Here is a 57,671-nt window from a genome sequence, read left to right on the forward strand (position 1 = left end):
GGTTATCGCGCTTCCATGTACAACGCCTTACCACTGGCCAGCGTGCAGGTTTTGGTGGATGTTATGCAAGAATTTCAAAGAACAGCTTAATACAAATCAGCAGGAAAAATGAAGAAGATTTTAGCCAATGACGGTATTTCACAAAGTGGAGTTAACGCTCTAGAAGCGGCAGGTTACCAAGTGATCACCACTAAAGTGGCTCAAGAGCAATTAGAGAATTACATCAATGAGAACGAGATAACAGGTCTGCTTGTCAGATCTGCAACTACAGTGAGAAAGGATCTTATAGATGCCTGCCCTAGCCTTAAGCTTATTGGTCGCGGTGGAGTTGGTATGGATAATATTGATGTGGAATACGCCCGCGAGAAGGGATTGCACGTGATCAATACACCAGCTGCGTCTTCTGCCTCTGTGGCAGAATTGGTTTTTGCTCACCTTTTCACAGGGGTGCGATACCTTTACGACTCCAACAGAAATATGCCTTTGGACGGAGATACTAAGTTCAAAGACCTTAAAAAGAACTATGCCAAAGGTGCTGAGTTGCGCGGAAAGACCTTAGGAATAATTGGTTTTGGACGTATTGGTCAAGCCGTAGCAAAAATCGCTATTGGCTGCGGAATGAATGTCCTGGCTCATGATAAGTATACAGAAGCCGCAAGGCTTCAATTGGACTTCTTTGACGGCCGCTCCATGGATTTTGAGATCAAGACCATAGCAATGGATGAAGTACTTCAAAAATCAGACTTCATCACACTACATGTGCCGGCTCAAAAAGATTATGTGATCGGTAAAGCAGAAATGGCGCAAATGAAAGAGGGCGCTGCTCTTATCAATGCTGCCCGTGGCGGGGTGATAGACGAAGTGGCTCTTATAGAGGCTTTGGACAGCGGAAAACTGGCTTTTGCTGGCTTAGATACCTTTGAAGAAGAACCTAAACCTGCTGTTAAGGTCTTGATGAACCCAAAGGTTTCATTGACACCGCACATAGGTGCTGCAACTCAAGAGGCGCAAGATAGAATAGGAACAGAACTTGCTGATCAAATTGTAAGCTTGTTAGGTTAATGTAGTTTATCGGTTATTGTCTGCGCTTTAACCGACTCGTTTAGAAATTTTTAAGGTGAGGTACTAGTTTTTGTTCTTCACCTTTTTTAATTAGTAATCAGAAATAATTCACTAAACAATAAGTATGGAAGGATTAATGGATTTGCTCCAAAGCGACATGGGCAAACAAATCATAAACGGAGTTAGCTCTCAAACAAATGCTTCTCAGTCACAAACACAGTCAGTATTGTCCATGGCTTTGCCTGTTTTAATGGGTGCTATGAAACGCAATGCTGCTTCTCCAGAAGGCGCAGAAGGCCTTATGGGAGCTTTATCCAATAAACACGACGGTAGTATCTTAGATAACCTAGGTGGCCTTTTTGGCGGACGCTAGATAAAACTCCAAATAACAACAGAATTAGAGGCTTATCGCCTCTTTTTTTGTTAAAGGAAGTTAAAGAAATTTAGGGGTTGCCGGCAGATTTAGTAAATTTACAGCTGCAATACAAATGCAGATGAAGTACCTTCTAGGATTCCTATTTACCGGATTAATTCTATTTAGCTGTGACGGTTACAAAGCGCCGTCTCAAACGGCCAGAGGTACTGCTGCTGTAAATGATACTGTTCGTATTGCCAATGACAGCCTAGATTACGAGATCATAATCATAGAACCAGGATTCTACAATTGGCTGGTGACCCAGTTTCCAGAAGACTATTACACTTTGAGCTTCCTAGAGAATAGGAATTTGTTCTATGTGCAAGAATACAACCGCAGGGTGATCAACCCGAATCAATACGATTCTCAGTTGTATCTATGGCAGATAGACTATGAGCCTAATGTAAAATACGGTAAGGAAGTTAATTATCTGCTATACAACTGGTTCATTTATTTTCAACAGACCTATAAACAAAAGCTCTGATGGAAAAACTAAAAGCGCGTTGGAACATTCAGAACAATTGGCAACTCACTGTAATTTTCCTAGTTTTTGCCATTACAGGGAGCACAGCTGCTAAATTTGCTGGGCCTTTGGTAGAATACTTGGGTATTTCAAGATCTGGAAGCGCTTGGATCTATTGGCCGGCGAGAATACTACTGATCTTCCCTATTTATCAGGTGTTGTTGGTATTTTTTGGCTGGTTGTTTGGAGAATTTAAATTTTTCTGGAACTTTGAAAAAAAGATGTTACGCGCCCTAGGCTTGTCATTTTTATTAAAAGATTGAAAAACTATACGTACATATCGCAATTGGGTGCCCTTTTCTTTTTAGGGCTGTTGCTGTTTCCTACAGCTTCGCAATATGTACACGTATTAGATCTACATAAGCACGAGGTCTGTATTGAGACCGATGTGCACATGCACGAGGACGCACCGGTTTGTGAATTGGATGATTTGCGCTTACCGCTTTTTGACGAGCTCTTTTTTAGTGAATTGGAAGAGCCCCTTACTCAAAAGGTCTTGGTAAGCTACCCAAACTGGTTAGATTCCACGCTTAAGGCGCAGGCAATTAGCGCCACTGGTCGTGCACCCCCACTTGCTTAAATACTCCGTCAAAAGGATTGTTTAATCAAGGAATCCCCTAATGAATAAATTGATATTAACCGCAGGTTTATGCCTGTGTACCCTCTGTGTTATAGCACAAGATTGCCAACTCAAGTTTAGCGGCAGTGTTATAGACAGTCATGAGAATACAGCTTTAAATGGCGCTACGCTGAGTATTGTAGGCGGTACTGCTATTGCTTATACTGACTTGGATGGACGTTTTTCTTTCTCCGGATTGTGTCCGGCCATCTATGTGGTAGAAGTTCAGCATCCGCAGTGCAAAACACAACGCTTCGAGATCAATCTTCGCAAGGATACCGAGCGTACGCTATTTTTAGAACATCATTTAGAGGCCTTGAATGAAGTTCTGATAACTGGCAGATCATTCAGAACGCAATCAGAAACACAACTCAACAACACCTTAGACCTTGCTACTATTGAACAATACAGCAGCGGCAGTCTTGGTGATGTGCTTAATACCCTTAGTGGAGTCTCTTCGCTAAACACTGGGAATACAGTGGTTAAGCCTGTTATCAACGGACTGCATAGCAGCAGGGTGAATATTATCAATAACGGAGTGCGCTTACAGGACCAGGAATGGGGTGCAGAACACGCCCCGAATATCGATATCAATAGCGCCGGACAGATCACTGTCTTAAAAGGAGCCTCTACCCTACAGTATTCTGGGAATGCAGTAGGTGGAGTGATAATTGCAGAACCGAGACGCGTCTTGCTTACAGATACCTTGTACGGTAAAACGATCTTAAGTGGTGCAACCAATGGTCGTGGAGGCAGTATAACCTCAGAACTCTTTAAAGGTTATGAGAATGGTTGGTATGCAACCATACAGGGTACAGCCAAGCGCTTTGGTGATTTTGAAGCTCCAGACTATGTCTTAAGCAATACCGGCGTAGAAGAAGGCGATTTCTCCCTGCGTTTAGGAAAAAATAATATTTCCTCTGGTTTTGAGGCTTATATGAGTTACTTCCAAACTACCATTGGTATTCTTAGAGCGAGTCATTTAGGCGGTGCAAGCGATCAAGTTGCTGCCATAAACAGCGAGCGTCCCTTAATTGTTGAGGATTTCACATATGACATCTTGGTCCCAAGACAGGAAGTAAAACACCTGACTGGGCGACTTTCCTATTTCAAGCAATTCGAGAACTTGGGCAAACTCAGTTTGCAGTACGATCTGCAGTGGAACCAGCGCTTTGAGTTCGATGTGCGTCGTGGTGATAATAGAGATCGGGCAGCTGTTGACTTAGAGCTCACCACCCACAATTTTGTGGCAAGCCTAGAAAGTAAATTAACTGATGATTTTGGCATCAACACAGGACTCAATTGGGTTTATCAAGAAAATGTAGCAGATCCTTCCACAGGTGTGCGTAGACTAATTCCTGATTATGAACAATATACCTTGGGTGCTTTCGCTATTGGCGATTGGAAGGTCAGTGACAGATTGCTAATAGAGGCTGGAATTCGATTTGACTACACCATAATGGATGTGTTTAAATTCTATCGCAACAGTTTTTGGGAATCCCGAGGCTATGATGAGGAGTTTGCAGATATTGTCATTGAAGAGACCGGGACTCAAGTTTTAGTGAATCCAGAATTGGAATTCAATAATTGGGCTGCTACGGCAGGTCTAAACTATAAGATCGATGATTCGTATCGCTTGTTCTTTAATTATGCTTTGGCAACACGTGCACCTAACGCTTCGGAGCTATTCAGTGAAGGATTACATCACAGTGCGTCACGTATTGAATTAGGAGACCTGAGATTCAATAGTGAGGTAGCCAACCGTATTTCTGTGAGCCTAGAAAAACAAGGAAAACGTTTTAGTTTTACAGCAGCTCCATTTGTGAATTGGATAGATGATTTTATCCTGATAGAACCTACTGGGGTTCAGCAAACTATCCGTGGTAATTTCCAAGTTTGGGAATACCGACAAACCGCTGCATTTCTGACTGGTATTGATCTTGACGCAAATTATCAATTTAACCAAAACTGGAGTACTACAGCGCAATTCAGCCTTGTAAAAGGTTATGATCAAACAAGAGATCTGCCGCTAATCAATATGCCTCCGGCTAGTTTGAACAACGCCATTCGTTTTAGCAAACCTGATTGGTTCAAATTCCAAACCGGAATTGAAAGTCAATACGTGTTCAGACAAAATGAGTTTCCAGACAACAACTTTACGGTTTTTGTCCCTGAAACCGAGCAAAATGAACTTGTGGATGTGAGTACTCCTCCTGATGCCTATCAGCTCTGGAATTGGGATGCTTCTGCCACTTTTAAAATTAATGAAAAATCTGATCTGCAGCTCGGGCTACAGATCACTAATTTGTTTAATACATCGTATAGAAACTATTTGAATCGTTTGCGTTACTACGCCGATGATTTGGGTAGGAATGTACGACTCAATCTTAAAATCAATTATTAATAATGTTTAACCAGAGAATTATGAAAAAGAACGTTTTATTTATTGCTTCCATTGTTGCAACACTGGTACTTAGTGCTTGTTCCAATGATGACGACAACACTCCAGATGAAGTGAATGAGGAAGAAGTGATCACTACCTTGATACTTACTTTGACTCCAGAAGGTGGAGGCCCAACAGTAACTTTCCAATCGGAGGATCTTGACGGCGACGGCCCCGGAGAGCCTGAATTGACAATTAGCGGTCAATTGGCTCCTAACACAACTTACACAAGTACTATCGTGTTTTTAAATGCTACGGAAGATCCGGCTGAGAACATTACTCTAGAAGTTATTCAAGAAGCCGACGAGCACCAAGTATTTTATTTGCCAAGTAGTGCCCTTAACCTTACTCCTACTTATTTAGACGGAGACGGGAACGGAAATCCTTTAGGAGTGCTTATGGGCTTTACGACTGGAGAGAACAGCTTTGGAAGCTTAACAATTGTTTTGCGTCACGAGCCGAACAAGCCAAATGATGGAACCCTCGCAGATGCCGGAGGAGAAACTGACATCAGCGTAACTTTCGATAACGTCACCATACAGTAAATTGGACGTTTGAATTAGCAAAAAGCCCCTTCAATTTGAAGGGGCTTTTTATTATTGGTCTACTCGTACTTTTATGGGAGTCAGTTCTCCCGGATCCTCTCCATTGAAAACAAAGGTATACAACCACATCAAGGTAAAGGTGGGTATAAAGTCCAAGCCCGGGATCAGCTCTTCTAAGAAAACAATAGCAGAGGCGATCTTTCCTTGCTTTCCGGGATACATCTTATTCATCTGCCATGCAGCCACAGGTGCCCAAACCAAGTCGATAAGAGTTCCCAATCCGGGTAATACCATAGTCACCATTCCAACAGCATCCAGCACCAAGCCTTTGGCCAACATTTTATATTTTAATTTACGCATACGTGTTTATTAGTTCATTAATTATCAAGCAAGAAGCGTACCAAATTTTAGGGCTACGAAAGCTCATTACTGATCAGACGCAAAAACTCGCTTCTTGTTTCATTTTTTTCGAATTGCCCTCTAAATCCAGAAGTGGTTGTTACACTGTTCTGTTTCTGTACGCCGCGCATCATCATGCACATATGACTGGCTTCAATTACAACGGCAACGCCTCTAGGTTTTAAGGTTTTGTTGATACATTCCAGTATATCGTGAGTCAAGCGTTCCTGCACTTGTAGGCGCCTAGCAAAGACATCCACTACTCTAGGCAATTTGCTCAAACCTACAATATAACCGTTGGGGATGTAGGCAATATGGGCCTTCCCAAAGAAAGGCAGAATATGATGCTCGCAGAGCGAATAGACCTCTATGTCCTTAACAATGACCATTTCGTCATAATCTTCCTTGAACATGGCAGATCGCAGGATCTGCTCCGCGTTTTGATCGTAGCCTTGAGTTAGGAATTGCATGGCTTTAGCCGCGCGTTCAGGAGTCTTAACAATTCCTTCTCTAGAGACATCTTCTCCTAATTTGGTGATGATGTCTCTGTATTTTTCCTTCATGTCCTCGGTAGTAGTCTGAGAATATTCTTCAAAGTGTCGGTAAGCCATGTGTGGGTTATTATTTTCTCTAAGCTACGCATTCCTGAGTAAATTATAATTCTTTTGACATTTTCCCTGATTTATTTAACGTTTCCTTAGTAGCCCTGCTGATTTGAGCAAAGTAGTTTTGACTCAACTAACGCCCCCGCGCCTTGGCGCAGAAAAATTAACTGTATGATCTTGCGTCTTTTAACGCTATTATTGCTTTTATTGCCTACTTCGATCCTCGCCCAAGAGCGAAAAAACCTCGAGGCCACCCGGATTGAAAACCCACCGAAAATAGACGGGATCTTAGATGACGAAGTTTGGAGCTCGCTGCCTGCTTTCAATGATTTTAACATGTACGAGCCAGGAAACGAAGGGGTCATTCCTCCGGAGTATCAAACAGAAGTAAAATTCGCCTATGACGACAATTTTGTTTACGTAGCGGCTTATTTATACGATCCGAATCCGCAGGACATACTCACGCAATTCTCGCAACGCGATGAGGTATTTGTGCAAGCCGACGTTTTTACCATTGCCTTGAACACTTACAATGACGGCATCAACGAGACTCGTTTTTACATCAACAGTGCTGGAACCATTGGCGATGCCTTTGTGTCTAACGGCCGAACAGATTTTAGTTACAATGTGGTCTTTAGTGCGCGCACCAGTATGGATGACAAAGGTTGGTATGCAGAATTTCGCATTCCTTATAACGCTTTGCGTTTTCCTGAGGTGGATGTCCAAGACTGGAGCGTGAATTTTTATCGTCGTTTGCAAACACAGAATCAGACCCATACCTGGAATTTCATTGAGAACAGTGTTGGGAACGAAACACAGTACAACGGAACGGTAAGCGGGGTTCGCGGAATAAACCCACCGCTGCGATTGACCCTATTCCCTTTTGTGCAAGGTGTAGGCACTTCCTTTGACGGAGAATCTGACACCAATTTCTCTGCCGGAATGGATATAAAATACGGTTTGAGTGACAGTTTTACTTTGGATGCAACCTTGATCCCTGACTTTGGGCAAGCCGCTTTTGACGAGGTCCGACTCAATTTAGGGCCTTTTGAACAAACCTTCAGAGAGAACCGACAGTTCTTTGTAGAAGGGATAGAGCTGTTCAATAAAGGGGATATTTTCTTTTCCAGACGAGTTGGTAACGCCCCTACGGGTAGTGTTGGCCCTTTAGAGGAAAACGAAAGAATAGTAGAACAGCCCTCCAAAGTAAATCTGCTCAACGCACTAAAGATCTCGGGTAGAACCAAAGAGAAGTTGGGTGTTGGTTTTTTCAATGCAATTACCGAGCGTACCTTTGCCAGTATAGAAGATACCCTTACGGGAGAGCGTCGAGAGGTACTTATAGAGCCACTTGCCAATTACAACATATTTGTGTTGGATCAACAATGGAATGACAATTCTTCTATTTCCCTGATCAATACCAATGTACTTAGAAACGGTAATTTTAGAGATGCTAACGTTACTGCTTTGGCTTTTGATGTAGCCGACAAAGCCAATACCTTTAGAACCTCTGGCCGTGTGGTAGTAAGTAATGTGAATGAGGGCAACGGCTTTAAAACGGGTTTGCGAACAGAGTTCGACATTTTTAAGACCAAAGGAAACTTCCGGTATCGCTTTGGACACGATTTAGCAAATACAACCTTAGATATCAACGACTTAGGACTTAACTTTCGCAACAACTTCAACAACTTTGTTGTGGGCGGAAGCTATCAGATCTTTGAACCTACAGAGACTTTTAATTTTTACCGTATTAATCTAACAGTTAGACACAGACGCCTTTATGAGCCGGATGTGCAAACAGGAAACAGCATCTTTACCAACGCCTTCTTTGTAACCCCTGAACGTTTTGCCTTTGGAGTTGACGCCAGTTACAATACCGAAAGTGACGATTACTTTGAACCGCGAGTAGCAGGGCGTTTTCTGACTTATCCGTCCAATTATGGTTTCGGCGGATTTGTCTCTTCGGATTTTAGAAAGAAATTTGCTTACGATCTAAACCTCGGCTATCAGAATTGGGATGCAGAGCAGCAATATCGCTATAACATCAACTTATCTCCGCGTTACCGCTTTACAGATAATTTCTTGGTTGTATGGTCTACCAACTATTCCAAGAACGAGAATAATTTCGGTTGGATCTTCAACGACGACAACGGGATCATTATTGGGCAACGCGATCTGACCAATATAGAGAACAGCTTAACTGCGAGCTATAATTTTGACCCCTATAAGGCCATAGACCTGCGGTTTCGTAATTTTTGGAGTACCGCCAATCACAGCGACAATGTGTATTGGATGCTCAATGATGACGGCAGCAGAACCCGCACAGACTACGATCTGGAGAACAGAGATCCAGACACTAACTTCAACATTTGGAACTTGGATTTGAGCTTCCGTTGGCGATTCGCCCCGGGGAGCGAAGCAACACTCCTCTATAGAAACCAGATGTTTAACCAAACCGATTTGGCCAACCTAAATTATTCCGAGAGTTTGGAAGCCTTGTTTGATCAGCCTGCGCAGCATACACTTTCGCTGCGTATCACCTATTTTGTGGATGTGAGCAACTTTGGGAACTGGTTCTAATTGGCCCGTTGCACCGCACAATTTATTGTGCTAATTTTACGGTCAAGAATCTGCGGATGATACAAGCAATCAATCTACATAAATCATACGGTGACCTCCACGTGCTTAAGGGCGTGGACCTAAAAGTAGAAAAAGGAGAGATTGTTTCTGTAGTTGGCGCCTCCGGGGCAGGTAAGACCACCCTACTCCAACTTTTAGGAACCTTAGACCGTCCAGATAAGGATACCACCTCACTTCAGTTTCAAGGTAAAGAGCTTAAAGGCCTGAGTAAAAAAGAACTCGCAGAGTTCAGAAACAAACATTTGGGCTTTATTTTTCAGTTTCATCAACTCTTACCAGAGTTCTCGGCCTTAGAGAATGTTTGTATTCCCGGCTATATAGCTGGCACTCCAAAATCCGAAGTACAAAAAAGAGCGCAAGAACTACTCGATCTGTTAGGCCTAAAAGAGCGCTACCACCACAAACCCAGTGAACTCTCTGGCGGGGAACAACAGCGCGCAGCAGTTGCAAGGGCGCTGATTAACAATCCCGATCTTATCTTGGCCGACGAGCCCTCTGGTAACTTGGATTCAGAAGCGGCAGACAAACTACATCAGTTGTTCTTTGATCTTCGCGACCAAATGGGGCAAACGTTCATTATTGTTACCCATAACAATGTTTTGGCCGATATGGCAGACCGAAGACTCACTATGGTAGACGGGAAGATCGTGTCATGAACAAGACAGAACTAAAGGAGTTTCTAGACGAAAAAGCGGCCCACTACGAACAGCCTGTCTTTTTAGAACAGGATCCGATTCAAATTCCGCATCGATACAATTTAAAAGAAGATATAGAGATCAGTGGCTTTCTTACGGCTATTATCGCATGGGGAAACCGACGCAGCATTCTTAACAGTGCTGGTCGCATGATGGAACTAATGGGCAACGCTCCCCATGACTTCGTAGTAAATCACGAATCAAAGGATCTGGAGGTTTTTAACAGCTTTGTGCACCGAACATTTCAGGCAGAAGATCTCAAGTATTTTTTAAAGGCATTACAGCAAATTTACAGGCAAAATCAAGGTTTGGAGTACAGTCTTGGCAGACTTTACAAGCAGCATGGAGAACTGCAATTGGGCTTGCACCATTTTAAAAAAGAGTTCTTTGCCTATGACCCGCCAGATAGGACTTTAAAACACTTGCCCGATCCTTTACGTGGTTCTGCAGCTAAGCGGATCAATATGTATTTGCGGTGGATGGTCCGCAGTGATGCAAGAGCGGTAGACTTTGGACTTTGGACCCAAATTCCGGCCTCTGCCCTCTCCTGCCCTTTAGATGTGCATAGCGGTCGTGTAGCTCGAAAACTCAAACTGCTCAAACGCAAACAAAACGACGCCAAAGCCTTACAGGAATTAGACAAAGCCTTACGGAAGTTAGATCCTACAGACCCGGTGAAGTACGACTTTGCCTTGTTCGGTTTGGGTGTGGATGAAAAATTCTAGTTTTTGTATTCTTTTTGCATTGAATTCGGGCTGATTTATCACAGCTTTACATAAAAATGTTGCAAGGACGTTAAAAGCCCTTAGGAAGCTGAGCAAAAGTGTATCTTTGAGTGTTGTACGCTTTGGACGAATATGCAATTTAAGAACCCCGAGATCTTTTACGCCCTTTTACTGCTGTTGATACCAATATTGGTACATCTGTTTCAGTTGCGGCGCTTTGTGAAGGTTCCTTTTACCAATGTCGCTTTTTTAAAAGAGATCCAGCTAAAGACCCGAAAGAGCTCGACTTTAAAGAAATGGTTGGTATTAACGCTGCGATGTTTGGCCCTAGCCGCTTTGGTCACAGCTTTTGCACAACCCTTCTTAGCAGAAAAACAAGAAGACGATAAAGAATACGAGTACCTTTTTTACCTGGACAACAGTTACAGTATGACAGCGCGTAGCGACAATACAAACTTATTGTCGGATGCCGTGCAGCGTCTGTATGACAACCCACCTTTAGGAGGTAATATCAGATGGTTTACCAATACCGAAGATTACTTCAGTGAATCCGAAGCAGATTTTAGGAACAGTCTTTTAGAGGTAAGCCCAACCTACAAGCAATACACCTATAAAGAACTATTGCTAAAGGCCGCCGGAAGCTTCTCTAGTCAAGACACGAATAAGCAGTTGGTACTGCTATCGGATTTTCAGTCTCGAGCCTTTGCAAATGCAGACACTACGGCCAACATAGACGTTCTAGCAGTTCAACTACGGCCTAGATCCGCAGCAAATGTGAGCATAGATTCTGCCTATATACAGACAACATCTGCCGGAAACGCTGTTTTAAAAGTACAACTCAGCGCAGCTGGTCGCAGTAACGCTAATTACCCGGTCTCACTTTTTAAGGCAGACGCCTTAAGCGCAAAGTCGGCTGTTAGTTTTAGCGAGTCTTTAAAGGCCGAAGTTGAATTTCCTATAACTCTGGAGGAATCTTACCTAGGTAGACTCAGCATAAATGACCAAGAGCTGGAATTTGACAATGAGCTTTATTTTAGTCTTGGTGAGCAAACGGCCATAAAGGTGATGAGTATCAACCAAGCAGAGCGCAATTATCTAGATAAACTTTTTGCTGCTCCGGAGTTTGAATTGGTGCACAACCCGCATACCGCGGCAGATTACAATGCAATTCTGCAGCAAAATGTAGTTGTATTAAACGAATTGGAACGCATTCCAACAGGATTGTCCACCGCACTTTTGCGCTTTAAAGAAAATGGAGGTGTTATCATAGTGGTCCCTGCCGCTAATGCCGATACCGCCGAATACCAACGCCTTTTATCGCAATTAGATGCCGGTAGCTTTTCAGAGGCAGTTTCTCAGGAGCGCAAGCTAAATACCATCAACTTTGATCATCCTTTATTTAATGGGGTCTTTAACCAGCAGGTCACAAATTTTCAATATCCTACAGTAAATACCTTTTTCGATCTGAGCAGTAGCGGAAATGATCCTTTAACCTTAGAAGGTCAGAATCCGTTCTTGATACAATATGAAAGTGTGTATGTCTTTGCTTCGCCGCTGAGTAATCCGCATTCTAATTTTAAAGAATCGCCGCTTATTGTACCAACCTTTTACAATATGGCCAAAAAAGCGCTGCCAATCCCGGTGCTGTATTACGAGCTTGGCAAACCACAAGAGATCGCGTTAGCGGTGAGTTTGTCTGAAGATCAGATTGTTCAGTTAAACGGGAACCAAGAGCAGTTCATTCCTTTACAGCAGCGTTTTGCCAGCAAGCTCGTTTTACAATCCGAAGAGAATCCAACCGAACCTGGGCATTATTTTGCACTCAACCAAACCGATACCCTCGCAGTTCTTAGCTACAACAATCCTAGAGCAGAAGCCGATCTACGCCTGTTCGAAGCAGCCGATCTAAAAGGCATAAATTTCTATGATGACCTGAGCGAATTGCTCAACGAATTGCAGCAGGCCGGTGAACAACGACCACTTTGGCAGTGGTTCGTGCTCTTGTGTTCGATCTTTTTACTGCTAGAAATGGCGATTTTGAGATTCTTTAAGTAGGATAATTTTTAAAGATAGTATTATCTTTGCACCAATGCAGGTGCTAATAAAATCCGCAACCGTCATCGATCGTGCTAGTGATCACCACAAAAAGAAGCGCGACATCCTTATTTTTAACGGAACTATTCAAAAGATCGCAGCCTCCATAGAGGCGGCAGATGCTGATCTAGTTATAGACAAACCGAATTTACACCTCTCTCCTGGTTGGTTTGACTCCAGTGTGTGTTTTGGAGAACCGGGTTACGAACAGCGAGAAACCCTTGCCAATGGAATGGCTGTAAGTGCCGCTTCTGGCCTTTGCCATGTTGCCATAAACGCTAATACCGACCCCATTACCGATAATAAATCCGCAGTTAGCTTTATAGCGCAACGCACAGAAGCAGCTGCTGTAAATGCTTTGATTATCGGAGCACTTACACAAAAGAGCCAGGGTGTGGATCAGGCAGAGATGTTCGATATGTTCCAATCGGGCTGCAAGAGTTTTTACGACTACAAACGTCCGATAGATGATGTAAACCTGCTAAAACTTTCACTGCAATACACCCAGCCCTTTAGTGGCCTGGTGCAGTCGTTTCCCTATGAGCACGGTTTATCGCCAAAAGGAGTTGTACACGAAGGTGTTCAAAGCACTATGTTAGGACTTAAAGGGATCCCTACCACCTCTGAAACGCTAAGAATTCAGCGAGATCTTGGCATTTTGAGCTATAGCGGTGGGCAGCTGCATATTCCGACCATCTCTTCTGCTGCCAGCGTGGCCTTGATAAGAGCCGCCAAAAATGAAGGTCTTAAGGTTAGTTGTAGTGTTGCTGCGCATCATTTACTGTTTACAGACCAAGTGCTCGACAGTTTTGACACCCAATACAAGGTAATGCCTCCTTTGCGTACAAAAGAGGATCAAGAAGCACTTATAACTGGTCTTAAAGATGGCACTATTGATGGGATCACCTCAGATCATAATCCTTTGGATATAGAGGCCAAGAAAAAAGAATTTGATCATGCTGATTTTGGAACCATTGGCTTGGAATGCCTATTTGGTGTGGCTAATATGACCTTAGGACTAGAAGAGGCAGTTGATGCCTTAACTGGATTAAAATCCAACTTTGGGATAGCACAAACAAAAATCGCAGCAGGTGAGAAGGCCGATTTGAGCTTGTTTGATCCGGATTTGCAATGGACTGTAAATGCGAAGCAGCTCCCCTCCTTTTCTAAGAATTGTATATTCAACGGACATCAGCTTAAAGGAAAAGCCTACGGCATGATATTAGGAGAAAAATACCATTTGAACTCATGAGCGAATCTCCTTCGGCTAAATCTATAGCGATTATCGCTTATATTACCTTTATTGGGACCTTGATCGCTTATTTTATGAATCGAGAGCCCAAACATTCCTTTGCAACCAAGCACATTCAGAATATGTTTGGTTTACTGCTGATCTTATTTTGCGCACAAGTTGCCTATCGTTACATGAACCCTATAATTGGTGACACTTTATGGATAGCTGCCTTTGTAGCTTGGGCGTACAGTTTGGTTACTGCCATAATTGGCAAGAGCCCTTCTATTCCATTTCTTAGCAATAAATTCGAAGAGTGGTTTCAGTTTTTAAAGTAATTAGCTATATTTAAAAAGCTAAATCACTAACTAAAAACAACTTACCATGTCAGAGACCGCAGAAGACGGCAAAACCATTGCCATTATTAGTTACATTACCTTGATCGGATGGATCATTGCCTTAGTAATGCATCAAAGCAATAAAACTAGTTTAGGCGCCTTTCACATTAGACAAATGTTAGGGCTTATGCTTTTTTCTTTAGCCATTAGCATTGTTGGCCAAGTAACAGGCCTAGCGCTTGTACTTTGGGTACTTAACTTAGTACTACTAGTGCTTTGGGTGCTCGGCCTAGTTGGAGCTATCCAAGGAGAGGAAAAAGAAGTTCCCCTTGTTGGTTCACTATTTCAAGATTGGTTTAAAGGCGTTGCCTAGATCTTAAGAATAAGATATCTAAGCCATCGTTTTACGGTGGCTTTTTTTATGCCTAGTTTTGCCAGATAAATTAGAATTATGGCCAACTTCGCTTTAGAACACTTGTACCGACCTGCCGCCAATGGTGCCGTAAAAGCGCCACTTTTAGTATTGCTACACGGCTATGGCAGCGATATGAACGATCTGTTTTCCTTTGCTTCTGAACTGCCAGAGGATTACGCGATAATTTCTGCCCAAGCCCCGCATAAGATGCAGCCATACGGCAATGCCTGGTATGCTATTCATTGGGACCAAGTTGGAGGTGGCAAATTCAATGATATTGAGCAAGCTGTTGCCTCGAGAGAACTTTTAGGGGATTTCTTAGAACAAGTTTTGGAGGCCTATCCCGTGGACCAAGAGCGAGTGGCTTTGGTAGGATTCAGCCAAGGGACCATACTGAGTTTTGCCTATGCCCTCTCCTATCCGCAGCAAATAAAATGCGTGGTTGGATTAAGCGGGTATATCGTAGAAGAAATGTACATGAAGGATTATCGAGAAAATGATTTCAGTGGACTTCAGGTTTACAGTTCCCACGGAAGCGTTGACGGCGTTATTCCTGTAGAATGGGCCCGTAAAACCCCAGGCTTTCTAGACGAGCTGGGAATTCCAAATGTGTTTAGCGAGTTTCCGGTAGGTCACGGGGTGGCTCCGCAGAATTTCTACGAGTTCAAAGCTTGGTTAGAAAAACACCTCTAATTTGGATACATCAAGGAACCAAGGGTGTTGAAGGTGATCTGTTTATCGTCTTCAATAAAATATTCCAAGACCATTTCTCCCCAGTAGCGACCATCGGTAAAGTCTGCCACCAGCCAGCGGTGATTCAAGAATTTAAGTTTATTGATACGCATGGTTCCGTCCATTCCTTCATACGGAATTAAAGGGTTTCCCTCTGTTTGTCCGTTGTAGACATAGATAGATTCACGCACGTAATTTTCTATATCAGCAGCTTCAAAACCCAGAGACTCAAAATAGGTCATGGCGTTATCATTGCCTTGAAGGGTAAAGTAATTCAGGCTAGTGTTCTGCGCCTGAAGGGTGTCGATATCGGCTGTTAGTTGATCAATTTGAGCTTCCAATTTATCGATTTTTCCTTGCTGGTCTTCGTAGATGCGCTTTTGGTTCACATACATGAACAAGACCAAAAGGATAGAAAAAAAGAACAGGTACATAAAAATTGACTTCTTCATAAAGGCTAGACGCTATTTATTCGAGGTTAAGTTGCAAATTGTCGTAAGCAAGGTAAATATTTTCTGGCAGGTATTTAGAGACGTCTTCATGGAAACCTAGCAAATGACTTATGTGCGTAAAATAGGTTTTCTTGGCACCTATCTGCTGCGCGAGCTCAATTGCTTCCTCTAAATTGAGATGAGTGCGGTGCGGCTCCACACGAAGTGCGCTGATAACAACAGCATCAAGGCCTTTCAGCTTTTCCAGCTCCTTTTGATGGATGGATTTCACATCGGTCATATAAGCAAAATCATCGATTCGAAAACCAAGGATGGATAGATCCCCATGCATCACCCGTATAGGAACGATCTGTTTGCCACCCAACTTAAAAGCTTTGTTTGGAGAAATTCTGTTTTCGGCTATGGTCGGTGCACCAGGATATTTGTTCTCTGTCTCAAAGATGTAAGCAAAACGTTCGTGCAAGGCATCAAAAACTCTTTGCTCAGCATAGAAAGGCACATCGCCCTGTCTAAAGAAAAAGGGGCGAATATCGTCTAATCCAGCTGTGTGGTCGCTGTGTTCATGAGTGAGTAAAATTCCGTCCAAACGCTGCTGTCCAACGCGAAGCATTTGTTGCCTAAAGTCCGGACCGCAATCGATCACGTAGTACTTATCATCCCAGTGCAGCTGTATAGAAACTCGTAGTCGTTTGTCTTTGGGATCATCGCTCATACAAACCGGATGTGTGCTACCGATTATGGGAATTCCCTGCGAGGTTCCCGTACCTAAAAAAGTAATTTTGAGTGGTGATCTCATGCTTGTAAAAATAATTCTAAATTTTTTGAAACCCTATTGGAATTAGTACCTTTGTATTACATCCAAATTGCAATGAATTATGCCGGAAACGATTAAAGGCGACAAGGAGTTTGAAAATATTCCCTCCATACACGCCAAATGCCTGAGGATAAATCTTAACGAGAACATTTACGGTACATTTGCCGAGATCGGAGCTGGTCAGGAAACAGTTCGTAATTTCTTTAGAGCGGGAGGTGCTTCCGGAACCATTGCAAAAACAATGTCGGCATACGACAAAGACTTTAGTGATGCTATTTACGGCGTTGAGCCAGACGGACGTTATGTGACTGAGCCACGCCTAAAACGCATGCTAGAGCACGAAACCCAGCTTATCGAAGAGCGTATCCTGCGCGATAAGCATCCGGATAAGATCTTCTTTACTTACGCCAATACAGTTACGACAATTGACTTTGCTAAGAAGTACAAAGGCCATGGTTGGGTTGGAATTCGTTTTCAAACTACTCCAGAAGAGGATTACAGCGAAATCATACTGCACGTACGCTTTAAAGAGAACGATGCTCGCCTGCAACAAATAACCTTAGGAACCTTAGGAGTTAATCTTATCTACGGGGCCTTTTATAAGCACGATCAGCCGAGAAAACTCTTGCGTTACCTCTACGATCACCTACACAAAGATCAGATAGAGATCGATACGATCAATTTCTCCGGACCGCGATTCGCCACTGTAGACAACCGTTTGATGAGTTTACAACTTATTAAGAACGGGATGACAGAGGCCATCATCTTTGGTCCTGACGGAAACAACATACTTCCAGCTAGAATCTTGTACAAAAAGAACATCTTGGCTCTTCGCGGTAGCTTTAGACCGGTAACCAAGGTGAATATCGATATGTATGAGACGGCCCACCGATTGTTTATGGAAGAAAACAAGGTGGATCCTAACAGATCCATCACCATATTTGAGATCACGCTGTCGAATTTACGCGCAGAGGGCGAAATAGACGAACGCGACTTTATGGACAGAGCAGAATTACTCTGTTCTTTGGGTCACACGGTGCTCATATCGAACTTCCAGGAATACTATAAATTGGTGGAATATTTTAGCAACTACACCAAGAATCGCATTGGATTGGCCATGGGTGTCAATAACTTGGTCGATGTATTTGATGAAAAATACTACCGCCATCTTTCTGGCGGGATTTTGGAGGCCTTTGGTAAGCTCTTCTTTAAGGACCTTAAAGTATACCTCTACCCGATGCGAACCAGCGAAGGGGAGTATATTACCAGCGAGAATCTAAAGGTACACCCACGCATGAAGGAACTTTACAAGTTCTTTAAGTATAATGGAAAACTCGTTGATATTGAAGACTTTAACTCTGATATTTTAGACATTTTCTCTCGCGAAGTACTTCGTATGATAGAAGCCGGAGAACCGGGTTGGGAAGAAATGCTACCAGAAGGAATTGCCGAAATGATCAAAAAAGAAGGCCTCTTCAATTGTAATGAAAAGGCCCTGCAGTCTTAAAAGGAATATTCTTTTTATAATTCTAGAATTTGAGCAGCGTGGACTTTGGTCTTCACCTTTTCGATCACATGCTCCACAACCCCTTCTTCATTGATCAAGAAGGTCATTCGGTGAATTCCGTCATATTCGCGGCCCATGAACTTTTTAGGTCCCCAAACACCAAAGGCGTTGATAACCTCTTTTTCGGTATCCGCCAATAGCGGAAACGGAAAGTCATACTTATCGCTAAAATTCTTTTGTTTACGCTCTGTATCGGCACTTACGCCTACCAAATGATAGCCTTTGGCTTGTAATTCGCTGTAGTGATCGCGCAGATCACAGGCTTCTGCGGTACAGCCCGGAGTACTTGCAGCCGGATAAAAGAAAACCACCCATTTCTTTCCTTTAAAATCGTTAGAATCTACTAGGTTTCCGTTCTGGTCATTGACTTTGAAATGCGGAACCGCATCTCCTGCTTTTAGTGTATTCATTTTGCTATTTTTGTTCAAATTTACGCAATAATGACCAAGCAAGAAAAGGTAAAATTCGTCATAGACACTTTGCAGGAACTCTATCCGGAAATTCCTATACCCTTAGATCACAAAGATCCTTATACCCTACTCATCGCAGTATTATTGTCTGCCCAAAGTACTGATATTCGCGTAAATCAGATCACTCCGAAGTTATTTGCCATAGCGGATAATCCCTATGATATGATCAAGCTCAGTCAAGAAGAGATCCGAGAGATCATTAAGCCAGTTGGGCTCTCACCCATGAAGTCCAAAGGCATCTATGAGCTATCACATATTCTGATCAACGAGCACAACGGACAAGTACCTGCAAGCTTTGAAGCTCTTGAAGCACTGCCGGCAGTAGGTCATAAAACGGCAAGTGTAGTTATGGCACAAGCCTTTAATGTGCCTGCATTTCCGGTAGATACGCATATTCATAGGCTTATGTATCGCTGGGGATTGACCAACGGCAAGAATGTAGTACAGACCGAAAAAGATGCTAAACGCCTGTTCCCTAAAGACCTGTGGAACAAATTGCACTTGCAGATCATTTGGTACGGAAGGCAATACTCCCCAGCTAGAGGTTGGGATCTTGCAAAGGACATCATAACCAAAACGGTAGGAAGAAAATCCGTTTTGAACGATTATTACAAGACTAAAGCTAAAAAGAAGGCATAAAAAAACCCGCCGTTAAGCGGGTTTTTCCAAAGTTTAGTTTAGAAGTGCTTCAAACTTCAATTTATTATAATCTATAACACTTAAAGCCTTAGAATAATCTAGAAGGAACTTAATCGTCTCTTCTTTTGGAACCATTTTATTCACGGGGTCCCTGCGTGAGGTCTTAGAGTACATTTCTTGCATAGAACGTTGTTTAAGAGTTAATGTTCCTAAAGAACGTTGCTGCTGTACTGTTTATTGTATCAATTAGTTAAAATAATATTATGCTTATCAATTACCTTTCTCAGGTTTATAAGCGCATAACGCATTCTTCCCAATGCCGTATTGATGGAAACGCCCGTCTGCTCTGAGATCTCTTTGAAACTCATGTCTTTGTACATACGCATGATCAAGACGTTTTTTTGATCTTCAGGCAGTTCTTCTATCAACCTTTTTACATCGTCTGCAACTTGATCTTTTATCAATCGCTTCTCTGCATTAAGAGAATCATCACTTAATACAGAAAAAATATTAAAGTCGCCATTGTTCTCGAACTTCGGCATACGATTGTTCTTTCTAAAGTAATCGATAACCAGATTATGCGAAATACGCATCACCCAGGGTAAAAACTTCCCTTCTTCATTATAAGCACCTCGCTTTAAAGTGCGAATTACTTTAATGAAAGTATCTTGGAAAATGTCTTCGGCGACATCCCGGTCGTAAACTTTTGAATAAATAAAACTGAAGACTTTCTCTTTATGGCGAGTTATAAGCTGGCATAAAGCTGCTTCGTTGCCGTCGATGTATGCTCTTACGAGCTGTGCGTCACTGGTTAAGTTGCGTTCCATATTAATACTTTATTAGGCTCAAAAACCGCTAGGGCTCTGGTTTCTATCTAATTATAAAGTAAAAATATGCTATAGGCGTGCGCTTTAAAAAAGTCGTTAGTGTTCGTAAATATAACAACAAAGTTTTTACATACGCAAAAAAAATATTGCTTTTTGTTTAAAACTTGTGTGGCTGCACCCCTATTAAAACCGCCATTTAAGTGGTATCTTTGCAGGGTTTTTTAAAGCCAAAACTGTGTCAGAATCAACCTCCGATTTTAAAAATAATATCCTAATTCAAGGGGCAAAACTGCACAACCTTAAAAATATTGATGTAGCTATCCCAAGAAACAAGCTGGTAGTTGTAACCGGACTATCGGGGAGTGGTAAATCGAGTTTGGCTTTTGACACCCTTTACGCAGAGGGTCAGCGACGCTATGTGGAGAGTCTTTCCTCCTACGCCAGACAATTCTTAGGCAGATTGAGCAAACCCAAGGTGGATGCTATAAAAGGTATTGCCCCTGCTATAGCCATAGAACAAAAGGTCAATGCGACCAACCCTAGATCTACAGTGGGTACTTCGACAGAGATCTACGATTATCTCAAACTCCTATTCACTCGAATTGGTAAGACCTACTCGCCTATCTCTGGGGAATTGGTCAAAAAAGATACGGTCACTGATGTCTTAAATTACATCAAAACTTTAGAGGATGGCAAGCGATTGCTACTACTGGCGCCTATCATTTTAGAAGAAGGTCGCAGTTTGGAGAATAAACTCAAAGCCCTTTTGCAACAAGGTTTTGCCAGAATAAAAGCAGCAGACCAAGTGCTGCGGATAGAAGACAGCCTCGACAAATCACTTCCAAAAGATATCTACTTAGTAGTAGATCGTATTGTAAAAAAGGAGGATGAAGATTTTTATCACCGACTGGGTGATGCTATAGAAATGGCTTTCTACGAAGGCAAAGGAGATGTCATCATAGAAGCGGTCGATACTGGAGATAAAAAACAGTTCAACAACCGTTTTGAAATGGACGGGCAAACCTTTTTGGAGCCCAATGTTCATCTTTTTAGCTTTAACAATCCTTATGGAGCCTGCCCTAGCTGCGAAGGCTATGGCGATGTAATTGGAATTGATCCTGATCTGGTGGTGCCTAATACGGCGCTTTCTGTTTACGAAAATGCGATCTTCCCGTGGCGCGGTGAATCTATGAGCTGGTATAGAGACCAATTGGTAAACAACGCTTATAAATTCGACTTCCCGATACACAAGCCCTGGTATGAGCTATCTGAGGCGGACAAGCGTTTGGTTTGGCAAGGCAACAACTACTTTGAAGGCCTTAATAGTTTTTTCAAAGAGTTAGAAGCCAAGAGTTACAAGATCCAGAACCGAGTAATGCTTTCGCGTTATCGTGGAAAAACACGCTGTAGCACTTGTTATGGCCGCAGATTACGCCCAGAAGCAAACTACGTTAAGATTCAAGGCAAGTCTATTTCTGACCTTGTAGAATTACCGATTGAAGAAGTAAGAAACTATTTCCAACAGTTAGAACTTAACGATCACGATACTCAGGTTGCAAAACGCCTTTTGGTAGAGATCAATAATCGTTTGCGTTTTCTTTCTAACGTCGGATTGAATTATTTGACGCTTAATAGAAAATCGAACACCCTTTCTGGTGGAGAGTCCCAACGTATAAACTTGGCTACGTCCTTAGGTTCCAGCTTGGTTGGTTCCATGTACATCTTGGACGAACCCAGTATAGGACTGCATCCAAGAGATACAGAAAAACTGATCGGTGTTTTAGAATCCCTGCGCGATCTTGGTAATACGGTTATTGTTGTTGAGCACGACGAGGACCTGATGAAGGCCGCAGACGTGATCATTGATATCGGACCAGAAGCTGGTACTTTTGGTGGAGAGGTGGTTGCAACAGGTACGTACGATGAGATCTTAAAGTCTGATTCCTTAACCGCAGGCTATCTTAGCGGACGCTTAGAGATCCCAGTTCCGGCTAAAAGACGAGAGGCAAAGAACTTCATTGAGCTCCAAGGAGCTAGACACAACAATCTTAAGAATATAGACGTCCAATTTCCATTGGGCAGTTTTAGTGTAGTTACCGGAGTATCAGGCTCTGGCAAGAGTACTTTGGTCAAAAAGATCCTCTTCCCAGCGCTACAACGCAAACTCGGCGGATACGGTGAAAAGCCGGGTCAATTCTCTACTTTGGAATTGCCAGAGAATGCCTTACAGCACATAGAGTTTGTAGATCAAAACCCAATTGGGCGCTCTAGCAGATCCAACCCGGTAACCTACATAAAAGCTTATGATGATATTCGCTCGCTGTTCGCAGCGCAAAAGCTTTCTGAGATACGTGGCTTTAAGGCCAAACACTTCTCTTTTAATGTAGACGGAGGGCGTTGCGAGACTTGTAAAGGAGAAGGTGAAGTAACCATTGAAATGCAGTTCATGGCCGATGTTCACTTGGAATGCGATACCTGTAAAGGCAAGAGATTCAAGAAAGAAGTGCTCGAAGTTCAATTCAATGGCAAGAGCATAGATGATATTTTAAACCTTACGGTAGATGAGGCAATTGCCTTCTTTGATCAACATGGCGAGAACAAGATCCATGACAAGCTTCAACCTTTGCAGGCAGTCGGTTTGGGCTATGTACAATTAGGGCAAAGTTCCTCTACCCTTTCTGGTGGAGAAGCGCAGCGTATCAAGCTAGCTTCGTTCCTAATCAAAGGAGCAAGTAAGGACAACACCCTATTCATCTTTGACGAACCAACTACCGGGCTTCATTTTCACGACATTAAAAAATTGCTGGATTCCTTTAACGCCTTGTTGGAGAACGGTCACTCTATTATTGTTGTAGAACACAATCTAGACCTTATTAAATGTGCAGACTACATCATCGACCTCGGTCCAGAGGGCGGCGATAAAGGAGGAACTGTTATCGCTTCCGGAACTCCGGAAGAGATCGTTAAAGAAGAAAGGTCATATACGGCAAAACACCTTAAGGCCAAGCTTTAATCCTGTAACTTACTCATAAACAATTACTTGAAATTTTGGCACGCGCTTTGGTTTACTTAAAGCAATAGCGCAAGCCGAAAAGCTTTAAGAGTAGGTAAAACCCAAAATTTCAGGATTATGAAAAAAGCAATTCTTTCAGTAGGTATATTCCTAATCGGAATTTCTACACAGGCAAATGTGACTACGGAATCTAAGGTTTACAATCCTTGGGGGAACTACGAACGCTATTTAAGTACACAATCGGTAACTTTTTACGAAGACGGTATCTTGTTTGAAGTGTTCTTGGATGGCAGTTTTAGCTATGTCCTTCCAAATACCGTACAATACAACAGACGAGGTCGTGTGATTGGCAGAGGTAACGCCAGACGCAATCTCCCTGTCCATGCGAACGGACATCGCGGACGTGGTCATTACAGATTGAACATGGACCGATTCGGGGTTATCCACAGCATTGGCCGTACGCATATATTTTACAAACCGAATGGAAAGGTTCGTTTTATTGGCGATGTGCCATTGCGCTACCGCAGAGGAAGACTAGTCGGTGTTGGCGGTATGGACATTATATATGCCAGACGCGGAAACGTAAGCCACACTTTAGGACATATAAACCGTTTGAACGTGATCTTTGGAACTTGCGGAGTAACAGGAAGCACAACCTTTACCTTTGCGGACCGTTATTTCGGTAACGGGCATTACGACACTACTTATCGAGTAGGGAATCGTTCTAGAGGTCAGACCAACAATGACGATTGGGATTTCCATTGGGATGATGATTGGGACGATGATGACAATGATAACAGACGCGGTCGTCGCAGCCGCAACTAGTATCATGATTTAGTTGATGTAACACTGCTCTCCTTGGAGGGCAGTGTTTTTTGTTACTGATAATCAATACTTTAAAAGTTTGGCACGCCCTTTGTATTTAAGAAAGTGTAATGCTGACCAGAATGCAATTACAAACTAAAATTTAAAGTGATGAAAAAACTTGCCTTACTACTTAGCGGACTCTTACTTAGTATTTCTGGATTGTTTTCAGAAGCCCGCGCAGACAACAGACGATACAACTTCGACGGATCTTCATACATCTTTGTTGAAGGTGGTGTAGAATTCTCAGTATTCCCAGACGGACAATTTGATTTTGTTTTCTTGGGTAACGACGGATTGAATGTAAACGTAAATACTCCAGGAGTGAGTATCAATTACAATTCTGGTTACAATTACGACGCTTTTGTACAGTATGATGACTACGGAGCAGTTATTCAGATCGAGAATGTGCCGATCTTTTATGATAACTGGGGCCGTATATCTAGAGCTGGAAGCGTAGATATCGTATACAACAACAGACGCATTGTTCGCGTAGGAGGATTGCGTGTCTTTTATAACAACTTTGGTCTCTTTGACTACACCCTTGGATATATCAGCCCTTTCTACAGAACCTATATATACAGACCATGGCACGTATTCTATGCACGGCCGATCTGGAGCAACTGTATCGTGTATAACTATCCGTATCGCGCTTACTACACTCCTATCCGATACAGCTACGCGAATCACATTCGCTACTATAACAACAGAGGTCGTAGAGCTTACGTAAATGGTAGAAGAGATTTCTATCGTCCGGGTAGCAGAATTCACTATCGCAACGGTAGAACTGCTGCAAACCCAGATTATCGTCCAGCGCGTAGATCGGGAAGAGATGCGGTAGCTAACAATAGCGGGCGTGGCTCTGGAGCTACAACAAGCAGTAACAATCGTAGAAGTGTTGCGGCCAATACACGTGCCACAAACAACCCGAGAGACCTTAACAATGGTAGATCTAGCAATATGCGCAGAACATCTGCCAATACAAATCGCGGTGGAAGCAGCAATATGGCTACTCGCGATAAGAAACAGAACAATCGTGGAACTGTAGCTCGCAATGGGAACTCTAACAACAGATCCTCCGGTAATATGCGTACACAGCGCAATACCAATAGATCATCTGGGAATATGAGATCTCAGCGAAGCACGAACAGATCAACTGGCAATATGAGAAGCTCGTCTTCTGGTAGCAACCAGAGAGCTACCACGAGCAGATCAAATAGCCGCAGCAGCAATACCAGATCTCAAGCAAATCGATCTGGTGGTTCTAGAAACAACAGCAGAGCAACATCAAACAGCTCTAGAGGTTCTAGGTCTGCAAGTGTGTCTCGCGGAGGCAGTAACAAGAGACAGAGCTCTACCAGCAACTCACGCCGTGGTAGAGGATTCTAAAGATCATTTTTTGGTTGGTTAGTTAGGAACCCTTGTCAAGACGAACTTTGTCTGGCAAGGGTTTCGCTTTTGAGTACTCTAGCCAATTGCTGGCTAAGTGCTTTTCTGTCGAATTTAGAAATGGCCTGCTCCTCTAATTCAAGGGACCGCGTTTTGTAAGCCCTATAGGCCTTTAAAAAGTAGGCTCCCAAATAATCTGCTGTGAGTTCATCATAATTAAAGAATTCACCACTCCCCGACTCCTCCAATAACTTTTTAATATCACTGCCCTTGGGCCCTATAGCTAATATTGGTCTTTTAGCCATCATATACTCAAAGAGTTTTCCTGGTAAGATGGCTCGTGTTTCTGGCGAGTTTATCTCGAGCAATAGAAGCAATTGACTTTGATGTTGTAAGGCTATAGCTTCGCTGTGATCTACATAGCCCTTAAACTCCGCATGTTCGAGAAGACCGTGGGCTCTTAAGGAGTCTTTTACTTCCTTTGCAACCACCCCGGCAAAGACGAGGTTCAGATCTTTCTTAAAGGCAGCATTATTGGCACATAAATATGCCAGTATCTTCCAGAGCGGTTCCGGATTGCGCTTGGCCAAAAGTGAACCAATATGAGATATACTGAAATTGTTATCTAGATCAATTGGATTCTCCGGTTTATTAGACCTGTCGTAACCGTTGGTAATGACACTAATCTGCTGGTTAGAAATTCCTTCAAATTCCTTTTTTGTAGTTGGACTGGTCACCAAGATATGATCTGCTGCTTGCAGCACAGCAGCCTCTAACTTTTTGTGCTTTCTGGCGTTCCAAGGCAATAAACGCAAGGATTTATGGTAGCCAATAGTTGTCCAGGGATCTCTAAAATCTGCCACCCAAGGAATTCCCAACTCCTTTTTAAGCTGCAAACCAATAAGATGAACACTGTGCGGTGGACCAGTTGTTATTACTGAATCGTAATGATTCTCCTTTAAATGACTCATTAAAAACTTGACCGATGGTTTTACCCAGGCCTTTCGCGCATCAGGAATAAAGAAGTTGCCTCGAACAAACAACAGAAACTTCTTTAAAAGAGAAGGATCCTCGTCTATAATACCTTTGCTCAAGGTTTGTGTAGCGCCTTTGTCCAAGCGTTTACCAAGGGCGTAGGGTTCCCAAATGGGATATTTTAAAATTTCCAAGTCTCCCGGAACCTCTTGAACTAAGGCCTCATCCATGATAGGATACGACGGATTCTCTGGAATGTATACCGTTGGTTTAACACCAAATTCGGGTAAGTAAGTGCAGAACTTTAACCAGCGCTGTACACCTGGCCCACCTGCAGGTGGCCAATAATAGGTGATTACCAGAACTTTCTTAGGTTCCATTTATACTGATTCAGACTGCGAATTTCTGTAGTTCCAATAGCCAAATCCCAAAAGTACCAAAACAAAGATTCCTGCAGACAACAAGCTCAACATGCTGCCGCGCTGTATCACTTCTGGCTCAAAGGAGAAAACGATCTCGTGTTCTCCTGCAGGCAAAACCATTGCTCTAAGGGTATAATTCGCTCTAAAATATTCTGTCTCTTGTCCGTCTACTGTTAGTTTCCAACCTGGCTTGTAATACATCTCAGAAAAGACCACTAAGCCTTCTGCGGCGGTCTTACTGTTGTAAACCATACGATTCGGAGCAAACTCCTTGAGTGCTATGGTTGCGGTAGAATCCACAACAAAACGCTTCCCACTGAGCCTATCGGCAAATTCTTGGTGAATTACTGCCTTTTGTTTGGTATTGATATTAGCCAAAGCCTGAATCTCCTCGTCTGCCGAAGCTACCAACTCGTAATCGGTGACAAACCAGGCATTGCCATTGGCACCGGAGTTCCGCTGCGCATAAGGCCCGCCATTATCTCCAAAGCGTATCAAGTAGCGCACATTGAACATATTGATGATGTTCATATTGGGTTGTTCTCCCATCAGATAGAATTCGTACAGATCGTGAATACGCCCCATTTTAACGGCACTATAACCACCCAGAGCATTGTGGAAAAAGCTCGCACGACCACTGGTAAAGGCACTGGTGGTCATGTCGTAGACCCTAAAGAAGCCATCTTTATCTTGCTCTATCTGAATATCGGCGCCATTGCGTTGGTAGGGCTGCTCCATTACACGCATATCTACAAAGTCTTCTTCATTTACATAGCGCTTGTCTACTCCTACCAAATCGATCAATAACAAGACCGCCAATAAGCCAACAGCTAAAGTTTCTTTAATTGCATTTCTTAGCAAGCCAAAAAGTACTGCTATAGTTGCCAGAACCAAGCCTAAAGAGCGCAGACTATCTTCTTTGAAAACAGCTATTCTATCGGCTTGAATTCCCTCAATTAGTACAGGGCCAGCCTCTCCAAGGGCCGCTGCAACATCGGCATCATAAGGAGCTTGAAAGTCGAACAAACTAGATCCTAAAAGGTAAAAAACAAGCAGCAAACCGGAGACAATTCCTCCGGAAATCAACAAGGCTTTTCGTCTAGCCTCTTTGGTGTTAAAATCATTAAAGAGTTGATGCAGTCCGATAACCGCAGCTATAGGTAGCAGTAGCTCAATGATGACTTGTATGGAACTTACAGCTCTAAACTTGTTGTAAAGCGGAACATAGTCAACAAATAGCTCGGTCAGGAAGGCAAAGTTCTTTCCCCAAGACAATAAGAGACTCAGCAGTATACCTCCCAAGAGCCACCAGCGCAGTCGGCCCTTTATTAAAAAGAATCCTAAAAGTGCTAAAAAGACCACTATGGCCCCAACATATGCAGGAGCTTCTACTATGGGTTGATCTCCCCAATACATGGGTAAAGGCACTTGTCGCAAGATATTGTTGGCCTCTTGAGGTGGGATTCCTAAACTGCGCAAAGCGTCTATAAGCTGGCTTTCTTCTGGCAAAGGTTCTCCAGAACCTCCGCCCATAAAACGCGGGACCATTAAATTAAAACTCTCCAGTTTGCCGTAGCTGTATTCGGTGATATAATCATAAGGTAAACCGTTAGTCACTTCTTTAGGGGTTCCGTCTGGCTTAATTTTGAGCTCGCTTTTTCCACGCATGGAATAAGGAGCGTATTCGGCCGTAGCCAAAATATTTGCACTGTTGAATCCTATTGCCAAAAGCACCGCAGCACAGAGTATTCCTACGGATTTAAAGAAATGCGGCAACTGTTTTCTGCGGAAGGCATCTATTAAATACGCCAAGCCCAAGACCACAACCAATAACAAAAGATAATAGGTCATCTGAAAATGGTTGGCCACCAGTTCTAAGCCCATTGCAACCGCCGTAAGCGCAAATCCCCAGAGATACTTACCTCTGAAAGTAAGAATTATTCCACTGAGCACTAAAGGCATATAGGCAATAGCATGCGCTTTTAAGTTATGCCCCACCCCTAGTATGATGATAAGGTAGGTGGAGAAACCAAAGGCGAGCGCACCCAGGAAAGCCAATTTGTAATCTACTTTCATAACCAGCAATAAAACATACATACTGATCAAGTAGAGGAACAGATAATCTGCTGGACGTGGTAAGAACCGCAGTGTAAGGTCTAATTTTTTAATGAGGTGATTCGGATAGCGCGCTCCGATCTGATAAGTTGGCATTCCGCCAAAAGCACCATTGGTCCAATAGGTCTCCTCTCCTGTCGCAGCTTTAAAATCACGTTGTTGTTTAGCAATACCGTTAAACTGAGCAATGTCGCTCTGAAATATGGTTTCGCCTTGTAGTACTGGGCTAAAATAGATCAGTGAGGCAAGGACAAATAAAATTAAAACAATAAGGTGAGGAAGCGCTTTTTTTAAGGCGGCCATAAGTGCGGATTTAGGCTTCCAAATTAATCAATTTCTTCATAATCGATATAGTCGCCAACAACCTTAGTAGATTCTCTTTTGGACTGTGGTTTACTGTGGACATGGACACTGCCTTCTGGCTTAGGGGTTTGCTGCTGCTCAAAGGACCCGAACTGGCTTTCGAATCGCTGCTGCAGCTTTTTACTGGCATAACGCAGTATATAGGGCACCGCAAGCTTCAATGCGAAACGCAAGAGCAACAATACCAAAATGACAATCAAAAACGTTCTTAATGCATCCATGCACTTTAAATTTACTGTAAAGGTAGGGATTCAGGGCTGAAGAAGCCGCTAAAGAACTATTAAAAAACTAATAAATTCTGCTATCTTTGACTGCAAACCAGTACCCCATGAACACCCGCTTTTGGCTTCTTGCCTGCCTATTTATAGCAAGTACTCAGGCTGTTCTGAGCCAATACACTGAAACCATAAATTCAAACAGACCTGGAAATTCTCAGGGGGCTTTTGCCGTGGGCCGCAATGTCTTGCAACTAGAGCTCGGATTAGGTCTTGGACAAGAAAATCACGACTTACTCAACACAGAAGCAAGCGCTTTTAGTTTAGACTATGCCGTGAGATACGGCTTGTTTATGGAGCGCCTTGAGATCAATGCTATTGGCGCCTACCAGCGCAACGAGGTTACCTTTGACGACGGTTTTGTGACCGGCGAGTTCACCCAAGCTAACTTTAGACTCAACAGCCTCGGGGCAAAGTATTTGATATACGACCCTTACAGAAAACGAGAGTTGGAGGGCCCGAATCTTTACAGTTGGAAGGCTAATAATACTTTTCAGTGGAGAGATCTTATTCCGGCTATCTCTGTTTATGCCGGGGCCAACTTCGACTTTGAGGATAACCCTTTCACACCAGAGGACGAATTGACTATAAGTCCGAGAATTGCGATTATTACGCAGAATAACTTTTTAGGCGGATGGGTATTTGTTACCAATATCATTGTAGATCGCGTTACCACCGAGTTTCCATCGTACAGCTATCTACTAACCCTTACACATGCCTTTAGTGAGAAGTTTTCGGCTTTTGTTGAAAATGAAGGAATTAAGAGTGATTTCTACGCAGATCAACTCTTTAGAGGTGGCGCAGCCTATCTGTTCAATAATGACTTTCAATTAGATGCTTCAGTTCTTCTGAATTGGAAAGACACTCCTACTAGAACCTTTTTCAAGATCGGAGCTAGCTATCGCTTTGATATGCATGGCCAAGATGAGTACTTGGAAGAAGAAGGGCCGGATGGAGAAGCCATAAACAAAAAGGACAACAAAAAGAAGCGACGCAAACGCCGTGACGATGTCGAGATAGAAGATGATGGCGGCAGTATTTTAAGAAATCGCCCATGATCGAAGTCAAGAAAATAACCGACCAAAAAGACCTTAAAACCTTCGTCAAATTTCCGTTTACACTCTACAAGGACTGTAAATATTGGGTTCCACCATTGATCAATGACGAGTTAGAGACCTTGAGTCAAGAAAAGAACCCTGTTTTTAAAAATGCAGAGGCACATTATTTCTTGGCCTATAAAAACAACAAGGTAGTTGGACGCATTGCCGCTATTGTAAATCATTTGGAGATCAATGAGCAGGGTAAGAAAAAAATGCGCTTTGGCTGGCTAGATATGATCGATGATCTGGAGGTTACCAAGGCTTTATTAGAAGAAGTAAACAAGATCGGGCGCAGCCACAACTTAGAATATGTGGAAGGTCCTGTTGGTTTCTCTAATATGGAGAAGGCTGGTATACTCACCATGGGGTTTGAAGAACTCAATACCATGATCACTTGGTACCACTACCCCTACTATGCTGAACATTTCCAAAAGCTTGGCTTTGAAAAACAGGCCACCTGGGTTGAATATCGTATGCAGATCCCGGCAGAGATGAAGGAAAAGGTTAAAAAGTTCTCAGCGATCATAAAAAAGCGGTACGAATTGGAAGTGATCCGTTTTAAGTCTAAAAAGGAGATCATTCCTTATGTAGATGATATGTTTGGACTACTGAACAATACCTATAACAGCTTACAGACCTTTGTGCCGATACAACAGTATCAGATAGACTATTACAAGGAGAAGTATTTCAATTTTATCCACCCAGATTATATTACTTGCATTAAGGATTCTGACGGCAAATTGATCGCCTTTTCTGTGGTGATGCCGAGCTTTTCTAAGGCATTAAAAAAGGCCAACGGCAAACTGTTCCCTTTTGGATGGTATCATTTATTGCAAGCGCAAAAGAAGAACGACACCGCTGCATTCTATTTAATTGGCATAGACCCTGAATATCAAGGTAAGGGAGTTACGGCTATAATATTTGCAGAAATGCAGCAGCTCTTTAACAATAAAGGCATTAAAGAAGTGGAGACCAACCCGGAACTCGCTGAGAATACAGCTGTTCAGTTGCTTTGGAAGGATTACGATCCGCAGCAACACAAAGAACGCAGCACCTTTAGAAAAGACTTATAAAAAAAGCCACCAATCAGGTGGCTTTTCTATTTTTATCTCAGACGATGATTACTCGCCCATAGAGGCTGCTAGTGCAGCAGATAGTCTTTTATAAGTTCCGTTCTCTAGACGCTCTCTAATGGCAGAGAATGCATCTAAAGTCTGGTCAATATCTTCCATAGTGTGTGATGCTGTAGGGATCATTCTAAGTAGAATTAATCCTTTAGGTATCACTGGGTAAACCACTATAGAACAGAACACTCCGTGATTCTCACGTAGGTCCTTAACCAAAGCCATAGCTTCTGGAATACTTCCTTTAAGATATACCGGAGTCACACAACTCTGGGTAGTTCCTAAGTCGAAACCGCGCTCGCGCAAGCCACCTTGTAAGGCATTTACATTAGCCCAAAGCTTGTCTTTGTATTCTGTGCTTGAACGCATCATATCCAAACGCTTCAAAGCTCCTACAACCAACTGCATTTGTAACGACTTCGCGAACATTTGCGAACGCAGGTTGTATTTCAAATAATTAATGATCTCTTCATCTCCAGCAATAAAAGCTCCTGTAGATGCCATAGACTTAGCGAAAGTAGCGAAGTACACATCGATATCGTCTTGTACGCCTTGCTCCTCGCCTGCTCCAGCACCAGTTTTTCCCAGTGTTCCAAAACCGTGAGCATCGTCAACGAACAAACGGAAATTATATTTTTCTTTTAAGGCTACGATCTCTTTGAGTTTTCCTTGCTCACCGCGCATTCCAAAAACACCTTCGGAGATCAAAAGGATCCCGCCACCGGTCTTCTCTGCTACTTTCTCAGCACGCTTCAAGTTCTTTTCGATACTTTCCATATCGTTGTGCTTGTAAGTAAAACGCTGACCAAGGTGTAAACGCACCCCGTCAATAATACAGGCGTGAGCGTCTACGTCGTATACAATAACGTCGTCTTTAGAGACCAAAGCATCGATGGTAGAAACCATTCCTTGGTAACCAAAGTTCAACAAATAAGCAGCTTCCTTGTTTACAAAAGCCGCAAGCTCATTCTGAAGTTGTTCGTGAAGGTTGGTATGACCACTCATCATTCTAGCACCCATTGGATAAGCCGAACCGTATTGCGCAGCAGCTTTTGCATCAACCTTACGAACTTCTGGGTGATTCGCCAATCCCAAGTAGTCGTTCACACTCCAGGTGATAACTTCCTTGCCGTTGAACATCATTCGATTACCGATAGGCCCTTCTAATTTTGGGAATACAAAATATCCTTCTGCAGCTTCTGCCCATTTCCCAAGAGGTCCTTTGTCTCTGTAAATCTTTTCGAATAAATCCTTTGCCAAATCTTTGCTATTAAAGTTTCCGGGCAAAAGTATAAATTTATTCCTAATTATCAGGGTTTTTCCTGAATTCCTGCCCATAAAAAAGCCCCGCAAATGCAGGGCTTAACTATTTTGTTTAAGGGTCTTATTTGACGTATTGTATGTTGCCAACGACCTCTTCGTGTTGAGCGTCAAAGAAGCCTTGTTCTTTCATCCACTTGTCTGAGTAGACTTTGCTCATATATCGAGAACCGTGGTCTGGTAAAATCACCACCACTATATCGTCTTTTTTGAAATATCCTTCCTCTGCTAATTGTTGAACACCTTGAAGCGCTGCTCCGGAAGTATATCCGGCAAACAAACCTTCTTTAGTTGCTAACTCACGAGCTTTGTGCGCACTTTCTTCGTCTGTTACCTTTACAAACTGATCGATGCTATCAAAATCTGTAGCCGTAGGAATCAAATTCTTTCCAAGACCTTCTATGCGATACGGATAGATCTCGTTCTTGTCGAACTCACGGGTTTCGTGGTATTTCTTTAATACAGAGCCGTACGCATCTATGCCCACGATCTGAATATTCGGGTTCTGCTCTTTTAAATACTGAGCCGTACCAGAAATAGTTCCGCCGGTACCGCTACAAGCAACCAAATGCGTGATCTGTCCACCGGTTTGTTCCCAGATCTCTGGGCCTGTGGTCTTGTAGTGAGCGGCAGTATTTAATTTGTTGAAATACTGATTGATATAAACCGATCCTTTGATCTCATTGTGCAAACGCTTGGCTACCTCGTAGTAAGAACGCGGGTCGTCTGCAGCTACGTGCGCTGGGCAAACATAGACCTGAGCTCCCATGGCGCGTAACATGTCGATCTTATCACCACTCGACTTTGAACTAACCGCTAGAATACATTCATATCCTTTAATGATACTCACCATGGCAATACTAAAACCAGTGTTACCTGAGGTAGTCTCAATAATGGTGTCGCCAGGATTTAAAATACCTTGGCGCTCTGCTTCCTCAATGATGTGTAAGGCGATGCGGTCTTTAGAAGAGTGTCCGGGGTTGAAAGCTTCAACTTTTCCGTAGAAATTACCGGGAATATCGGCAGTAATTTTGCTCAATTTGACAAGCGGTGTGTTCCCAATAAGAGAAAGCACGTTGTCATGTGCTTGGATTTTGTCCTTCATAAATTCTGCTTAGTCAGTAGAAACACGCTTATCAGCAACGATTTACGGTTTCAACCCTGCAAAGTTAAGTCAAAAATTTCAAACTACTCGGTTATCCCTTCCAAATCAAGTAAGAAGGCCCAATTTCTCGCCACTTCTTTCAAAGCCTCAAAGCGTCCGGAAGCACCGCCGTGGCCAGCTTCCATATCGGTATGCAACAACAACAAATTGCCATTTGTCTTCATGTCTCTGAGTTTAGCCACCCATTTTGCCGGCTCCCAATACTGTACTTGAGAATCGTGCAAGCCTGTGGTGACCAATAGGTTTGGATAGTCCTGAGCACTCACCTGATCATAGGGAGAATAAGACAACATATAGTCGTAGGAATCTTTGTTGTTCGGATTACCCCACTCGTCGTATTCTCCAGTTGTTAGTGGAATAGAATCGTCTAGCATGGTGGTAACCACATCCACAAAAGGTACAGCGGCAATTACACCATTGTACAGCTCTGGAGCCATATTTACAACAGCTCCCATAAGCAAGCCTCCCGCAGATCCGCCGTAGGCATATAAATGATCGCTCGAGGTGTAACCCTCTGCTATCAAGAACTTAGAGCAGTCGATAAAATCGGTAAAGGTGTTCTTCTTTTTAAACATCTTTCCGTCTTCATACCACTGACGCCCCATATACTGTCCGCCACGAATATGCGCAATAGCGTAGATAAAACCGCGATCAAGCAAGCTAAGGCGTGTTGTTGAAAAACGTGGATTGGTCGTAGAACCATAAGAACCATAAGCATATTGCAATACTGGATTCTTTCCATTCTTTTTCATTCCTTTTCGGTAGACCAAAGAAATCGGAATTTTGGTTCCATCTTCTGCTGTGGCCCATACACGCTCTGAAGCGTAATTATCTTTGTCAAACTTACCGCCCAAGACCTCGGTCTCTTTCATAACTGTAGACTCCTTAGTGGTCATGTTAAAATCGATCACTGAAGCTGGTGTGGTCAAAGAATTGTAACCGTAACGTAAAACGTCTGTGTTAAAGTCCACGTTTTGCGTGGTATAGGCTGTATAAGTCTCACTGTCAAAAGGCAAGTAATATGCTCCCTCTGGGTTAGCCCAAGGAATAATCTTGAGTTTATTAAGTCCGTCAGAGCGTTCACTTACCACCAAGTAATCCTTAAATATGTCTATATCCTCTAAGAGCACTTTTGGGTCGTGCGCAATGACCTCTTCCCAGTTTTCCTTCGCGGTATTGGTAACGGAGGTCTTCATGAGTTTGTAGTTCTTAGCTCCGTCCTTGTTGGTTAAAATGTAGAAGTCATCTCCAAAATGAGAAACGTAATACTCCAGACCGCGCTCTCTTGGCTGAATGGCTTTGAATTCCCCTTCTGGGTCATTGGCATCCAGATATTGAAACTCCGAAGTTAAGGTACTGGTGCTACCGATCATCAAATAATCGTCCGACTTGGTTTTATATACGTAGGTGTAAAAAGTATCGTCTTCCTCGGTAAAAACCAAAGTTGGGTTTTTAGGATCATCTCCTAGCTTATGGCGATAGATCTTATCGCTGCGGAGAGTAACCGGATCCTTTCCTGTAAAAAATAAGGTCTGGTTATCATTAGCCCATTCAGATCCCGCCGTGGTCATTGGAATGGCCTCGTTGTAAATCTCGCCAGTTTCTAGATTCTTAACGTAGATAGTGTAATTTCTGCGACTCACCGTATCTACACCAAAGGCGACGAGCTTGTTATTAGGACTGACGTTGATACCACGTAAATTGTAGTACGGGTAACCTTCCGCCATTTCGTTCACATTGAAAAGGATCTCTTCTTCAGCGTCCATAGATCCTTTCTTGCGCGTGTATATCGGATAATCCTTCCCAGTCTCATAACGGGTAATATAGTAGTAACCGTTGTAGAAATAAGGTACAGAAGCATCGTCTTCTTTAATACGACCCTTCATTTCTTGGAACAAGTCCTCCTGAAAGGTCTTGGTATGCGCGGTCATTTTGTCAAAGTAGTCATTCTCGCGCTCCAAGTAGTCGATCACTTCTTCGTCTTCTCTGTCGTTGAGCCAGAAATAGTCATCAACGCGGACGTCTCCGTGAATTTCTAAGTTCTTGGGCTTTTTATCTGCCGTGGGTGGCGTAATATTCATGGCCGCTTTTGGTTTTTGATCTTGTTTACAGGAAGCTGCAAAAATAGTGCAAACTGCTAAGATGAGGATCTGCTTGAACATGATTTTGTTTTTCGAAGGTTTAGGTATAGGCCCTCTAAAGTAGTAAATTTGCAGGGAATAAAATCTTAAAGCTATGTTTGGAGATATTATGGGAATGATGGGTAAACTCAAAGAAACCCAAGAGAAAGTCGCTCAGACCAAAGAACGACTCAATACTGTTTTAATAGACGAGCAAAACTCAGAAGGAACTATAAAAGTAACCCTTACGGCCAATCGCGAGATAAAAAACATCAGCATTACCGAAGAACTTTTAAGTGACAAAGAGCAATTAGAAGACTATTTGGTGATCACCTTAAACAAAGCGATCGCTCGAGCCACTACTGTAAATGAAACAGAATTAGCTGCAGTAGCTAAAGAGGGTATGCCCAATATTCCTGGGCTAGACAATATGTTTGGCTAATAATTCTCGGCTATCTTTTCCAATAGCTCGAAGTGGTAGAAAGTTTCGCGCAGACTGCTGTAACCAGATACCTCTCCTATTTTTCTCCCTTTGTGATTGTAGGCAATTAACAATGGGAAAGAGCGCTCCGGATTGTATCTCTTTAGGATGTCCTTATTATAAGCTAGCTGCTCTGGACTTACTATATCGATACGACGCGGGATATCTATCATGACTAATAAATAATCTTTGGTCAATGTTTTGAATTCGTCAGTTGAGAAGAAATCTTCTTTTAATTGAATGCAGGGAGCACACCAATCACTACCTGTAAAATAAAGCAATACGGGCTTCTTTTCTTTGCGAGCTTGTTTTTGTGCTGCCTCCAAATTAGCCATCCAAAGAAGCTGCTGCTCGGCCTGCGCCATTGTCTGCTGGCTGAATAAGACCGTTAATACCAATAATAAGATTCTCATACTGCTTGATTTGGGAACAGATATCGTGCCAAAAATGAACAAAAAAAAGCGAAGTCCCAAATTTATAGGACTTCGCAGCAGGTAGTTCACAGGATTCTAGTGATTACTGAATAATTCTGAATTGAGTTCTGCGGTTAGCTCTGTGTTCGCGCTCAGAACAAGAAACTCCATCAGCGCAACGGTTAAGTAGCTGAGACTCTCCGTAACCGTTAGAAACGATACGGCTAGCGTTGATCCCTTTAGAGATCAGGTAGTTAGTTACCGCTTGCGCGCGACGCTCTGAAAGGTCTTTGTTACTAGAAGCAGTACCTCTAGAGTCTGTGTGAGATGCGATCTCAACCTCTTCTACACGAGCAGGCTCAATAACTACACGCTTAGTATAGGTAGCAGGCACTTCAGATACTGGAGTTGAAGTAGTACTAGCATCGTTAGCCAAACGCTGTACAGATACGGTTTCGTACTCGGCTGGATACCCTTTGTAACACCAGTAACGACAATCGTCTGGGTTTGCAGATGCACAGTCAGGAGCGGCAGTTCCTAGCTCCCATTGCGCATAAGCTGGTTTGATCTCAAGCGTCTCTGAATCGCTAGAAAAGCTTGCAGGGATAACGCGTAGCGTAGAAGCTCCTTGTTTCTTGACATAAGAGATAGTTTCAGTTCCCCATTTTTCTGGTACAACTACTAACTTCTTTCCAGCGGCTTTCACCATAACGCGCTCGGTCACGGTTTCATACTGTGCAGGAACAGTCTTTAACACCTTATAAGCAGGCTTAACCATTACTTGCACATCTTCATTTACATAAACGTCTGGTGTAGTACAACGCACATAACACTTTCCGGGTTCTGGGTTGGTCGGAAGGTCTTGAGCATGAGTAAGATTCGCGAGACCCGCGGCCAGGATTAGTAATACAATTTTTCTCATTGTGATGATTGTTAAATTATGATGGCTCAAAACTCTAAATCTAAGAATGGTTATTAACAAACCTTTAAGCTTTCTTGCGGCATAAATCGACAAAAAACATCATTTTATCGACAAAGCGTTATAAACATAATTTTTTTGAGCTTGGACTAGCTACGGAAAGATTTCTAGCATTTTTTTCGGATATTTACTAAACAAAGCGAAGTTTAACACCAAATAATACAAACATGTTTGAATTAAAGCAAAAAGAAGGATCAGATCAGTATCACTTTGTACTGAAGGCCAAAAACGGGCAGGTAATCCTTTCTAGCCAAGTTTACACGAGCAAGAGCGGAGCAATGAACGGTATCGAATCTGTTCGTACGAACGCTAGCGATGACGCTAAGTTTGAGCGTAACACAGCTAAGAACGGCAAATTCTACTTTAACCTAAAAGCTGCAAACAGCCAGATCATTGGTACTAGCCAGATGTATGCTGCAGAGGCTGGAATGGAAAATGGAATTCAGTCTATTAAAAACAACGCTCCGGACGCGGACGTTAAAGAGGTATAGTCACTACGCCTTCAAAAAATCAAAGCCCTGCCAACGCAGGGCTTTTTTTATGATAAGGTTTCGCGCAGTGCCTGTAGGAAGTCTGCGTGCATAGTATCGGTATAATCCAAATGAGTTACCACGCGCAAGGCGCCCTGCCCCATATTACTGATAATGATATTACGAGCTGCCATGGCTTTAGAAAACCCAGCTTCGTCTTTAACGTGAAAGATCACAATATTGGTTTCTACCGGAGATACTTTAGTCACTTGCGGGAGGTTTTCGAGTAAGTCCCCTATTTCTTTTGCTTTCTGATGGTCTACTGCCAAGCGCTCCACATGATGATCAAGCGCATAGAGACAAGCTGCCGCCATATAGCCAATTTGTCGCATCCCGCCTCCTAGAACCTTCCTCACCCGTATAGCGTTGTCCATGAGTTCTTGGTCACCTATTAATACGGTTCCTAACGGAGTACCAAGTCCTTTACTAAAGCAAACGGTCAAGGTATCGAAACGCTTGCCGAATTCCTTTGGGTCTTGTCCTTTGGCCACTATGGCGTTCATGAGTCGGGCTCCGTCTAAATGCAATCCAAGGCCGTGTTTATCACAAACTGCTCGGATCGCATCAATTGTTTCCAGATCATAACAAGCTCCCCCTCCTTTGTTGGTGGTATTTTCCAAACACACTAAACTTGTAAGTGGGCTGTGGTAAAAATCCGGTGGGTTGATCGCCGCTTCAACTTGAGCCGCGGTAATCTTGCCCTGTGTTCCGTCTAACAACTTACAGGAGACACCGCTATTAAAAGACACTCCACCTCCTTCATAATTATATACATGTGCGTATTTATCGCAAATAAGCTGCTCTCCAGGTTGGGTATGCAACTTAATTGCCGCCTGATTGGCCATACTTCCTGTAGGAAAGAACAAGGCTGCCGGCTTTCCGAACATTTCAGCCATACGGGCTTCTAAGGCGTTGGCAGAGGGGTCCTCTTTATATACATCGTCGCCAACCTCTGCTTGTAGCATAGCCTGTAACATGCCAGGCGTTGGCTTGGTAACTGTATCGCTTCTTAGGTCGATCATAGTATTATTGTCTTCTGAACTTGGCTTGAGTTTCTAATTGGTCCATAAGAGGACTAATCAGCGCGTCTAGTTTTACCTGAGGGTGGTGGTTATTATAGGTGTAGTTCTTATTAGGATACTCCGGATCGTTGGTAAGATCCAATTCTTTGTACCGAAACTCATACTCGCCATCTTCATCAAAGAATACATAATTACGTTGACAGCGGTAAACTTCGGTTCTGGCTGTGGGCGTATCGTAAACAGCATCTGTTTCATAAGACTTCACCCCAGATCCCTTGATCTCATCCTGATTTGCCAGATAGTAATCAAGTATCTCTGTATTTGGTAATGTTACGGGTTTAAACAAGCCACAATTGTCCATTTTAGTGACCATAGGCTTCCCCGCTTTCATATAGATCACAGCTGCTTCTATATAGGTGTCTTTAGAACTACAGAATTTACCGTCTTTCATACGGAAAGCCTGGGCATCTCCTTCGCAACTTCTGGCCCAAACGAATAAGGTATCCACCTGCTGTGTACGCAAAGTTTCTACTTGCTGTTTAGCAATAGAGTCTAAATAGGCGATACTTCCGCGTTTGCGCTGCCCATAAGCAGAACTCATCAGCAGTAAACCTAGACAGCATAGAAAGATTCTGTTCATGATCTAGTTTGTTGGGTAAAAGCATTGAAAGCTCCCTATCGGACTACCGTCCGGTATCTGCGGAGCCGCTTGCGGTTTAAATTCCTCCGGATCGTCTAAGAATTGCTCTATTTCTCGCAGCAGTTGCTTACTAAATGCGTCGGATTTTGATTTGTACTGCTGTTGTAAGGCAGTTACCAAGGCGTATACATCGGCTTTTACCTGCGGACGACTGTTGGGGTTCAAGGCCAAATTAAACAAGTGCTGTAAACTTTGATGTTGAACTGTTTGTACAATAGCGGTTTTGTAGGCATCCTTACCCGCATCTGCATTGAATACAGCTGTATTCAAGCCGTTGAGCATATCTGAAAAACTCATATTATTAGCATCCAATGCAGCCTGTTGGCTCAAGCGATTGGCGCGCTCCCAATTGAGTAATAATCCCAAAGTAAAATCCGCAGCAGTTGCACTGGCACCTATAGCATCGAAAGCGACTCCGGTCTTACTTTTAAAAGACTCTCTTCCTCGCCAATACCCAAAAGCACGTGGCGGGAATAGTCCTAACACATCTGCTGGTATAGCAAGAGCGTCTGCCGACAGCGTCTTTAATACGGCATCTAAGGCTTTCTTTTGATCCTTTTTTGGTAAAACTGAGGTGATTAAATTATCATCGTTCTTAACTGCGTAGTTGTAGTTCATTCCACCCACCAATTTCACCGCCGCTTCTGTTTGATAACGATGGAAGAAATACAAGGGTACAAATACATCTTCCAGTACCGTAAGTGGTTCTCCCGAGCGAATGTTGTCTACAGAGAAATTATCCATGGCCTGAGCACGTAGCTTTAAAACCTCGTTCAATTCAGAAACAGCATCAGCCCCGTTATCCCATAGGTGAGCAAAGGCGTGGGCCCCGCCTTGAGCCCGAGCATCACTGTCAGAAATGAATTGCAAGCCATCTTTTTTAGCCTGCTCCAATATCTTATTCAAATAGTAGCTCTCGGTTTCATCGCCACTCGGATTGCCATATGCATAAGCCACTGTAACCTTATCCCATGCTCCAATTCCGGTGTCATAGGCCTCTGAAAAATCGACCTTTCCGTTTTTCATCCGCAATAAAGGATGCGGATAGTCCATTACACTGGAGCGTCCACTTGGACTAGCTGCAAAATTATGTGCAAAGCCCAGGGTGTGGCCAATTTCGTGAGCAGAGAGTTGACGAATACGCGATAGCGCCATGGCCAGCATGGGTTTATAATTTTGATCGCTAATGGCAAAGGGTTTGTTCATGAGCGCTTGGGCTATCATAAAATCCTGACGGATTCGCAAGCTCCCTAAGCTTACATGTCCTTTTAGTATTTCGCCGGTTCTTGGATCTACTATACTAGCGCCATAACTCCAGCCGCGCGTAGAGCGATGCACCCATTGGATCACATTGTATCTGAGGTCCATTGGGTCCGCGTCTTCCGGTAGCATTTTTACTTGAAAGGCATCCTTATAACCGATAGCCTCGAAAGCTTGGTTCCACCAGCGCCCTCCTTCTAAAAGCGCAGAACGTATAGGTTCTGGAGTTCCCGGATCCAGATAGTATATTATCGGTTCAACAGCTTCACTTACTGCTGCGGATGGATTCTTCTTTTCCAAACGATGACGAACAATGATTCGCTTTCGTATAGGCTCCCAAATTGGAGTGGAATAGTCCAAATAACTTCGCATATTCAAGCCGCTTCTCGGATCGAAGGCTCTTGGGCTGTATCCATCGTCAGGTAATTGTACAAAACTGTGGTGTTGGATCACAGTAAGCGCAGAGGCATCTGGAGCCACACTACTCACATGGCGCCCGGTAGGGTCGCCTTTAAAGGTGAGCATGGCCTCGAACTCTACGTTCTTCGGGAAGGCCTTGGTGCGCTCCATCCAAAGGGCATTTCTGCTTTTGTCTAAAGTGTATTTCCCTTCTTTTGCACGGGCTAAACGTTTAGATACGCCATGCGCATCGAGCATCAAAAAAGGTGTTAGATCAATAACATAAGTGCTGCCCTTGGTCTCTTTTATGGGAAAACCAAAAAGTACTGACTTAGCAAAGGCCTGCTCTACCGAACGTTTCTCGGCCTGATTGTCTGTAACGGCGCGATACTCTTGATTGGGTTGCATAAGCAGCAGCTTGTTCCCAGCCTTGACAAACTTGACTATGACACCATCCCCTAACTGACCGCGGTCTAATCCAATATCGTTAGAACCGAGTCCGGAGGTGAGTGAATGCACATAGAGAAACTCTTCATCGAGCTTGTCCACCTCTAAGAAAATGGCGTCTTCAGAGGGGCTGTAATGAAACTTAAAAAACCCTTCAAAGGTCTGTAAGTCTTCTTTCTTGTCTAAAAATTGTGAATTAACTGGGGAGATGACACATACAATTGCCAAAAGGCAAATCAATCGCTTCATAAATAAATGGTTTGCTAGTGCCATAAAAATACATCAAAAATGTTTCATTGCAGAGACTGAAGTTTTATTTTTGTCTCTCTAACAAGCAAGCATGACTACAACAGATCAGATAAAAGATCTTAGAGAGCGCCAGGATGCGTTAAGGAGGTATCTTTGACATAGCCGGAAAGCGTGTCATTATAGCCAACGACGAAGAAAAGACCTTTGATCCAAACTTTTGGAACAATCCCAAAGAAGCAGAAGCTTTTATGAAAAAATTACGCGGCCAAAAAAAATGGGTCAGTGATTTTGAAGAGGCTGCTACCTTAATTGATGAAGCCGAAGTGCTCTTAGAATTTTATAAAGAGGACGAAGCCACTGCAGCGCAGGTTGATGCTGCCTTTACCAAAGCCTTGGATGCTACAGAAAGCCTCGAGTTCAGAAATATGATGAGCGACGAGGGTGACGATATGAGCGCTGTACTGCAGATCACAGCTGGCGCAGGAGGTACGGAGAGTTGCGACTGGGCACAAATGCTTATGCGCATGTATCTGATGTGGGCAGAAAAGAAAGGTTTTAAAGTAAAAGAACTTAATTTTCAAGCCGGAGATGTAGCTGGGGTAAAAACTGTTACCTTAGAGATCGATGGAGAATACGGATTTGGTTGGTTAAAAAGTGAGAATGGTGTTCACCGATTGGTGCGCATCTCTCCTTTTGACAGTAATGCAAAACGACATACGAGTTTTGCTTCGGTCTATGTTTATCCACTTGCCGATGACAGTATAGAGATAGATATAAATCCTGCGGATATTAGCTGGGATTTTGCGCGATCTAGCGGTGCTGGAGGGCAGAATGTGAACAAGGTGGAGACCAAAGCGATCTTGACCCACCACCCTTCTGGGATCGTGATACACAATAGTGAGACGCGGTCACAGCTGGAGAATCGGGAAAAGGCTATGCAAATGCTTAAATCGCAGCTGTATGAGATAGAACTCAGAAAACGTCAAGCAGCCAGAGATCAGATCGAATCAGAAAAGAAATCCATCGAATGGGGCTCACAGATCAGAAACTACGTCTTGCACCCGTATAAATTGATCAAAGACGTGAGGACCAATTACGAGAGCGGTAATACAGATGCCGTTCTAGACGGAAATATAGACGAATTCTTAAAGGAATATTTAATGATGACCGGACAAGAGAAACCGGCCGATGAACTTTAGAATATGTATAAAATTGCAGTTTTAGGGCCGATCCCAAGGGATCATATAGTCACACACCACGGAGAAGTGATTCAAAAATACGGAGCAGCTACTCATACGGCCATAGCTTTGTCCAAACTTCTAGGTGATCAAGGCGTTGTCTATCCGGTAACCCATGTTCGCAAAGTAGACTATCAAGGTGTGCTCGATGTATTGGCTCCCTATGATAACATCAATACAGATCATATCTCTTCTGCCAGCGACCAAGGCGATGTGATCCAACTACAGTTCTTAGATCAGAATAACAGAAAAGAAAAACAAACAGCCTTTATGCCGCCCATAACCCCAGAAGATGTAGCACCTCTGCTGGATTGCGATGTTTTTGTCTGTGTCCCGGTAACCGATTTTGAAGTTCCTTTAGAAACATTACAATACATTAAGAACAACAGTGACGCCACTGTGGTTTTTGACGCCCACGGCCCTACTACTGCCTTGACCCATCGCGGAGATCGTGTGACCAAGTTTTGGGTAGATCGCGATCGTTGGCTTCCCTTTATCGATGTTTTAAAGATGAATTTGGAAGAGGCGAATTGCAGTTGGTTCAAGAACGAATACGATCTGGGTGAGTTGGCTACGCACGATGCCATGAGTGAATCACAACTCCCGGAATTTGCCTCGCATTGTTTAAAACATGGACTAAAATCGCTCTATGTTACCTTAGATGCACGCGGCGTTATGGTCTACAGCCTAAAAGCCGGTGAGCTGCATGCCGAGCACGTTGCCCCGGTCATTGTGGATCATGTTGTAGATACCACAGGCTGCGGAGATTCTTTTGCCGGAGGTATTGCCTTTGGTCTTTTAGAAGAGGACACGGCCTATGTCAAGGCGGCACAATACGGCAATGCAATGGGAGCACAGCGCACTCAGGGAAAGACATTTGAAGTGTTTCGCTCTCTTGCAGAAACTGATGCAATGATCGTGGCTGGTCATATCTCGGGTAAATCTCCAAAGGCGTAAATACTGGCTATGGGTATAAAGCCACAACCTTTATCTCAGATTAAAAAGGAGCTAAATCTTCAAGACAGAGATAGTCTTATAAACCTCTGTTTAGAACTAGCTCGTTTTAAGCGAGACAATAAGGAAATGCTGAGCTATTTGCTTTTTGATCGGCAAGATGAGGAAAGCTACATCAGCGCGCTGCAGGCAGATATGGATCAAAGCTTTGACAGCATAAATACACAATCTCATTATTATATAAAGAAAAGCGTACGCAAGATATTAAGGGAATTGCGTCGATTCATAAGATACTCCAACCAAAATGAGACTGCGGTGGAATTGCTCATGCACTTCTGTTATCGCATGACCTTAATAAAACCAACAATTTTCGAGAATCGTGTTTTGACCAATATATTCTGGCGACAGATCCACTTGATCGAGCAAAAGATCGAGAAATTACACGAAGATCTCCAGCACGATTACACCTTAGAATTAGAAGCTTTAATAAAACCTTATGCCCATGATCACCATATATCATAATCCGCGTTGCAGAAAATCTAGAGAAGGACTACAAGCCCTTGAGGCAAGTGGTTTAAACCATAAAGTTCGCTTGTATTTGAACGATCCTTTAACTGCTGCGGAATTGACCCAGCTGCTGGGGCAACTGGGGATAACGGCAAATGCCTTGATCCGTAAAAGCGAGGCTATCTGGAAATCTGATTTTAAAGGTAAAAGCCTGTCAGAAAAAGAGTTAATAGCCGCTATGGTGTCACATCCAAAACTAATAGAGCGTCCTATTTTAAGCGATGGTCAAAAAGCAGTGGTTGGTAGACCTGTTAATGCGGTTCACGATTTTTTACAAAACATTATATAACATTAACAAAATGTTGGCTTAGCTGCGTGATTTATCGGTCTAACTTCGCCGAAAATTACCCATCATGCAGCTAAAAACGCTAACCTATATTGCCCTACTCCTATTTACTATACAACTGAGTTATGGTCAAGCCAATGCCCGCAACTATACCGTTAAAGGATTAATAGTTGATGAGCAAACTGGACAACCCTTAGAATTTGCAACCGTTTCTTTTTTTAATGCTACCAATGATTTGGTTGCAGGAGGAATCACAGAAATAGATGGGAAGTATTCGATCTCGGTACCAGAAGGTATCTACACCGTGCAGTACGACTACATTTCCTATAAAACTGTAAGGAAAGAGAACGTCTTGGTAAACAAGAACACAGACTTACCGCCGGTGGCAATGGCTCTGGACGCCGCAAGCTTGGACGAGGTTGTCGTTACTGCGGAGACCACAGAAGTTGTGGTTCGCTTAGACAAAAAGATCTACAATATCGGGAAGGACCTGACCACCAGTGGTGCTACAGTTAGTGATGCATTGAACAACGTACCATCGGTGACCGTGGATGTGGATGGAGCCATCAACCTGAGAGGAAACGGCAATGTTCAGATCTTGATAAACGGAAGACCAAGTGCCCTTGCAGGCTTTGGAAACACGGATGCACTAAGACAATTGCCGGCGGAGACCATTGAGCGCGTAGAAGTGATCACCTCTCCTTCTGCCCGTTATGACGCCGAAGGCTCCGCAGGAATCATAAATATTGTACTTAAAAAAGATAAAAACTTAGGTTTTAATGGTTCTATTATAACCAATGTTGGTTTCCCTTGGGGAAGCAGCCTTACCGGTAATATCAATTACCGCCAGAAGAAATTCAATATTTTCAACACTACCTCGGTACGCTATCAGGAATCTCCGGGAAACGGTTTCTTTAGTAATGAGTTCTTTATTGATGGTGTTGAGAATCCACTTGTAATAGAAGATCGCGATATAGATCGAATCCGCAGAGGAATAACTACCAATCTAGGGATAACTTATAATTTGACAGATCGCTCAACGATCACGGCTTCTGGATTTTACAGAACAGGAAACGACGACTCCAGAACTTCGAACTTTACTGATGAGTTCAACGCTTCTAACCAACTGGCTGAATCTACGGTACGTATAGAAGATGAGGCAGAGACAGGAGACAGCTATCAGGTAGCCTTGAACTATACCAATAACTTTAATGACGAAGGTCACAATCTGGCTATTGACTTGCAATATGATACTCGTAATGAGGTGGAAGCAAACTTCATTGGAGAGAGCAATGCGTTTCCAACTTCAGAGACACTTCCTGCAGAAGATATTACCACAGATGAATCTCGCGACAACTATTTGTTGCAGGCGGACTATGTATTACCAATCGGTGAAAATGCACAGTTCGAAGCTGGATATCGTGGGCAATTCCGTGAGACAGTTACCGATTTTGAGGTATTGGAAGAAGTAGGTACTAGCGGCGTATTTGAACGCAACGGAAACCTGTCTAACGTATTTACCTTTAGCCAAGATGTCAATGCGATTTACACCCAGTACGGAAATAAGTTTGGCAAATTCTCTTTCTTATTAGGACTTCGTTACGAATCTACTCGCCAACAAGGTGAGGTATCTGATTTCGACCCAACTGTAGGCGATGATTTCGAAGTGGATTTTGACGAAACCTTTGACGGGCTTTTCCCTACGGTGAACCTCATCTATGAACTTGGAGAAAGCGAGAACATCACTTTTGGTTATAACAGACGTATTAACCGTCCGCGCGGTTTCTTTGTGAATCCATTCCCTTCGCGATCTAGTGAGGCGAATATCTTTCAAGGGAATCCAGGGCTGAACCCTGCCTTTGCTTCTGCCTTCGATTTGGGATACCTAAAGCGTTGGGAAAAGATAACCCTTACCAGTTCTGTGTACTATCAATACGAGACTGACGCCTTTCAATTCATTAGAGAGAACACAGGAGATGTTACGCCAAACGGTGTGCCTGTAGTGCGAACCATTCCGATCAACTTAGCGACTAACGAGCGCTTTGGAGCGGAAGCCGGAGTACTATACAACCCTACCAAATGGTTACGCCTTAATGGAAGCTTCAACTTTTTCCGTTTTGTGACAGAAGGCGAGTTTAACGGCACAGACTTTAGCGCAGACAACACCAGTTGGTTTGCAAGATTCTCCTCTAAGGTAACCCTGCCGGCTAAGATCGATTGGCAGACCAATGCCTTTTACCGTGGCCCAAGAGAAGACGCCCAGACCAGAAACAAAGGAATTTTGTCTATAGACCTTGCCTTTGCTAAGGATCTTTTTAACGATAATGCTACTCTAGGGTTTAACGTACGTGACCTATTTAACAGCAGAAAGCGTATTAGCGAGACCAATACGCCAACCTTTAGACAAGAGAGCGAATTCCAGTGGAGAGAACGTCAGTTCAATCTTACCTTTACCTATAGATTCAATCAGCAAAAGAGACGCCAACAAAGAGGAGGCGGTCCTGGAGGTGGTGATGACGACTTTGAATTCCAAGGACGTCCATAAGGAACAAAAAAAGAGCGGTCGAATTGACCGCTCTTTTTTTTATGTTGTTTAAATAAAGCTTATTGCTGTGCCTTTTTGGCTTCGCGCTTCATCTTCATTTTTTCGATTAGTGCCCCGCCGATCCAATAAGGGATGATGCTAATTAGAAAGATCATCAACCAAAAACCGATGGTCAAGATGGTTAAGAATGCTAAAAATCCTAAATATTGGTCAAATTCGAACATGGGTAAGTGTTTTTAATACACTGCAAAGATAATCGAAAATCTAAAAAATATTTCGTCCGCAGTTAAAAAAATTATATCCCTCTGCTCTCGCACTTTTGCCCTTCAATATTTACCTTTGTAGTCTTAAACAAAAGACCATGGAATACCGCATAGAAAAAGACACTTTAGGAGAAGTTAAAGTACCTGCAGACAAACTTTGGGGGGCTCAAACTGAGCGCTCTAGAAATAACTTCAAGATAGGAAGAGCTGCTTCCATGCCCTTGGAGATCGTTTACGGTTTTGCCTACCTAAAGAAAGCTGCCGCCTATACCAATTGTGAATTGGGAGTTTTAGATGTAGCCAAACGCGATCTTATTGCTGCGGTATGTGATGAGATCTTAGCAGGAAAACACGACGATCAGTTCCCTCTGGTAATTTGGCAGACAGGAAGTGGTACTCAGAGTAATATGAATGTCAATGAGGTGATTGCCAATCGCGCCCATCAATTGGCAGGAAAAACCGTGGGCGAAGGCGAAAAGACCTTACAACCTAATGACGATGTGAACAAGTCCCAATCTTCTAACGATACTTTCCCAACTGGGATGCATATTGCTGCCTACAAAAAAGTAGTAGAGTCCACCATCCCTGGCGTAGAACAGCTTCGCGATACGCTAAAAGCGAAATCCAAAGAATTTAAAGATGTTGTAAAGATCGGGAGAACCCACCTTATGGATGCTACTCCTCTGACCCTCGGACAGGAATTCTCAGGCTACGTATCTCAGTTAGATCACGGTTTGGCTGCATTAAAGAACACCTTAGCGCATCTAAGTGAATTGGCTTTAGGAGGAACTGCGGTAGGAACCGGGATCAATACTCCAAAAGGATATGCCAAGCGCGTTTCTGAGTATATAGCAGAGTTTACCAAGCTTCCATTTGTGAGTGCCGAGAATAAATTCGAAGCCTTAGCTGCCCATGACGCCATAGTGGAAACCCATGGTGCTTTGAAGCAATTGGCGGTATCGCTGAATAAGATCGCCAATGATATTCGTTTATTGGCTAGTGGGCCGCGTTCTGGAATTGGAGAGATCATTATTCCTGCTAACGAGCCAGGATCGTCCATCATGCCTGGAAAGGTGAACCCAACGCAATGTGAAGCCTTGACCATGGTCTGTGCTCAAGTTATGGGTAACGATGTGACCATTGGTGTTGGCGGTATGCAAGGACATTATGAGCTGAACGTCTTTAAGCCCGTTATGGCAGCGAACATCTTGGAGTCTGCACAACTCATTGGCGACGCCTGCGTTTCTTTCGATCTTAACTGTGCTCAAGGAATAGAGCCAAACCATCAGGTCATTGAAAAGATGTTGAATAACTCCCTGATGCTAGTTACTGCACTAAATACCAAGATTGGATACTACAAAGCAGCAGAAATAGCTGGAGCGGCGCATGCTAACGGCACTACCTTAAAAGAAGAAGCAGTTCGACTCGGTTATCTTACGGCGGAAGAATTTGAGGCTTGGGTACGTCCTGAGGACATGGTTGGGCACTAACTTGTAAGAATGTCAAATGTATTTGTAGGAAAATACACCTGATTACACTTTTTTTAGCCTTTTTTACCGATTAAATGCATAATTTTATCGGTCAAAGTAGGATTTTTATATCTTTCGAGTCCCAAATTGATTGATTTACTTATGTACAGGAGCTTTATTTTAGGCCTCCTGCTTTGTCTGACCCTTAATGCCCTTGGTCAACAACAGGTGCGCTATATGCAGGATTCTCCGGAGAAGTTAGACTTTACGTCTGCCTCCGTTGCCGATTACATCCCATACGGCTTAGAGAACTTTGGGCTGAACAATGGAACATATTGGTTCAAGATCTTCGGATCCAACACTCACGATCAGGTATTGACCTTATCGAGTCCCCACATTTACGATGCGACCTTATATAACAGTCGTGGTTTAAATATAGGACAGGAAGGATTTACCCGCTACCCTACTTACAGACTTAGCGATGCGACGAATTATCCGTTATTCTTACGTGTAAAACTACACCAAGAAGCGCAGGTTCCGGTCGCTATTGCCTCAGAAGCAGTTTACGATGCGGAAAATCAACGAACATTATTTCAATTAGGCTTGTACTACGGTTTCGCCATTATGGTGGTACTGATCAACTTAATGTGTTTTATTCTCTTTGACGAAAAGGTATTCTTTAAGTACGCAGCCTTTTTGATCACGGTTGGACTCACCTACTCTTTCAGCGATGGTTTGTTTAATCTATTCGGAGTGACCGGAAGCTTTGTAAACACATATTTGGAGCCAATACTCCATTTATTGGTAGGCTTTGCGGGTGTTGCCTTTGCTTGTCAATTCTTAAGAAGCAATCAACATTTCCCGAGACTCAGATGGTTTACTACTGCTCTATTAGGCTTTGCTGCAATTAGCTTTGGCATGTATTGGGGCTTTGGAGAATTCAGTTATTACACAGTAGGGCAAATCATGATCTTTAGTGTAGCGCTCACTTATCTAGCTGTTGGAATACGTTTGTGGAATGCAGGGCTATATGCACGAATCTTTGTAGTGTCTTATAGTTTGCTCTTTGTAATGGCTACGGATTATTACTTGCTCAAAGGACTGGGAATCAATTTCTTGAACATTCAACCCGTACACCTTAAAATAGGTAGTGTTTTTGAAATGCTTGTATTGAGCTATGCTATTATGTACCGCATGCGCTCTATTAAGGAAGAGAAAGAATTGATGAGCACAGAAATGCGCATCTACTTGAAACGCATTGAGACACTTTCTAGAGGAGCTGCCCTTATGGAATCCGAAGAAGCCTATATGGAAAACCTAATCGATCATTATGATCTTGATAACACCGAAACCAGATTGTTACAGTATGTATCAGAAGGAAAGGAAAATCACAAGATTGCAAGAATACTCAACTTAAGCGAACGTGAGGTAGAGCACCTAACTCTCAATTTGTATCGCAAACTCGAAATCGCTGAACAAATCCAGGACGACTATCGTATGCTGGATCAGCAACCAGACTATATCTATAACTAGACGGCTAACTTAGCGAAGTACAAGGCCTGTGCGTTTTAAAAGCGTCAGGCCTTTACTTTTTTAAAGTGTTTCTTGTATTGGATCCATGCCGCAGTACTCAAAATAGCCACAAAGCCTAAAGTGTAATACACAAAGCCCGGAGTAATGGGTTTGTCACCACTTGCGTAAGAGTGCAATCCGGTCAAATAGAAGTTCACCCCAAAATAGGTCATCATAATAGAGGCATAGGCTATTACACTGGCAAAGTTAAAGGTCCAACGACCGCGTAAACCTGGAACCAATCGCATATGGATCACAAAGGCGTAGATCATAATGCTTATCAGCGCCCAAGTTTCTTTAGGATCCCATCCCCAATAACGTCCCCAACTCTCGTTGGCCCATTGTCCCCCTAAAAAGTTTCCAATGGTAAGCATGACCAATCCAACGGTCAAGGCCAGTTCGGTAATGATGGTGATCTCCTCTATATTGAGCTTCATGCGCTCTTTGTTCTTCTTGGTGGTCAGGACCATTAACAACAAGGCTGCCAATCCTAATATCATTCCTAAGGTGAAAGGTCCGTAACTCGCTACGATCACAGCAACGTGGATCATTAACCAATACGAATCCAATACCGGTTGTAAGTTGGCAATAGATGGGTCTAACCAATTCTCATGCGCCACCCATAGGATTATAGAAGCCACAAAAGCGGTAGAAGCTACTGTAAGTACAGATTTTCTACCAAAGGCCAATCCGAAGAAAACTGTAGCCCAGGCCACATAAATGACGGATTCGTAGGCGTCGCTCCAAGGGGCATGTCCACTTATATACCATCGGGCTGCCAAACCTAAGGTCATAAGTACAAAGAAGAGCCAGATGACCACTTTACATGCTGTAATTGCGCCTTTCAAGAATTTTTTCTCTGTAAATATCTGCCAGATGATCATTAAGAACATCACCACACCTATCAAAGCAAAATACATGTAGAGTCGGTTAAATATATCCGCTCTGTTATAGGCTATTTCTGCTTCTATCTTTTTGTCCGATGGATATACCTCGCTACCGTTGTTCTTCTGATAAACTGTTATTGCTTCAAGGAGTTTATCTGCATTCTCGTAATTGCCATCGCCACGGGCGTCACGCAAGGTCTGCAAGTAAACAGGAAATAACTGCCCCTTAATGGAATCGTCCTTGGTAGCCATGCGGGTTCTAATGTCTAAGGTCGATTCCCATTTGTTGTTCAGATCGCCAGGAATCGGGAAGATCTTTAATATACTACCGGTAAGGGCTTGGTTGAGCAAATACACATGCTCATAGACCTTAATGAAATCCTTCTCGAACTTGTTAGGGTTGTTCTTTCTAGTTGCTTCGGTAAGATAAGGGTCAAGTTTGTTGTTTCCCTGCTGATCCACGATATCCAAAAGGGAGATCGCCTTTACGTCATTGGCTACCCCTAAGATCTTGCGAATACTGTCATTCCCTCTAGGTAGGTAAATGATAGGCACGTCTATCCACAATTGTGGATGTTCACTCATAGACAAGAAAACCTGATCTGCCGTTAGGCCAGCATAACTGTCTTTTCTGCTGATCTTGCGCAAGAGCTCGGACGAAAAGGTGTTGATAGGCTTCATACGCCCGTTGTCTTGTATAATGACCTTTCCGAATTTACTAGCGTGATCTTTGGCTACTGCGGAGGCGACTATCTGTGCTTGTTTGGCTTCAAGGTCTTGATCTGTGCGATGACCATCTTGTCCATAGGCCCCAAAACTCAACAGAGCTAGCAACATTAAAGCAGCCTTCTTTTTCTTAACCTTTTCTAACATTTGCTTGAGTTTGCCAAAACGGGTTCTGCGATCAAATAAGATCAACATAAGGCCTAAATAGAGTAAGAAGTAACCGATATAGGTCACCCAAGTACCCCAAAAATCGTGATTCACACTTAAAATGGTCCCTTTCTCGTCCTGATCAAAAGAGGCTTGAAAAAAACGATAACCGTCCTGATCCAAAACGTGATTCATATAGATGTCGTAGTCGAAAGACTCTCCAGCAGGTGGGTTTACCGTTAGCTTGCTCTTAAAAGCACTATAGGCAGACTCGGTTCCGGGATATTTCTCTGCTATAAAATCGTTCAAGGTCAAACTAAATGGCAATTCCATTTCTTTGGCCCCATAACTCGCGTAGACCTCTAAGCCTCCAACTTCTACGATCTCTGGATCTGGCACATTACCTTTACCACCAATCAAGGTCAGGGGTTTAGTTTCTCCTGCAGAGCTTACCTCTAGGAACAAGGCGCCTACTTGGCTTTGATCTTCTTTAGGCGCTTTAACAATGCCGTACTCACCCTGCACTAGCCCTTCTGGAAATACGAATTGATTCCCGGCAATCTGGTAGAGCGAACGCAATTGCAGCGGCTGAATACTGTCTGCTACTACCTGGCCTTGTTGCTGATCTGCCATTCGCATATACGATCCTTCTAGCGGAGTGCTAATGCTAAAGCCTTCATCTTCGTTGTAGAAGATATTTATAGCACCGGTAGTAGGCTTATTAAAAGCAAAAGCCAAAGAATGCACCTGAGTGACCGTGCCATCTTGTAGCCAATGTTCGTGACGGTTACCATCTGTAGCTTCTACAAGCTTTAAATAAAGCTCCCCGGCATCACCTGGAATAAGGTCTTCCTTGGCTCCAGAAATATAATCGACAAATGTAAAAGTCACCTCTTGCCCGTTATAATCGGTCTTTAAGATATTATCTCCCTTATATTTATTGGCCAAGCGCTCCGAAAAGTTCACCGCTCTGGGTTGTAAGTTGCGGCGCTGCTTTAATCCGTTTACAATAGAATCTCCATCTATAAACACTTTGAGATACACCTCTGCACTGAGCATGGTGTTCTCTGTTTCGCCTTCACGGATGCGCATTACGCCTTCATAACCAATGTAGCGGGTAATCCCTGCTCCTAGCAGGATGAGGATAAAAGAAAGGTGCAACAAGAGCGTGGCCCAATTCTCGCGTTTATCTAAGCGGTAACGCTTAATGTTACCGATAAAGTTGATCATGAACAAAACCATAATGGCTTCAAACCACCAAGCTTTATAGATGTAATGGTTGGTCAAGGGCGTGGGCGATGTGGTCTGAGAGGCATCTAAAAATGTACCAACAGCCATAGCCGCCGCAAAAACAATGAATAAGACCGCAGTTAATCGGGTCGAAAAAAGGATGGAGAGGAACTTTTTTTGCATGCTGCAATTTTGATGCAAATTTACAAAACAAGGCTTAAAAAAATGTTGCTTCGCGCTTTGAATTACTCAGCAATTTTTATTGCCTCATCAAGCTGCTCTATTTTGTTTAATCTCCAGACTCCACTTAAAAAATTATTACCTTCGTCTCTATGATAAAACTGGCAATTGTTGGTAGCGGAAACCTGGCTTATCACATCTACGAGGCTGTGTTGCCTTTGGAAGAGATAACCCTTGTTGGTGTGTTGGGAAGAAACCCTGAAACCCTACGCGATTTTGACCAAGTTCTAACAACGACCGATCCTTTAGCACTACCTGCTGCAGACCTTACCATAGTTGCCGTTAGTGATGACGCTATAGGCAAGGTAACTGCCGGGCTTCAAAAGAAACACGGACTATTAGCACATACCTCGGGAGCACAAAAGCTAGATGCCATCCAGGCAGAAAGGCGTGGCGTCTGTTATCCACTACAGACCTTTAGCAAGTTGCGTGCTGTAGATTTTACAAACATACCCTTTTGTCTAGAGGTGCATTCTGAGGACGATTTTGAGCTGCTTCACCACTTTGCCTCACAATTGAGTTCAAGGGTCGAGGCCATGGACAGTGAGCAGCGCAAGTATTTGCATTTGGCTGCTGTCTATGTGAACAATTTCGTGAACCAATTGTATCAGACCGCCTACGAGATCTTAGAAGATCGAGAGATTCCTTTTGATCTACTACAACCGCTCATACTAGAAACAGCGCAAAAAGTCATAGATCAAAAACCGGCTGATGTGCAAACAGGCCCGGCCAAACGCGGCGATGAAAGTATCATGCAGGCCCACTTATCGATTCAATCCGCAGCAAACCAAAAGATATATCAACTGCTTACCACAGCGATAAAAAATTCTCAAAATACATGAGTTATAAAACCAAACTCGAGCAGATCACAACCTTTATTTTCGACGTAGACGGTGTACTGACCGACGGCAAAGTGTTGATCACCTCAGACGGAGAACTGCTCCGCAGTATGAATATCAAAGATGGCTATGCGCTTAAACGTGCGGTAGATCAAGGTTTTAATGTTGCCATTATTTCCGGCGGAACCAACGAAGGTGTTCGCAAGCGACTGGAAGGGCTGGGAATAACAGAGGTGTTTTTAGGCGCCCATAAAAAGTCGAACTTTTTGGAGGACTATTGTCAAAAAAGTGGTGTTGCTTTGAGCGAGATCGCTTATATGGGAGATGATATGCCGGACATTCCACCGCTTAAGGCTGTGGGCCTGGCTAGCTGTCCACAAGATGCTATCCCTGAGGTCAAGGCTGTTGCGGATTATGTTTCGCACAAAAATGGTGGACAAGGCTGCGCTAGAGATCTTATAGAACAAGTTCTAAAAGTACACGGCAAATGGGGGTAAACGCCTGGTTAAAACTTATTCGCTGGCCGAATTTACTGATCATAATCGCCACTCAGGCAATTATAAAATGGGCTTTCTTTCCCAGCTTTGGCGTGAGTCAGGCCTTAGATGGCATAAATTTTTTGCTGCTGATGCTTGCCACTGCCTTTATTGCTGCAGGAGGCTATATTATTAACGATATAGAAGACAAAGGAATCGATGGAATAAACCGCCCTCATGCCCTGATCATTGGGCGATCCATCTCTGAGAAGACTGGTTTCAATGCTTATGTAGCCTTTAATGCCTTAGGGGTTGGACTCGGTTTTTGGGTCGCTTATGCCATAGACAAAGCCAATTTTGCTGCACTCTTTGTGCTCTGTTCGGTGCTGCTCTACTTTTATGCAACTTCTTTGAAAAAGGTTTTATTAGCTGGTAATTTATTAATAGCCTTGCTCACCGCACTAGTGGTTTTATTAGTTGGCGTATTTGATCTGGCTCCCGTAGCGCATCCAGCTAATCAAGATACACAGCTGCGAGTTATGGGTCTGCTAATGGACTATGCGATCTTTGCCTTTAGCCTGAATTTTATACGGGAGCTTGTTAAAGATATTATTGACATTAATGGCGATAAGAACTTTGGGGTGAACTCGCTTCCCATCGCCATTGGCCGCGAAAGAGCAGGCACAGTCATTTTTGGATTTGGCCTTATCTCCCTTTTAGCGGTGCTCTATTACGCCTATAGTAATTTCCTGTATTCTGAATTGATGCTGGCTTACTTCTTTATAGCCTTGGGAGCACCCCTGCTGCTTTTTTCTATTAAGGCTTGGTCTGCCAGCAGACGCGAAGATTATCAGTTCTTATCGTTTTTATTAAAGATCATCATGGTCTTAGGACTAATATCGCTTTTCATTTACCCTTATCAATAATGCTCTTAGAAGAACGCTTAAAGAATTACAGACTTATCCTTTCTTCAGCCTCGCCCAGAAGGCAGAATTTCTTCAAGGAAATGGGCTTTGATTTTGTTTTAGATATCCGCCCAGTAAATGAGGTTTACGATGATACATTGCAGGCTGAACAGATCACAAACTATTTGTCCAAAAAAAAGGCGGAACCCTTTACAGACCTGCAAGACAATGATATTCTGGTTACCAGCGACACCATAGTTTGGTTTCAAGGGAAACCCTTGGAAAAAGCCGCAAACCGCCAAAAAGCTATCGCTATGTTGAGCTGTTTACAAGACAATTATCACGAAGTGAT

The 57,671-nt window shown here is 43.2% G+C and carries 54 protein-coding genes and 1 pseudogene (2 of these 55 cut by a window edge); 36 read left to right on the top strand and 19 right to left on the bottom strand.

Going from position 1 to position 57,671, the window contains the following annotated elements; genetic code table 11:
• The 8 genes and pseudogenes from serC to AC0J2F_RS01165 all read left to right on the top strand — a co-directional run.
• Positions 1 to 90 carry the 3' end of a 3-phosphoserine/phosphohydroxythreonine transaminase gene (serC, locus tag AC0J2F_RS01130; protein WP_473008210.1) on the top strand. It extends 978 nt beyond the left edge of the window, so only the last 90 of its 1,068 coding nucleotides appear in the window; its start codon lies beyond the left edge, outside the window; its stop codon occupies positions 88 to 90.
• Positions 91 to 108: 18 nt separating this feature from the next.
• Positions 109 to 1,062, top strand: a complete 954-nt coding sequence (locus AC0J2F_RS01135; RefSeq protein WP_473008211.1) for a D-2-hydroxyacid dehydrogenase — start codon at positions 109 to 111, stop codon at positions 1,060 to 1,062.
• A 124-nt stretch (positions 1,063 to 1,186) separates the two neighbouring features.
• A pseudogene (locus AC0J2F_RS01140) lies at positions 1,187 to 1,429 on the top strand (DUF937 domain-containing protein); the annotation flags it as partial.
• 127 nt (positions 1,430 to 1,556) lie between these two features.
• Positions 1,557 to 1,961, top strand: a complete 405-nt coding sequence (locus AC0J2F_RS01145; protein ID WP_473008212.1) for a DUF6146 family protein — start codon at positions 1,557 to 1,559, stop codon at positions 1,959 to 1,961.
• Positions 1,961 to 2,263 carry a DUF6787 family protein gene (locus AC0J2F_RS01150; RefSeq protein ID WP_473008214.1) on the top strand — a complete coding sequence of 101 codons (303 nt, stop codon included), beginning with the start codon at positions 1,961 to 1,963 and terminating at the stop codon, positions 2,261 to 2,263. Before AC0J2F_RS01145 ends, AC0J2F_RS01150 begins: the two co-directional genes overlap by 1 nt.
• Entirely contained in the window at positions 2,260 to 2,580 is a 321-nt protein-coding gene (locus AC0J2F_RS01155; protein ID WP_473008215.1) for a hypothetical protein, read from the top strand. The genes AC0J2F_RS01150 and AC0J2F_RS01155 overlap by 4 nt, the downstream gene beginning before the upstream one ends.
• Before the next feature lie 40 nt (positions 2,581 to 2,620).
• A complete protein-coding gene (locus AC0J2F_RS01160) occupies positions 2,621 to 5,023 on the top strand; it encodes a TonB-dependent receptor (RefSeq protein ID WP_473008216.1) in 2,403 nt (800 codons plus the stop codon).
• 20 nt (positions 5,024 to 5,043) lie between these two features.
• Positions 5,044 to 5,607: a type 1 periplasmic binding fold superfamily protein gene (locus AC0J2F_RS01165; protein WP_473008217.1), complete on the top strand. Its 564-nt coding sequence runs from the start codon at positions 5,044 to 5,046 to the stop codon at positions 5,605 to 5,607.
• Between the two features lie 51 nt (positions 5,608 to 5,658).
• On the opposite strand, the gene AC0J2F_RS01170 is transcribed toward AC0J2F_RS01165, so the two are convergent.
• The gene (locus AC0J2F_RS01170) at positions 5,659 to 5,967 is read right to left on the bottom strand and encodes a hypothetical protein (RefSeq protein ID WP_087525217.1); all 309 of its coding nucleotides are present in this window, start codon (positions 5,965 to 5,967) and stop codon (positions 5,659 to 5,661) included.
• Positions 5,968 to 6,020: 53 nt separating this feature from the next.
• Entirely contained in the window at positions 6,021 to 6,617 is a 597-nt protein-coding gene (gene folE, locus AC0J2F_RS01175) for a GTP cyclohydrolase I FolE (RefSeq protein ID WP_087525216.1), read from the bottom strand.
• Positions 6,618 to 6,782: 165 nt separating this feature from the next.
• Between folE and AC0J2F_RS01180 the strand changes: the two genes are divergently transcribed.
• The 8 genes from AC0J2F_RS01180 (at position 6,783) to AC0J2F_RS01215 (ending at position 15,442) form a co-directional block, all read left to right on the top strand.
• Positions 6,783 to 9,191, top strand: coding sequence for a DUF5916 domain-containing protein (locus AC0J2F_RS01180; RefSeq protein WP_473008218.1), 2,409 nt, complete (start codon positions 6,783 to 6,785; stop codon positions 9,189 to 9,191).
• A 56-nt stretch (positions 9,192 to 9,247) separates the two neighbouring features.
• A complete protein-coding gene (locus AC0J2F_RS01185) occupies positions 9,248 to 9,907 on the top strand; it encodes an ABC transporter ATP-binding protein (protein WP_473008220.1) in 660 nt (219 codons plus the stop codon).
• Complete coding sequence (locus AC0J2F_RS01190) at positions 9,904 to 10,671, top strand: TIGR02757 family protein (RefSeq protein ID WP_473008221.1); 768 nt, start codon at positions 9,904 to 9,906, stop codon at positions 10,669 to 10,671. Before AC0J2F_RS01185 ends, AC0J2F_RS01190 begins: the two co-directional genes overlap by 4 nt.
• 132 nt (positions 10,672 to 10,803) lie before the next feature.
• Positions 10,804 to 12,726 (top strand): BatA domain-containing protein, encoded by a 1,923-nt coding sequence (locus tag AC0J2F_RS01195; RefSeq protein WP_473008222.1) that lies wholly within the window; start codon positions 10,804 to 10,806, stop codon positions 12,724 to 12,726.
• 34 nt (positions 12,727 to 12,760) lie between these two features.
• On the top strand, positions 12,761 to 14,017 hold the full coding sequence (locus AC0J2F_RS01200) for a dihydroorotase (RefSeq protein WP_473008224.1): 1,257 nt from the start codon (positions 12,761 to 12,763) through the stop codon (positions 14,015 to 14,017).
• The gene (locus AC0J2F_RS01205) at positions 14,014 to 14,334 is read left to right on the top strand and encodes a hypothetical protein (protein WP_374958090.1); all 321 of its coding nucleotides are present in this window, start codon (positions 14,014 to 14,016) and stop codon (positions 14,332 to 14,334) included. Before AC0J2F_RS01200 ends, AC0J2F_RS01205 begins: the two co-directional genes overlap by 4 nt.
• Before the next feature lie 46 nt (positions 14,335 to 14,380).
• A complete protein-coding gene (locus tag AC0J2F_RS01210; protein WP_473008225.1) occupies positions 14,381 to 14,707 on the top strand; it encodes a hypothetical protein in 327 nt (108 codons plus the stop codon).
• Positions 14,708 to 14,785: 78 nt separating this feature from the next.
• Positions 14,786 to 15,442, top strand: coding sequence for an alpha/beta hydrolase (locus AC0J2F_RS01215; RefSeq protein ID WP_473008226.1), 657 nt, complete (start codon positions 14,786 to 14,788; stop codon positions 15,440 to 15,442).
• On the opposite strand, the gene AC0J2F_RS01220 is transcribed toward AC0J2F_RS01215, so the two are convergent.
• Entirely contained in the window at positions 15,439 to 15,933 is a 495-nt protein-coding gene (locus AC0J2F_RS01220) for a hypothetical protein (protein ID WP_473008227.1), read from the bottom strand. The genes AC0J2F_RS01215 and AC0J2F_RS01220 overlap by 4 nt on opposite strands.
• A gap of 16 nt (positions 15,934 to 15,949) precedes the next feature.
• Complete coding sequence (locus AC0J2F_RS01225) at positions 15,950 to 16,729, bottom strand: MBL fold metallo-hydrolase (RefSeq protein ID WP_473008229.1); 780 nt, start codon at positions 16,727 to 16,729, stop codon at positions 15,950 to 15,952.
• Positions 16,730 to 16,808: 79 nt separating this feature from the next.
• On the opposite strand from AC0J2F_RS01225, the gene AC0J2F_RS01230 reads away from it, so the two are divergent.
• Complete coding sequence (locus AC0J2F_RS01230; RefSeq protein WP_473008230.1) at positions 16,809 to 18,254, top strand: TonB-dependent receptor; 1,446 nt, start codon at positions 16,809 to 16,811, stop codon at positions 18,252 to 18,254.
• A gap of 14 nt (positions 18,255 to 18,268) precedes the next feature.
• Here AC0J2F_RS01230 and bcp read toward each other — a convergent pair whose 3' ends face one another.
• Entirely contained in the window at positions 18,269 to 18,724 is a 456-nt protein-coding gene (gene bcp / locus AC0J2F_RS01235; RefSeq protein WP_473008232.1) for a thioredoxin-dependent thiol peroxidase, read from the bottom strand.
• Between the two features lie 30 nt (positions 18,725 to 18,754).
• On the opposite strand from bcp, the gene AC0J2F_RS01240 reads away from it, so the two are divergent.
• Positions 18,755 to 19,423, top strand: a complete 669-nt coding sequence (locus tag AC0J2F_RS01240) for an endonuclease III domain-containing protein (protein ID WP_473008233.1) — start codon at positions 18,755 to 18,757, stop codon at positions 19,421 to 19,423.
• A 242-nt stretch (positions 19,424 to 19,665) separates the two neighbouring features.
• Here AC0J2F_RS01240 and AC0J2F_RS01245 read toward each other — a convergent pair whose 3' ends face one another.
• Entirely contained in the window at positions 19,666 to 20,250 is a 585-nt protein-coding gene (locus tag AC0J2F_RS01245; protein ID WP_473008235.1) for an RNA polymerase sigma factor, read from the bottom strand.
• Positions 20,251 to 20,485: 235 nt separating this feature from the next.
• Here AC0J2F_RS01245 and uvrA point away from each other — a divergent pair, with 235 nt between their 5' ends.
• The 3 genes from uvrA (at position 20,486) to AC0J2F_RS01260 (ending at position 25,516) form a co-directional block, all read left to right on the top strand.
• On the top strand, positions 20,486 to 23,263 hold the full coding sequence (gene uvrA / locus AC0J2F_RS01250) for an excinuclease ABC subunit UvrA (protein WP_473008236.1): 2,778 nt from the start codon (positions 20,486 to 20,488) through the stop codon (positions 23,261 to 23,263).
• Between the two features lie 117 nt (positions 23,264 to 23,380).
• Positions 23,381 to 24,088 (top strand): hypothetical protein, encoded by a 708-nt coding sequence (locus AC0J2F_RS01255; protein ID WP_473008239.1) that lies wholly within the window; start codon positions 23,381 to 23,383, stop codon positions 24,086 to 24,088.
• Between the two features lie 150 nt (positions 24,089 to 24,238).
• A complete protein-coding gene (locus AC0J2F_RS01260; protein ID WP_473008240.1) occupies positions 24,239 to 25,516 on the top strand; it encodes a hypothetical protein in 1,278 nt (425 codons plus the stop codon).
• Between the two features lie 35 nt (positions 25,517 to 25,551).
• Here the strand turns inward: AC0J2F_RS01260 and AC0J2F_RS01265 are convergent, their stop codons facing one another.
• Genes AC0J2F_RS01265 through AC0J2F_RS01275 form a run of 3 tightly spaced genes read right to left on the bottom strand, consistent with a single transcriptional unit; the run spans position 25,552 to position 29,612 of the window.
• Positions 25,552 to 26,871 carry a glycosyltransferase family 4 protein gene (locus AC0J2F_RS01265; protein WP_473008241.1) on the bottom strand — a complete coding sequence of 440 codons (1,320 nt, stop codon included), beginning with the start codon at positions 26,869 to 26,871 and terminating at the stop codon, positions 25,552 to 25,554.
• Complete coding sequence (locus tag AC0J2F_RS01270) at positions 26,872 to 29,331, bottom strand: YfhO family protein (protein WP_473008243.1); 2,460 nt, start codon at positions 29,329 to 29,331, stop codon at positions 26,872 to 26,874.
• Positions 29,332 to 29,354: 23 nt separating this feature from the next.
• Positions 29,355 to 29,612: a DUF4834 family protein gene (locus AC0J2F_RS01275; protein WP_473008244.1), complete on the bottom strand. Its 258-nt coding sequence runs from the start codon at positions 29,610 to 29,612 to the stop codon at positions 29,355 to 29,357.
• Positions 29,613 to 29,719: 107 nt separating this feature from the next.
• Between AC0J2F_RS01275 and AC0J2F_RS01280 the strand changes: the two genes are divergently transcribed.
• Both AC0J2F_RS01280 and AC0J2F_RS01285 read left to right on the top strand, forming a co-directional pair.
• Positions 29,720 to 30,724, top strand: coding sequence for a transporter (locus AC0J2F_RS01280; RefSeq protein ID WP_473008246.1), 1,005 nt, complete (start codon positions 29,720 to 29,722; stop codon positions 30,722 to 30,724).
• Positions 30,721 to 31,839 carry a GTP cyclohydrolase gene (locus AC0J2F_RS01285; RefSeq protein ID WP_473008247.1) on the top strand — a complete coding sequence of 373 codons (1,119 nt, stop codon included), beginning with the start codon at positions 30,721 to 30,723 and terminating at the stop codon, positions 31,837 to 31,839. Before AC0J2F_RS01280 ends, AC0J2F_RS01285 begins: the two co-directional genes overlap by 4 nt.
• Positions 31,840 to 31,887: 48 nt before the next feature.
• Here the strand turns inward: AC0J2F_RS01285 and AC0J2F_RS01290 are convergent, their stop codons facing one another.
• From AC0J2F_RS01290 to AC0J2F_RS01300, 3 genes are all read right to left on the bottom strand, one after another.
• Positions 31,888 to 33,150: an aminotransferase class I/II-fold pyridoxal phosphate-dependent enzyme gene (locus AC0J2F_RS01290; RefSeq protein WP_473008249.1), complete on the bottom strand. Its 1,263-nt coding sequence runs from the start codon at positions 33,148 to 33,150 to the stop codon at positions 31,888 to 31,890.
• 124 nt (positions 33,151 to 33,274) lie between these two features.
• Positions 33,275 to 34,315 (bottom strand): PLP-dependent cysteine synthase family protein, encoded by a 1,041-nt coding sequence (locus tag AC0J2F_RS01295; protein WP_473008251.1) that lies wholly within the window; start codon positions 34,313 to 34,315, stop codon positions 33,275 to 33,277.
• Positions 34,316 to 34,398: 83 nt separating this feature from the next.
• A complete protein-coding gene (locus tag AC0J2F_RS01300) occupies positions 34,399 to 36,537 on the bottom strand; it encodes a S9 family peptidase (RefSeq protein WP_473008252.1) in 2,139 nt (712 codons plus the stop codon).
• A 73-nt stretch (positions 36,538 to 36,610) separates the two neighbouring features.
• On the opposite strand from AC0J2F_RS01300, the gene AC0J2F_RS01305 reads away from it, so the two are divergent.
• Positions 36,611 to 36,937, top strand: a complete 327-nt coding sequence (locus AC0J2F_RS01305; protein ID WP_374957923.1) for a YbaB/EbfC family nucleoid-associated protein — start codon at positions 36,611 to 36,613, stop codon at positions 36,935 to 36,937.
• Here the strand turns inward: AC0J2F_RS01305 and AC0J2F_RS01310 are convergent.
• Together AC0J2F_RS01310 and AC0J2F_RS01315 are read right to left on the bottom strand one after the other, a co-directional pair.
• On the bottom strand, positions 36,934 to 37,389 hold the full coding sequence (locus AC0J2F_RS01310; RefSeq protein WP_473008253.1) for a thioredoxin family protein: 456 nt from the start codon (positions 37,387 to 37,389) through the stop codon (positions 36,934 to 36,936). The two genes, AC0J2F_RS01305 and AC0J2F_RS01310, sit on opposite strands and share 4 nt — an antisense overlap.
• A gap of 103 nt (positions 37,390 to 37,492) precedes the next feature.
• Complete coding sequence (locus AC0J2F_RS01315; protein ID WP_473008255.1) at positions 37,493 to 38,311, bottom strand: OmpA family protein; 819 nt, start codon at positions 38,309 to 38,311, stop codon at positions 37,493 to 37,495.
• Between the two features lie 224 nt (positions 38,312 to 38,535).
• On the opposite strand from AC0J2F_RS01315, the gene AC0J2F_RS01320 reads away from it, so the two are divergent.
• A complete protein-coding gene (locus AC0J2F_RS01320; RefSeq protein WP_473008257.1) occupies positions 38,536 to 38,859 on the top strand; it encodes a YegP family protein in 324 nt (107 codons plus the stop codon).
• Between the two features lie 47 nt (positions 38,860 to 38,906).
• Here the strand turns inward: AC0J2F_RS01320 and AC0J2F_RS01325 are convergent, their stop codons facing one another.
• The 3 genes from AC0J2F_RS01325 to AC0J2F_RS01335 are packed head-to-tail and all read right to left on the bottom strand — an operon-like array spanning position 38,907 to position 42,975.
• A complete protein-coding gene (locus tag AC0J2F_RS01325; protein ID WP_473008258.1) occupies positions 38,907 to 39,920 on the bottom strand; it encodes a threonine aldolase family protein in 1,014 nt (337 codons plus the stop codon).
• A 4-nt stretch (positions 39,921 to 39,924) separates the two neighbouring features.
• Positions 39,925 to 40,560, bottom strand: coding sequence for a hypothetical protein (locus tag AC0J2F_RS01330; RefSeq protein WP_473008260.1), 636 nt, complete (start codon positions 40,558 to 40,560; stop codon positions 39,925 to 39,927).
• A gap of 3 nt (positions 40,561 to 40,563) precedes the next feature.
• Positions 40,564 to 42,975 carry a zinc-dependent metalloprotease gene (locus AC0J2F_RS01335; protein ID WP_473008261.1) on the bottom strand — a complete coding sequence of 804 codons (2,412 nt, stop codon included), beginning with the start codon at positions 42,973 to 42,975 and terminating at the stop codon, positions 40,564 to 40,566.
• Positions 42,976 to 43,066: 91 nt separating this feature from the next.
• Here AC0J2F_RS01335 and prfB point away from each other — a divergent pair.
• From prfB to AC0J2F_RS01360, 5 genes are all read left to right on the top strand, one after another.
• Positions 43,067 to 44,174, top strand: a protein-coding gene (gene prfB / locus AC0J2F_RS01340; RefSeq protein WP_473008263.1) for a peptide chain release factor 2 whose coding sequence is annotated in 2 segments (ribosomal slippage) — positions 43,067 to 43,129 and positions 43,131 to 44,174 — 1,107 coding nt in all. Because the reading frame shifts where the segments join, the coding sequence is not laid out codon by codon here.
• Positions 44,175 to 44,177: 3 nt separating this feature from the next.
• Complete coding sequence (locus AC0J2F_RS01345) at positions 44,178 to 45,170, top strand: carbohydrate kinase family protein (RefSeq protein ID WP_473008265.1); 993 nt, start codon at positions 44,178 to 44,180, stop codon at positions 45,168 to 45,170.
• A gap of 9 nt (positions 45,171 to 45,179) precedes the next feature.
• Positions 45,180 to 45,689 carry a hypothetical protein gene (locus AC0J2F_RS01350; protein WP_473008266.1) on the top strand — a complete coding sequence of 170 codons (510 nt, stop codon included), beginning with the start codon at positions 45,180 to 45,182 and terminating at the stop codon, positions 45,687 to 45,689.
• Positions 45,670 to 46,023 (top strand): arsenate reductase (glutaredoxin), encoded by a 354-nt coding sequence (gene arsC, locus AC0J2F_RS01355; RefSeq protein ID WP_473008267.1) that lies wholly within the window; start codon positions 45,670 to 45,672, stop codon positions 46,021 to 46,023. The genes AC0J2F_RS01350 and arsC overlap by 20 nt, the downstream gene beginning before the upstream one ends.
• A gap of 64 nt (positions 46,024 to 46,087) precedes the next feature.
• Positions 46,088 to 48,565 carry a TonB-dependent receptor gene (locus AC0J2F_RS01360; protein WP_473008269.1) on the top strand — a complete coding sequence of 826 codons (2,478 nt, stop codon included), beginning with the start codon at positions 46,088 to 46,090 and terminating at the stop codon, positions 48,563 to 48,565.
• 59 nt (positions 48,566 to 48,624) lie between these two features.
• Here AC0J2F_RS01360 and AC0J2F_RS01365 read toward each other — a convergent pair whose 3' ends face one another.
• Positions 48,625 to 48,789 carry a hypothetical protein gene (locus tag AC0J2F_RS01365; RefSeq protein ID WP_087525182.1) on the bottom strand — a complete coding sequence of 55 codons (165 nt, stop codon included), beginning with the start codon at positions 48,787 to 48,789 and terminating at the stop codon, positions 48,625 to 48,627.
• 137 nt (positions 48,790 to 48,926) lie between these two features.
• On the opposite strand from AC0J2F_RS01365, the gene fumC reads away from it, so the two are divergent.
• Both fumC and AC0J2F_RS01375 read left to right on the top strand, forming a co-directional pair.
• Positions 48,927 to 50,318 carry a class II fumarate hydratase gene (gene fumC / locus AC0J2F_RS01370; RefSeq protein ID WP_473008270.1) on the top strand — a complete coding sequence of 464 codons (1,392 nt, stop codon included), beginning with the start codon at positions 48,927 to 48,929 and terminating at the stop codon, positions 50,316 to 50,318.
• Positions 50,319 to 50,459: 141 nt separating this feature from the next.
• Entirely contained in the window at positions 50,460 to 51,830 is a 1,371-nt protein-coding gene (locus AC0J2F_RS01375; RefSeq protein WP_374957911.1) for a 7TM diverse intracellular signaling domain-containing protein, read from the top strand.
• Positions 51,831 to 51,874: 44 nt separating this feature from the next.
• Here the strand turns inward: AC0J2F_RS01375 and AC0J2F_RS01380 are convergent, their stop codons facing one another.
• Positions 51,875 to 55,042 carry a cytochrome c biogenesis protein gene (locus AC0J2F_RS01380; RefSeq protein WP_473008272.1) on the bottom strand — a complete coding sequence of 1,056 codons (3,168 nt, stop codon included), beginning with the start codon at positions 55,040 to 55,042 and terminating at the stop codon, positions 51,875 to 51,877.
• Between the two features lie 149 nt (positions 55,043 to 55,191).
• Between AC0J2F_RS01380 and AC0J2F_RS01385 the strand changes: the two genes are divergently transcribed.
• The 4 genes in view from AC0J2F_RS01385 to AC0J2F_RS01400 are tightly spaced (each overlapping or abutting the next) and all read left to right on the top strand, a layout consistent with a single transcriptional unit that may run on beyond the window.
• Positions 55,192 to 55,941: a Rossmann-like and DUF2520 domain-containing protein gene (locus AC0J2F_RS01385; protein WP_374959263.1), complete on the top strand. Its 750-nt coding sequence runs from the start codon at positions 55,192 to 55,194 to the stop codon at positions 55,939 to 55,941.
• Positions 55,938 to 56,435, top strand: coding sequence for a KdsC family phosphatase (locus AC0J2F_RS01390; RefSeq protein WP_374957908.1), 498 nt, complete (start codon positions 55,938 to 55,940; stop codon positions 56,433 to 56,435). Before AC0J2F_RS01385 ends, AC0J2F_RS01390 begins: the two co-directional genes overlap by 4 nt.
• Entirely contained in the window at positions 56,426 to 57,340 is a 915-nt protein-coding gene (locus AC0J2F_RS01395) for a geranylgeranylglycerol-phosphate geranylgeranyltransferase (RefSeq protein ID WP_374957907.1), read from the top strand. Before AC0J2F_RS01390 ends, AC0J2F_RS01395 begins: the two co-directional genes overlap by 10 nt.
• On the top strand, positions 57,340 to 57,671 hold the 5' portion of the coding sequence (locus AC0J2F_RS01400; protein WP_473008274.1) for a Maf family protein. It continues 268 nt past the right edge of the window; the window shows 332 of its 600 coding nt (coding positions 1–332); its start codon is at positions 57,340 to 57,342; the stop codon falls past the right edge of the window. The genes AC0J2F_RS01395 and AC0J2F_RS01400 overlap by 1 nt, the downstream gene beginning before the upstream one ends.

This window comes from Gilvibacter sp. CC01, from assembly GCF_055755295.1.

Coding starts and splice junctions, on each gene's coding strand:
- AC0J2F_RS01375 (WP_374957911.1), top strand. CDS start 50,460: ATGTACAGGAGCTTTATTTTAGGCCTCCTGCTTTGTCTGACCCTTAAT.
- AC0J2F_RS01135 (WP_473008211.1), top strand. CDS start 109: ATGAAGAAGATTTTAGCCAATGACGGTATTTCACAAAGTGGAGTTAAC.
- AC0J2F_RS01305 (WP_374957923.1), top strand. CDS start 36,611: ATGTTTGGAGATATTATGGGAATGATGGGTAAACTCAAAGAAACCCAA.
- AC0J2F_RS01150 (WP_473008214.1), top strand. CDS start 1,961: ATGGAAAAACTAAAAGCGCGTTGGAACATTCAGAACAATTGGCAACTC.
- AC0J2F_RS01165 (WP_473008217.1), top strand. CDS start 5,044: ATGAAAAAGAACGTTTTATTTATTGCTTCCATTGTTGCAACACTGGTA.
- AC0J2F_RS01160 (WP_473008216.1), top strand. CDS start 2,621: ATGAATAAATTGATATTAACCGCAGGTTTATGCCTGTGTACCCTCTGT.
- AC0J2F_RS01225 (WP_473008229.1), bottom strand. CDS start 16,729: ATGAGATCACCACTCAAAATTACTTTTTTAGGTACGGGAACCTCGCAG.
- AC0J2F_RS01205 (WP_374958090.1), top strand. CDS start 14,014: ATGAGCGAATCTCCTTCGGCTAAATCTATAGCGATTATCGCTTATATT.
- AC0J2F_RS01315 (WP_473008255.1), bottom strand. CDS start 38,311: ATGAGAAAAATTGTATTACTAATCCTGGCCGCGGGTCTCGCGAATCTT.
- AC0J2F_RS01260 (WP_473008240.1), top strand. CDS start 24,239: ATGAAAAAACTTGCCTTACTACTTAGCGGACTCTTACTTAGTATTTCT.
- AC0J2F_RS01280 (WP_473008246.1), top strand. CDS start 29,720: ATGAACACCCGCTTTTGGCTTCTTGCCTGCCTATTTATAGCAAGTACT.
- AC0J2F_RS01265 (WP_473008241.1), bottom strand. CDS start 26,871: ATGGAACCTAAGAAAGTTCTGGTAATCACCTATTATTGGCCACCTGCA.
- AC0J2F_RS01220 (WP_473008227.1), bottom strand. CDS start 15,933: ATGAAGAAGTCAATTTTTATGTACCTGTTCTTTTTTTCTATCCTTTTG.
- AC0J2F_RS01185 (WP_473008220.1), top strand. CDS start 9,248: ATGATACAAGCAATCAATCTACATAAATCATACGGTGACCTCCACGTG.
- AC0J2F_RS01170 (WP_087525217.1), bottom strand. CDS start 5,967: ATGCGTAAATTAAAATATAAAATGTTGGCCAAAGGCTTGGTGCTGGAT.
- AC0J2F_RS01180 (WP_473008218.1), top strand. CDS start 6,783: ATGATCTTGCGTCTTTTAACGCTATTATTGCTTTTATTGCCTACTTCG.
- AC0J2F_RS01350 (WP_473008266.1), top strand. CDS start 45,180: ATGGGTATAAAGCCACAACCTTTATCTCAGATTAAAAAGGAGCTAAAT.
- AC0J2F_RS01295 (WP_473008251.1), bottom strand. CDS start 34,315: ATGAAGGACAAAATCCAAGCACATGACAACGTGCTTTCTCTTATTGGG.
- bcp (WP_473008232.1), bottom strand. CDS start 18,724: ATGAATACACTAAAAGCAGGAGATGCGGTTCCGCATTTCAAAGTCAAT.
- folE (WP_087525216.1), bottom strand. CDS start 6,617: ATGGCTTACCGACACTTTGAAGAATATTCTCAGACTACTACCGAGGAC.
- arsC (WP_473008267.1), top strand. CDS start 45,670: ATGATCACCATATATCATAATCCGCGTTGCAGAAAATCTAGAGAAGGA.
- AC0J2F_RS01360 (WP_473008269.1), top strand. CDS start 46,088: ATGCAGCTAAAAACGCTAACCTATATTGCCCTACTCCTATTTACTATA.
- AC0J2F_RS01230 (WP_473008230.1), top strand. CDS start 16,809: ATGCCGGAAACGATTAAAGGCGACAAGGAGTTTGAAAATATTCCCTCC.
- AC0J2F_RS01310 (WP_473008253.1), bottom strand. CDS start 37,389: ATGAGAATCTTATTATTGGTATTAACGGTCTTATTCAGCCAGCAGACA.
- AC0J2F_RS01145 (WP_473008212.1), top strand. CDS start 1,557: ATGAAGTACCTTCTAGGATTCCTATTTACCGGATTAATTCTATTTAGC.
- AC0J2F_RS01330 (WP_473008260.1), bottom strand. CDS start 40,560: ATGAACAGAATCTTTCTATGCTGTCTAGGTTTACTGCTGATGAGTTCT.
- AC0J2F_RS01320 (WP_473008257.1), top strand. CDS start 38,536: ATGTTTGAATTAAAGCAAAAAGAAGGATCAGATCAGTATCACTTTGTA.
- AC0J2F_RS01300 (WP_473008252.1), bottom strand. CDS start 36,537: ATGTTCAAGCAGATCCTCATCTTAGCAGTTTGCACTATTTTTGCAGCT.
- AC0J2F_RS01335 (WP_473008261.1), bottom strand. CDS start 42,975: ATGAAGCGATTGATTTGCCTTTTGGCAATTGTATGTGTCATCTCCCCA.
- AC0J2F_RS01255 (WP_473008239.1), top strand. CDS start 23,381: ATGAAAAAAGCAATTCTTTCAGTAGGTATATTCCTAATCGGAATTTCT.
- AC0J2F_RS01325 (WP_473008258.1), bottom strand. CDS start 39,920: ATGATCGACCTAAGAAGCGATACAGTTACCAAGCCAACGCCTGGCATG.
- AC0J2F_RS01245 (WP_473008235.1), bottom strand. CDS start 20,250: ATGGAACGCAACTTAACCAGTGACGCACAGCTCGTAAGAGCATACATC.
- AC0J2F_RS01240 (WP_473008233.1), top strand. CDS start 18,755: ATGACCAAGCAAGAAAAGGTAAAATTCGTCATAGACACTTTGCAGGAA.
- AC0J2F_RS01365 (WP_087525182.1), bottom strand. CDS start 48,789: ATGTTCGAATTTGACCAATATTTAGGATTTTTAGCATTCTTAACCATC.
- AC0J2F_RS01395 (WP_374957907.1), top strand. CDS start 56,426: ATGGGGGTAAACGCCTGGTTAAAACTTATTCGCTGGCCGAATTTACTG.
- AC0J2F_RS01380 (WP_473008272.1), bottom strand. CDS start 55,042: ATGCAAAAAAAGTTCCTCTCCATCCTTTTTTCGACCCGATTAACTGCG.
- AC0J2F_RS01275 (WP_473008244.1), bottom strand. CDS start 29,612: ATGGATGCATTAAGAACGTTTTTGATTGTCATTTTGGTATTGTTGCTC.
- AC0J2F_RS01345 (WP_473008265.1), top strand. CDS start 44,178: ATGTATAAAATTGCAGTTTTAGGGCCGATCCCAAGGGATCATATAGTC.
- AC0J2F_RS01285 (WP_473008247.1), top strand. CDS start 30,721: ATGATCGAAGTCAAGAAAATAACCGACCAAAAAGACCTTAAAACCTTC.
- AC0J2F_RS01195 (WP_473008222.1), top strand. CDS start 10,804: ATGCAATTTAAGAACCCCGAGATCTTTTACGCCCTTTTACTGCTGTTG.
- AC0J2F_RS01390 (WP_374957908.1), top strand. CDS start 55,938: ATGAGTTATAAAACCAAACTCGAGCAGATCACAACCTTTATTTTCGAC.
- AC0J2F_RS01200 (WP_473008224.1), top strand. CDS start 12,761: ATGCAGGTGCTAATAAAATCCGCAACCGTCATCGATCGTGCTAGTGAT.
- fumC (WP_473008270.1), top strand. CDS start 48,927: ATGGAATACCGCATAGAAAAAGACACTTTAGGAGAAGTTAAAGTACCT.
- AC0J2F_RS01385 (WP_374959263.1), top strand. CDS start 55,192: ATGATAAAACTGGCAATTGTTGGTAGCGGAAACCTGGCTTATCACATC.
- AC0J2F_RS01210 (WP_473008225.1), top strand. CDS start 14,381: ATGTCAGAGACCGCAGAAGACGGCAAAACCATTGCCATTATTAGTTAC.
- AC0J2F_RS01190 (WP_473008221.1), top strand. CDS start 9,904: ATGAACAAGACAGAACTAAAGGAGTTTCTAGACGAAAAAGCGGCCCAC.
- AC0J2F_RS01270 (WP_473008243.1), bottom strand. CDS start 29,331: ATGGCCGCCTTAAAAAAAGCGCTTCCTCACCTTATTGTTTTAATTTTA.
- AC0J2F_RS01215 (WP_473008226.1), top strand. CDS start 14,786: ATGGCCAACTTCGCTTTAGAACACTTGTACCGACCTGCCGCCAATGGT.